Source organism: Ruegeria sp. AF8, from assembly GCF_056541825.1.
Genome location: NZ_JBQFYW010000007.1, coordinates 111874 through 168931 on the forward strand (window position 1 = coordinate 111874; position 57058 = coordinate 168931).

The following is a 57058-nucleotide window of genomic DNA, read 5'->3' on the forward strand; positions in this document are numbered from 1 at the left end:
CTTGTGCATGTCGATGAAGATCTCGCCCAGCTTGCCGTCTTCGAACTCACCGGTGCGCAGATAGACTTTGTGGCCGCCGACGATCGCCTTCTGGGTATAGCCCTTGCGGCGATGTGGCAGTTTTTCGCGATGGCTGCGGATGATTTCCTTGACCACAACCTTCTCGATCACCTTCTCGGCCAGAACGACGGCTTTTTCCTGCGCCGATCCGCTCTCAAGAATTTCTGCCGCCTCGTCGTCATCCTCAACCAGCGCAGCCGCCAACGGTTGCGACAGTTTCGAACCGTCACGATAGAGCGCGTTGGCCTTCACCCCCAGCGACCAGCTGAGTTCATAGGCCTTCTGGCAATCCTCGATGGTCGCATCATTCGGCATGTTGATCGTCTTCGAGATCGCGCCCGAGATGAAGCTCTGCGCCGCCGCCATCATGGTGATGTGGCTATCAACCCCAAGGAAACGCTTGCCTTTCTTGCCGCACGGGTTGGCGCAGTCGAAGATCGCGTAGTGTTCCTCTTTCAGGTGCGGAGCCCCTTCCAGCGTCATGGTCCCGCAGACATGATCGTTGGCCGCTTCGATATCCGCGCGGGTAAAGCCCAGATGGCGCAGCAGGTCGAAGGTCGGGTCGTTCAGCTTGGTCGCCGGGATGCCCAGAACGCCGGTGCAGAAATCTTCGCCCAGCGTCCACTGGTTGAACACGAACCGGATATCAAAGGCGCTTTCAAGCGCGGCGTCCACCTTGGCTAGCTCGTTCGGGCCAAAGCCGTGACCGGTCAGCGAGGTGTGATTGATCCCCGGCGCGTTGCCGATGGTGCCGTGACCGACCGCGTAAGACACGATCTCTTCGATCTGAGCCGACGAATAACCCAGCTTTTCCAGAGCCGAGGGCACCGATCGGTTGATGATCTTGAAATAACCGCCACCGGCCAGTTTCTTGAACTTCACCAGCGCAAAGTCCGGCTCGATCCCGGTGGTGTCGCAATCCATCACCAAACCGATCGTGCCAGTTGGCGCGATCACGGTGGCCTGCGCGTTGCGGTAACCGTTCTTTTCGCCGAGGCTCAGCGCCTCGTCCCAGGCCGACATGGCCAGATCGACCAGACGTTTGTCCGGGCAGTTGCCGTGATCCAGAGGCACCGGCTTCACCGCCAGTTTCTCGTACCCTTCGGTCACACCCTGTGCCGCGCGGCGGTGATTGCGGATGACACGCAGCATATGGTCGGCGTTGCGTTCATAACCCTTGAACGAGCCAAGCTCACCGGCAATCTCGGCCGAGGTTGCATAGGCCACACCGGTCATGATCGCGGTCAGCGCGCCACAGATCGCCCGCCCCTCGTCGGAGTCGTAGCTGTAGCCCATATTCATCAGCAGGCCGCCGATATTGGCATAGCCCAGACCCAGCGTGCGGAAGTCGTAGGACAGCTGCGCAATTTCCTTGGACGGGAACTGCGCCATCGTCACCGAGATTTCCAACGTCAGGGTCCACAGGCGCGAAGCGTGCATGTAATCGGCTGCCTGGAACTCTCCATTCTTCAGGAAGGTCAGCAGGTTCATCGACGCCAGGTTACAGGCCGTATCATCGAGGAACATGTATTCCGAACACGGATTCGAGCCGCGAATCTCGCCATCCTCGGGACATGTGTGCCATTCATTGACGGTATCGTGGAACTGGATGCCCGGGTCAGCACACGCCCATGCGGCATGACCGACTTTTTCCCAAAGATCACGTGCCTTGACGGTCTTGGCGACCTTGCCATCGGTGCGGTTGATCAGTTCCCAATCGGCGTCTTTCTCGACTGCGGTCAGGAACGCGTTGGTCACGCGGATCGAGTTGTTGGAGTTCTGACCCGAGACCGAGCTGTAGGCTTCCGAGTCCCAGTCTGTGTTATAGGTCGGGAATTCGATGCCGTCGTGGCCCTGCCTGGCGTAGTCCAGCACGCGCTTGATGTAGGTCTCGGGGATCGCGACCTTTTTCGCCTCACGAACCGCCTTTTTCAGACTGTCATTCTTGTTGGGGTCATACGCGTCGTCCTGTGCGCCATCCCAACCGCGGATGGCCTCGAAAATGCCGTTCAGCATCTTTTCGTGCATCTTCGATCCGGCAACGATCGAGGCCACCTTCTGCTCTTCGATCACCTTCCATTCGATGAATTGCTCGATGTCCGGGTGATCTGCATCGACGATCACCATTTTTGCTGCCCGACGGGTTGTCCCGCCTGATTTGATCGCGCCAGCGGCGCGGTCGCCGATCTTGAGAAAGCCCATGAGCCCCGATGACTTGCCGCCACCCGACAGCGCCTCGCCTTCTGCTCGCAGATGGCTGAAGTTGGTCCCGGTACCCGAGCCGTATTTGAACAGGCGCGCCTCGCGCACCCACAGATCCATGATGCCGCCTTCGTTCACCAGATCATCGTCGACGGACTGGATGAAGCACGCGTGCGGCTGCGGATGTTCGTAAGCCGATTTCGATTTGGTCAGCTTGCCGGTTTTGTAATCGACATAGTGGTGTCCCTGCGCCGGGCCGTCGATTCCGTAGGCCCAGTGCAGACCGGTGTTGAACCATTGCGGAGAGTTCGGCGCGGCGCGCTGAGTTGCCAGCATATAGCGCATCTCGTCGAAATAGGCGCGTGCGTCTTCTTCGGTCGAGAAATAGCCGCCCTTCCAGCCCCAATATGCCCAGGCGCCGGCCAGACGGTCGAAGACCTGCTTGGACGAGGTTTCACCCGTGAACTCGGCATCTTCGGCCGGGACCGAACGCCACAGGAATTCGGGTACGTCCTTTTCCTTGACCTTCTTCAGGCGGCTGGGCACGCCCGCCTTGCGAAAGTACTTCTGCGCGATCACATCGCTGGCCACCTGGCTCCAGCTTGCGGGAACTTCAATATCATCGAGGCGGAACACGATGGTTCCGTCCGGATTGCGGATCTCGGAAGTTGCGGACACGAATCCCAGCTCTGAATACGCGTCCTGCCCTGCCTTGGTGAATTTTCTATCAATCTTCATGTCCGCCGCCCTAGCTTCTCAATCAACATGTCCCCGGCCCACTGGCCGTACGAAATTCCGCGGGCCATTGCCCCTTCCGGAAACCGGGTCGGAACGCAAATGAATACCTGGCGCTGAAAATCACAGCGCGAAGCCGAACATCGACCACACGATTCGTTGAATTGCCTTCCGTCCCTTGCCCGTTACCATTCTGGCTATTCCTACCAGATTTAGTGGCAACGTACCCGGCTCATACAATTTGGCGTATTGACCCATAGAAGGTCAACGGCATTTTTGGCCCGGAATCGAATCTTTTCTGTTGACCCGCCTTTCCGCTGTTGCCGGTCCCGGCGACGCGTCCGATTCCTCCACAGGTTGTTCACAGGGTCGAGTACAAGGCCACGGACAAGCAACGCAATTTTTTTCTTTGTTTTCAGGTTGGGTTATGTCGCGTAATGTGTGAAATCGATACCATCGATAGCCCTGGCCGGGCGCTGGGAATCAGTGCCGAATGTTTTTGCGACTGGCCCCAAGCGCGGTTGATGACCTTTGACCTGATTTGGACCGTCGACCGATGCGCGCATATCTGTTTCCCCTGCTTCTGACCGCGACCGTGGCATGCACATCACAAGATATAGCGGCTTCGCGCAGCGCATCTTACCAACAATATCCCGATTCTCTGATCCGCGCATTTGAGGCGTCCTGCTCGGACCCGGGCGAAAGAATACGCCGCCCGACCCGCAGTTCGGTCGAATGCCGGCAACTGCTGCCGCCAAACACGACAGCCTATCTGATTCTGACGTACGATGGCACGCCCGAGAAACTGCCTGAAAGCGTGATGCGCATGATCGTCTCGGATGTACCCGGCGGTCACCGCGTCGATACCGAGTTCTTTCTGGACATTCCCCGCAAGGAGCGCGGCGTCACACGGGTCAGGATCGAAAGCAGCAGGCTGGACCGCAAAGTCGAGCGCTTGCTGAAGGCAACAGGCGGAACGCCTCTGTGACTGGAAAGTGGTCGGGGCGGCAGGATTCGAACCTACGACCCCCTGTACCCAAAACAGGTGCGCTACCAGACTGCGCCACGCCCCGGACCGTGCGCCTTCCTAGCGATGTGTTTTCGATTTGAAAAGCCCTAACAGGGCCAGATCGCCGGCCCTTTTGAAAAAATATCATGCCGCAGTACGGTTCCCGCCGAAATCCCGTACCTACGAGCCAGTCCGGCATTGATCTCGAACACGGCATACACGTCATCGCCGCCAGAGATGGCGGTTTCATCCAGCGGAATTGCGTTCTCATGAACCCGCTGCACGGTTCCGGTCCGGTCAACGAAAATCATGTCGAGCGGAATCAGCGTGTTTTTCATCCAGAACGCCACGGTTTGCGGCGGGTCGAACACGAAAAGCATGCCTGAACGCTCCGCCAACTCCTCCCGGAACATAAGCCCTTGGGAACGTTCCTGCGGTGTCACCGCAAGTTCGATGTTGAAACGAATCTGGGACCTGTCGTTTTTCAGATCCAGGACGGTTGGCGAACATTGCGCCTGCGCGCTTTCCACCGCAAACGCCACAATCAGCCCGGCAGAAAGGAGGAGTTTTTTCAACACCACGGGGTCAGTTTTCGACCGCCGCTTCCCAAGCCAGAACCTGGGCGGCCATCCGACCACGTTTTCCATCGATCACACGCATGGCAAGCGCTTCTCCGGGTTGAAGGTCGGCAAGCCCGGACCGGCGCAGCACTTCGATATGCAAAAACACATCCTCGTCCCGCCCGAACACGTTGGCAAAACCAAAGCCCTTGCCTTTGTCGAACCATTTCACACGGGCGGCTTCCAGCGGCGCCTGCGCGATCGCCTCGGGCGAAAGCTCGGCAAAATCCGAAAGCAGCATCGAATCGGCCCGTTCCGGTGGCGCGATGGCAACCACCTCGACGGCCTGCACGCCCCGGTCGGTCCGGTGGGTCATGATCTCGATACCGGCCCCGTCGGCGACCGAACTTTGCCCAAAGTTCCTAAGGACATTCACATGCAGAAGAATGTCGGGCCCGCCTTCGTCGGACACAACGAATCCATACCCCTTGGCGGGGTCGAACCATTTTACGTGTCCGCGGACTCGTTGCATGCTGTTCAGATCTTCCGGCACTTGCTTTCCAACGTCAATTTCGCCCATCCCAATGGCTGTCGATGTGTATGGAAATGGGAGGCAAATTCAAGCTGAAAAACTTCAGCGTTTTCCATACACTGCATTTCACGCGGCGTAATTGTCATGGGCTCAACCTCTGCACATGCCACGCCGAAGCACGGTCCTGGCGGCGCCACACGAACCGGTCATGCAACCGGAATGCTCCATCCGCCCAGAACTCGATCTCGGTCGGCATCAGCCTGTACCCGCCCCAAAACGGAGGGCGTGGCGGATTGGGACCCAGCCTCGCAGTCACCTTTGCCACCTCTGCCATCAGGGCCGCGCGGCTCGCCAACGGTTGAGACTGGCGCGATGCCCATGCGCCCAATCTGCTCTTGAGGGAGCGTGATGCGTAATATTCGTCAGCCATTGGCCCTTCTTCTCGGGAAATGGTGCCGCGTGCGCGAATCTGCCGTCGCAGTGATTTCCAGTGTATCACAAAGGCCGCTTTTCCGGCACTTTCGAGTTCCTGCGCCTTCGTGCTTCCATAATTCGTATAGAAAACAAAGGCATCCGGCTCGATCCCCTTCAACAGAACCATGCGCACATTTGGCAGGCCACTCGAATCCACGGTGGACAGCGCGATCGCATTCGGATCGTTCGGTTCTGACTTTTCGGCGTCGCGCAACCATCCGCCCGCTATCTTAAACGGGTCGGCACCAGCGAAGATGCCATCGCGTTCGCTCATATCCATCCCCTTGAACGACTTGTTTGCGACCCTAAGGCGAGAACTCCGCCCAGGCAATAGCTCGTGGCCTTGAAGCAATCAGACCAATGGCATAAACCTCACCAACACAACGCGACGACAGGCGGAGAACCGAACATGTCAAATCAGTTGATGGCCGGCAAGCGCGGCCTCATCATGGGACTGGCCAATGACAAATCCATTGCGTGGGGCATCGCCCGCGCCTTGTCCGAGGCCGGGGCCGAGCTTGCTTTCTCCTATCAGGGGGACGCGCTGAAAAAGCGGGTCGATCCGCTGGCCGCCCAACTGGGCAGCGAGATCGTGTTGCCCTGCGACGTCAGCGACGAAGATTCGATCGACGCCTTGTTCGACGCTTTGGGCGAGAAATGGGGCAAACTGGATTTCATCGTGCACGCCATCGGCTTTTCCGACAAGAACGAGCTGCGCGGTCGCTATGTCGACACCAGTCGGGCCAATTTCAAACTGACCATGGATGTGTCGGTCTATTCCTTCACCGCCGTGATGCAGCGCGCCGAAAAGCTGATGACCGAAGGTGGCAGCGCCATCACCCTGACCTATTACGGTGCCGAGCAGGTAATGCCGCATTACAATGTCATGGGGGTCGCCAAGGCTGCGCTGGAGGCGTCGGTGAAATATCTGGCCGAAGATCTGGGCAAGGATGGCATCCGCGTCAACGCGATCTCGGCCGGCCCGATCAAGACGCTTGCCGCGTCCGGCATCGGTGACTTCCGCTATATCATGAAGTGGAACGAGTATAACTCGCCCCTGCGCCGCAACGTGACCATCGACGATGTGGGCAACTCGGCCCTGTATCTGTTGTCGGACCTGTCCGGCGGTGTGACCGGCGAAAACCTGCATGTGGATTCGGGATATCATATCGTCGGCATGAAAGCCGTCGACGCACCGGACGTTGAAAAGGGTTAAGAACATGAGCGCCAAGGATCGCCTGCCGCACGAAAAAGGGTTTCACATCAGCTGGGACCAGATTCACCGCGATTCCCGCGCTCTGGCGTGGCGGCTGGACGGTCAGGGCCCGGATGACGGCGCCTGGCGCGCGGTGGTTGCGATCACCCGTGGCGGCATGGCCCCGGCGATGATCGTTAGCCGAGAACTGGACATCCGCACCGTCGATACGGTCAGCGTCAAATCTTATCACCATCAGGCACAGGGTGTGGCCGAAGTGCTGAAATCGCCGGATGCCGAGCTGATGGGCGATGGCGAGGGCGTGCTGATCATCGACGATCTGGTGGACAGCGGAAAAACGCTGGAACTGGTGCGCCAGATGTATCCCAAGGCCCATTTTGCCACCGTCTATGCCAAACCCAAGGGCCGCCCGATGGTCGACACTTTCATCACCGAGGTCAGCCAGGATACATGGATCTTTTTTCCGTGGGACATGGCGCTGCAATATGTCGAACCCTATCGCGGCACGGACTGAGGCCGCATTCGGCCTCAGCTTATTTTGCAGCACTACCGTTTGCTGTCAGGCGTGCGTTTTACTGGCGTCCAAGTATTGCCAGATTTTGTGGTCGGCGGAAGGGGCTTGTTATCCGGCACCGTGGTATAGTTGTCTTTCTTACCACCGCGCGGTCCTACCTCTTGAAAAATGCCGCCGTTTTTGCCTGTGTTTGTACCAGGTTTCTTGCCCATGAGATCACCCCCTTTCATTGGGCGCAGACATCGAGTGTCTAACTGATACAGCGAGAACGAATCGGGATCAAGAGATTGAAAGAAATATATCAACCACCCAAATCGTCGCACCCAAGACAAACCCGCACCGCCGCCACTTTCGCGCCGCCCGTGATGGAAGCGCGCCGCTGGATTGAGGGAGTCGATTTTCCCAACGACCGCCCCCTGATCAACGTCAGCCAGGCGGCCCCGGTCGACCCACCGCCCGAGGCGCTGCGCCGGGCCATGGCCGATTTTGCGATCAACGAAGACCGCGCGCATCTTTATGGCCCGGTTCTGGGCAACCATGATCTACGCGCGGAACTGGCCGCCGGGATTTCCGGGCACTATGGCGGCTCAGTCACGACGGCTCAGGTGGCGATCACCTCGGGCTGCAATCAGGCCTTTTCCGCTGTGATCGCGGCCATCACCGGCGAAGGGGACGAGGTGATTCTGCCCACTCCCTGGTATTTCAATCACAAGATGTGGCTCGACATGGCGGGCGTTCGCGCGGTGGACCTGCGCACGGGGAATGATCTGTTACCCGATCCGGAAATGGCGCGATCACTGATCACCGGCAGAACCCGGGCGATTTCACTGGTCACCCCCAACAATCCCGGCGGGGTCGAATACCCGGCGGAACTGGTGCGCGCTTTCCATGATCTCGCCAAAGAACACGGGATTCGCCTGTTGGTCGATGAAACCTATCGCGATTTCGACAGTCGCGGCGGCGCTCCGCACGATCTGTTCACCGATCCCGATTGGGATGAAACGCTGGTGCATCTCTATTCCTTCTCCAAGGCCTACCGGCTGACCGGTCACCGGGTCGGGGCTCTGGCCAGCAATCCCGCCTTGCTGTCCGAGATCGAAAAGTTCCTCGATACAGTTGCGATCTGTCCCGGCCAGATCGGCCAGTTCGCGGCGCTCTGGGGCACGCGGAACCTGCCGCAATGGCTGGCAGGGGAGCGCGCGGAAATCCTCGACCGCCGGGCGGCGATATCCGAAGGCATGCCTGCGCTGGAGGCAAAGGGATGGCGGCTGCTGGGACTGGGCGCCTATTTCGCCTATCTTGAGCATCCGTTCGACTTGCCATCGGACGAGCTGGCCAGGGAACTGGTCGGGAAAGCGGGTGTGCTGCTGCTGCCGGGAACCATGTTCATGCCGGCGCATGACAGCTCGGGGCAAAGGCAGGTACGCATCGCTTTCGCCAACCTCGACCGGGCCGGTATCGGGAGGCTGTTCCAGCGGTTGCAGGCCGTTACCTTCTGAGCTTGCTCCCCGCCTGTACCCGTCGTATTCAGGGCCGCAACAAACAGGGCAGAGAAACGCCGTAAGACTAGGGGGCACCATGGCCGCGCGCATCAAGAGCTTGTCTAACACCTTTGTCTGGATCCTGATGGGCCTGCTGATGCTGGGCCTTGCCGGGTTCGGCGCGGTCAACCTCAGCGGTACCGTGCGCACCGTGGCCCAGGTTGGAAATGAAAGCATTTCCGTCGACGCCTATGCCCGGGAGTTGCAACGCGAAATCCGCGCCGTCGAGGCGCAGACCGGACAGCCCATGCAGATGTCGCAGGCCCGCGATCTCGGTCTCGATCAACTGGCCTTGGCACGCCTGATCGCTTTGGCCGCTCTGGATAACGAAGTGGCGCAGATGGGGGTCTCGGTCGGCGATGAGAATCTGCAGAAGGAAATCGTTCAAATTCCGGCCTTTCAGGGCATCGACGGATCGTTCGACCGCGAAGCCTATCGTTTCCAGTTGGAGCAGGTCGGCCTGAGCGAGGCCGAATTCGAAGCCGACATTCGCAAGGAAACCGCGCGGACATTGGTGCAGGGTGCTGTCATGGCCGGCATCACCATGCCCGAAACGATGGCCGGCACGCTGGCCGATTACGTGGGCGCACGGCGCAGCTTTACCGTGGCCACGCTGGGCGCCGACAGTCTCCAGACGCCGGTACCCGCGCCCTCCGACGAGCAGGTTCAAACCTATTACGACGAGAACACCGGCCAGTTCACCCTGCCCCGCACCAAACGGCTGACCTATGCGCTGCTGTCGCCCGAAATGCTGCTCGATACGGTCGAGCTGGACGATGAGGTGGTACGCCGCCGCTATGAGGAGCGCGTAGAGGAATTCCGCCAGCCCGAACGCCGTCTTGTCGAACGGCTGGTGTTTGGCGACGATGAGGCCGCAAGAGATGCGATGGCGCAGATCGAGGTGGGCGGCACGAGTTTCGAGCAACTGGTCGGAGATCGCGGTCTCGATTTGCGTGACATCGACCTGGGCGATGTCACAGCCGACGATCTTGGGGGCGCCGCCGACGCCGTTTTCTCGGCGAAGGTGGGCGATGTGGTTGGCCCCCTGCCCTCGGATCTCGGCCCGGCGCTGTACCGGATCAACGGGTCTCTGGCCGAGCAGATCGTCACCTTCGAACAGGCCGAGCCCGAGTTGCGTGACGAGCTTGCCACCGACCGCGCCCGCCGCCTGATCGAGACGCAAACCGAAGATATTAACGACCTGCTGGCAGGCGGCGCGACCCTGGAGGAACTGACCAGCGAGACCCAGATGGAGCTTGGTCAGATCGACTGGACCGAGGACAGCAGCGATGGCGTTGCGGCTTATGACGGCTTCCGTGCAGCGGCTGAGGCCGTGACCGAGAGTGATTTCCCCGAGATCGCCTTTCTTGAGGACGGCTCGATCTTTGCACTGCGTCTGGACGAGGAACTGGCCCCCAGACCGGAACCTCTGGACAGCGCGCGCGACAAGGTCGTCGCGGCATGGGTACAAGCGGAAACAGCTAGGGCGCTGCAGGAACAGGCCAGCGGCCTGCTGGTACAGCTTGCCACCGACGGCGATTTCACCGCAACCGGACTGCCTTTCCGCGTCGAGAACGGGTTGACCCGCACCGCTTATCTGGACGGCACGCCTGTCGATTTCATGAACCGGGTTTTCGAGATGGAGCCTGGCGAATTGCGTGTGCTCGCGGGCAATGGCGCCGCATTGATCGTGCGGCTTGACGAAATCCTTCCGCCTGCAGAAACCGAGGATCTGACCCAGATGCGTGCTGCCCTGGGCGAGCAACTCAATCAGGCGCTGGCGCAGAACATCTTTGACATCTATGTGCGCGATGCCCAGTCCCGCGCGCGTCCGACGCTGGATCAGCGTGCGCTGAACGCCGTGCAATCCAATTTCTGACGAGAGACGGAAATGGCCCTGACCCCCGATTTCGAAACCTTCGCGCGCGCCTATGAGGCAGGCGAAAATCAGGTCGTCTATACCAGACTTGCCGCCGATCTGGATACGCCGGTGTCGCTGATGCTCAAGCTGACGGGCGCGCAGAAGGACGCCTTCATGCTGGAATCCGTGACCGGCGGCGAGGTGCGCGGACGCTATTCCATCGTCGGGATGAAGCCGGATCTGATCTGGCGTTGCCATGGAGAGCAATCCGCGCTCAACCGTTCTGCACGCTTCGATGCGGATGCCTTCGCGCCGCAGGATGGCGACCCGATGGACAACCTGCGCGCGCTGCTGACCGAAAGCCGCATCGCCCTGCCCGATGACCTACCGCAGGCGGCAGCGGGGCTGTTCGGCTATCTGGGTTATGACATGGTGCGGCTGGTGGAATACCTGCCGGACGTGAATCCCGATCCGCTGGGCCTGCCTGACGCGGTGATGCTGCGGCCCTCGGTGGTGGCGGTGCTGGACGGGGTCAAGGGAGATGTCACCGTGGTCTCTCCCGCCTGGGTCAGCGACGGGCAATCGGCCAAGGCGGCCTATGCCCAGGCGGCCGAGCGGGTGATGGATGCGGTGCGCGATCTGGAACGCGCCATGCCGGCCGAAACCCGTGATCTGGGCGACGCGCTCGAGGTTGGACCTCCGGTGTCGAATTTCACCAAGTCCGGCTATATGGAGGCGGTCGAAAAGGCCAAGGAATACATCCGCGCGGGTGACATTTTTCAGGTCGTTCCGGCGCAGCGCTGGATGCAGGATTTCCCGCAGCCGCCCTTTGCGCTCTACCGTTCGCTGCGGCGCACCAACCCGTCGCCGTTCATGTTCTATTTCAACTTCGGCGGCTTTCAGGTGGTGGGGGCAAGCCCCGAGATTCTGGTGCGCGTCTTCGGCAACGAAGTCACCATCCGCCCCATCGCGGGGACCCGCCCGCGTGGCGCGACACCGGAAGAGGACCGCGCGCTGGAGGCGGACCTGCTGGCCGACAAAAAGGAACTGGCCGAGCACCTCATGCTGCTGGATCTTGGCCGCAACGACACCGGCCGCGTCGCCAAAATCGGCACCGTGCGACCGACCGAGAAATTCATCATCGAACGCTACAGCCACGTCATGCATATCGTGTCGAACGTCGTCGGCGAGCTGGCCGAGGACAAAGACGCACTGGATGCGTTTTTTGCGGGCATGCCCGCAGGCACGGTTTCGGGAGCCCCCAAGGTCCGCGCGATGGAGATCATCGACGAGTTGGAGCCCGAAAAGCGCGGCATCTATGGCGGCGGGGTCGGATATTTCAGCGCCGGTGGCGACATGGACATGTGCATTGCCCTGCGCACCGCCATCGTGAAGGACCAAAAACTGTATATTCAGGCGGGCGGTGGTGTCGTCTATGACAGCGACCCCGAGGCCGAATACATGGAGACGGTGCACAAATCCAATGCCATCCGCCGTGCCGCCGCGGATGCCTCGCGCTTCACCGGCAACGGAAACCGGTGACTGACGTCAGCGACATACGAATCGTCAAGCCCGAGCAATTCGTGTCGTCGCCGTGGAAAAACGGCGGCGGCGTAACGCATGAAATCGCGCGCGCGGACCGGGGCGGTCAACTGCTCTGGCGGCTGAGTATTGCCGAGGTTGATCGGGAGGGGCCGTTTTCGGTCTTTGCAGGATTGCAGCGTATTCTCACCGTCATCTCGGGTGCAGGAATGAATCTGCAGGGCGCGCGGGAAACCCTGGAGGCAGCACCGATGTCACCGTTGCCCTTTTCCGGCGATCTCGCACTGAACGGCACACTGATCGACGGGCCGGTGCGAAATTTCAACCTGATCTTTGACCCGTCCCGGCTTTGCCCGCGCGTGACATGCCACCGCGCGCCAAAACGGCTTTGTTTTCCGGATCATTCCGCCGGGGTGTTCATGGTTTCAGGCCAGGCCGAAATCGGCGGGGTCGAAGTGTCGCAGGGCTCGTTTGCGATCGGACAGGCGTTTGATGCTGAACTGGCGCCAAACTCAGCGGCGATTTGCGTCGAGCTGCGCCCCGTGGTGTCCACCGCATATTGAGGGCTGATACCACATCCGCCGGGATATGACGGCGCGTCGGGCGTGCTTAGCCCCCAACCCCATCTTTCAGAACCGCCGAAATCGGCGCCAGCGAAACCCGGCTTGCGCGGTCCTGCAGTCCCCAAAGCAATAGCGCCGAAACCGTATCCGGGCGCACCCGGCCCAGCATGACCACCGCGCCCTCCTGCCCGGCACGGAACGCGGCCTGATCCAGGAACCGCCGCATCACCTTGGGTTCCTGCCCCGCACCGTCGAAATCGCGGAACACCACCGCCGACGGTACACCGTTACGGGCCGCAAGTTTCTGGGCGGTATTCAGGCCGTTGTCCTGCATGACCAGGCCGCGACCCGTGTCACCGGCAATCGCCGCGACCTGCTCCGCCAAACCCCGGTTGCCCTGCACTCCGGTCAACGTACCTTCGAGGATACCGACCGTTTCGGGCAGGGATTCAAGCCACACCGCCATCGAAACCTCGGCATCCTTCGCTGTCGCTTCCAGCGGCATGTCGGTCATCACCATCACCTCAAAGCCCGCAGCCCGGTAGCGGGCCATTTTTTCGCCGGCTTCCGGATCGGCCGGGCTGATCGCAAAACTCAGGGGATAGGGAAAATCCGCCAGCGCCTCGGCCCCGAATGACCCGATATCGTCGATCAGAACAATCGCCATCAATGGCCGACCGCCCGGGTTATCGAAATCGGCTGCATATTCCTCGATCGGCGGACCGGCCGGTTCCGGCGCCGCTTCGACGGGTTGCTGTTGCGGTTCGTCGTCACGCTCTGTCAGCGGAACGACACGGGTTCCCACCCGTGGTGCGGCAGAGTCGGTGCCGTCTCCGCCAATCTGCGGCAATTCCAGAGCCTTGGGTCGCTCAGGCGATTCGAGCGCCGGCCGTTGATCCGGATCGTCCTGAGGAGCGGGAAGATCAGGTTGGTTTGCTTCCGGTTGCAGGGCGGCAATCTCGGTGTCTGGCGCAGGTGCGGGCTCCGGAGTTGCGATTTGCTCGGGCTCCGGCTGATCCGCCGCCACTTCCTGAGCCTTGGCGGCCGACGGCTGCGCGGGCTGGTTGTCGACCAGAACCGGCTGCGCACTGTCCGGCGGCAAGGCAGGCAGTGCGGCAGGCTGGACCGGCGCGACAGGTGCCACCGGAGCGACGTTCGCGGCAACGTCGGTCGTGACCTCCGGTGACGCGATTTTATCGGCGTCTGTCGCGATTTCCGGTCGCGGGATCGGTGTTTTGTCGGTTTCCGCGAGAACGGCGACATTGTCCTCTCCAACCGTCTCAGGGTCCGGAGCGCGCGGCGCAAGTTCAACCAGATCGGCATCCGCTCCGGCCTTGTCCACCCCCTCCTCCGCCGCGGCCTGTTCGGTCAAAGCTGAGGCTGGGGCAACGCTTTCCACTTCGGGGTTTCGCGCCATCGGTGACGTCAGCGACAGATAAACCCCGGCTCCGACCAGTATGGCCGCGCCTGCTAGAACCCCTCCCAGAAAACCCTGCATTTCTGCTTGCCCCTATCCTGGTCTGTCGCCAAATCCGGTTTTACCGTGTTATGCGGCCCTGACCCGCGCGGATGCAAGAGGCGGAAGTGCCCTTGACGCTGCCGCACAAGCCTGAGCATGTATGTCCCGAACATTATACCGTGGCCGGGGACTACACCACCAGTCCCAAAAGCCCAAGTCAAGACACGTGCCAAGATGCTGCTGCTGATCGACAACTATGACTCGTTTACCTACAACCTCGTCCACTATCTGGGAGAGCTTGGAGCCGAAATGATCGTGCGCCGAAACGACGCGCTGGACGTGCAGGAGGCGATGGCGATGAACCCGGCGGGCATTCTGCTGAGTCCGGGCCCCTGCGATCCGGATCAGGCAGGCATCTGTCTGGCCCTCACCGAGGCCGCCGCCGAGACCCGAACCCCCCTGTTGGGCGTCTGTCTGGGGCATCAGACCATCGGTCAGGCATTTGGTGGCAAGGTCGTGCGGTGCCATGAGATCGTGCATGGCAAGATGGGGATGATGCACCACGCCGGCAAGGGTGTGTTCGCGGGCCTGCCCTCACCGTTCGAGGCGACGCGCTATCACTCACTGGTGGTGGAACGGGAAAGCCTGCCGGATTGTCTGGATGTGACCGCCGAATTGGAAGACGGGACCATAATGGGTCTCCAGCACAAGGACCTGCCGATTCACGGTGTGCAGTTCCACCCTGAATCGATTGCGTCAGAGCATGGGCACGCCCTGCTCAAGAATTTTCTGAATGAAATGAAGGTCCCCGCATGAGCGATGCGCTGAAACCGTTGATCGGGGCGGCCGCCGACCGGCCGCTGACCCGCGCCGAGGCAGAGGCCGCCTTTTCCATCCTGTTCGAAGGCGAGGCCACGCCCAGCCAGATCGGCGGACTGCTGATGGCGATGCGCACCCGCGGCGAGACGGTAGACGAATACGCCGCCGCCGCCGCCGTTATGCGCGCGAAATGCCACGCGGTGAATGCGCCCGAGGGTGCCATGGACATCGTGGGCACTGGCGGCGACGGCAAAGGCACGCTGAACATCTCAACCGCCACGGCCTTTGTCGTGGCGGGTGCGGGCGGGACGGTCGCCAAGCACGGCAACCGCAACCTCAGCTCGAAATCGGGCGCGGCGGATGCGCTGGGGCAGATGGGAATCAACGTCATGGTCGGCCCGCAAGTGGTTGAAAAGGCGTTGAATGAGGTTGGTATCGGCTTCATGATGGCGCCCATGCATCATCCGTCGATCGCCAATGTAATGCCGACCCGGCAGGAACTTGGTACGCGTACCATCTTCAACATTCTCGGCCCGCTAACCAATCCCGCAGGGGTCAAACGTCAGTTGACCGGGGCGTTCAGCCGCGACCTGATCCGGCCGATGGCCGAGACGCTGGGCGTTCTGGGTGCGGAGCGGGCCTGGCTGGTCCATGGTTCGGACGGCACCGACGAACTGACGATCACCGGCGTCAGCTGGGTTGCCGCCTGGGAAGAAGACGCGATCAAGGAGGTCGAGTTGCACCCCGAAGATGCCGGCCTGCCGGTGCATCCCTTCGAAGATATTCTGGGCGGAACGCCCGAGGATAACGCCGTGGCCTTTCGTGCGCTTCTGGATGGCGCACCTTCGGCCTATCGCGACGCGGTCCTGCTGAACGCGGCCGCGGCGCTGGTTGTGGCCAACAAGGCCGGCGACCTGCGCGACGGCGTTGCCATGGCCACCGAGAGCATCGACAGCGGCAAGGCCAGGGAAAAAATCACAGCACTGGCCCGCATCACACAGGAAGGCGCATGACCGATACGATACTCGACAAGATCAAGGCCTATAAGCTTGAGGAAGTCGCCGCCGATAAAGCGCGACAGCCGTTGGAGCAGGTCGAGGCCCAGGCACGCGAGGCTGACCCGGTACGCGAATTCGCCAATGCGCTGACCGCCGCCAGCAGGTCCGGATACGGGTTGATTGCCGAAATAAAAAAGGCCAGCCCATCGAAAGGGTTGATCCGCCCCGACTTCGACCCGCCTGTACTGGCCCAGGCTTATGAGGCCGGTGGCGCGACCTGTTTGTCGGTTCTGACGGACACGCCCAGTTTTCAGGGTGCCAAGGAGTATCTGACCGCGGCCCGCGCCGCGTGTGATCTGCCTGCATTGCGCAAGGATTTCATGTATGACCCCTATCAGGTGGTCGAGGCCCGCGCGCTTGGGGCCGACTGCATCCTGATCATCATGGCTTCGGTCAGCGACGAGCAGGCCGCCGAGTTGGAACAGACCGCCTTTGACTGGGGCATGGATGTTCTGATCGAGGTGCATGACGAAGAAGAACTTGAGCGTGCAACCAAGCTCAAAAGTTCGATGATTGGGATAAACAACCGCAATCTCAAGACCTTCGAGACCTCACTTGATACAACGCGCAGGCTGTCGAAACTGGTTCCCGCCGGACGGATGATCGTCTGTGAAAGTGGCCTGAACACGCCCGAAGATCTGGCCGACATCGCCCGCTATGGCGCCCGAAGCTTTTTGATCGGCGAAAGCCTGATGCGCCAGGATGATGTGGCGGCGGCGACACGCACGTTGCTGGCCAACCCTCTGGTGCCGGGGGCAATGTGATGCCGCTGACGCATTTCGATAGCAAAGGCGACGCCCATATGGTGGACGTGTCGGACAAGGCGGTAACCGATCGGGTCGCCGTGGCCGAGGCTCACATTACCATGGCCCGGGAAACCTTTGAAATCATTTCCGAAGGGCGTGCGAAAAAAGGTGATGTTCTGGGTGTCGCGCGGCTCGCCGGAATCATGGGGGCCAAGAAAACTCCGGATCTGATCCCGCTTTGTCACCCTTTGCCCATCACGAAAGTTGCCGTCGACCTGACACTTGAACCTGACCTGCCCGGCATTCGGATTCAGGCGACGGTCAAGACCTCGGGCCAGACCGGGGTGGAGATGGAGGCGCTGACGGCCGTTTCAACCGCCGCGCTGACGGTCTATGACATGGCCAAGGCCGTGGATAAGGCGATGGAGATTGGCGGCATACGCGTGTTGCTGAAAGATGGCGGAAAATCTGGACGTTACGAGGCGAAATGATATCTGTCGACGAAGCCCGCGCTCTGTTGCTTGATCTTGTTTCCCCGTTGCCGTCCGAAGTTGTCGGCATCGGTGATGCAGCGGGGCGCGTGTTGGCCGACGACGTCATGGCAACCCGGGACCAGCCGCCTTTCGCGGCCTCGGCGATGGACGGATACGCGGTCAAATCCGCCGAAGTCGAACTGCATGCGATGTTCAAAGTAGTCGGTGAGGCGGCCGCCGGACATCGTTTCAATGGCGCATTGGGTGCGGGTCAGGCGGTGCGTATCTTCACCGGAGCACCTGTCCCCGAAGGCGCGGATTTCGTTGTTATTCAGGAAGATGTCGACCGTCGTGACGATCTGATCACCATCACGAATGATCCCGGCTCCAAAACGAATATCCGCCCGGCCGGCGTGGATTTCTCCCGGGGGGCAAGGATTGCCGCGCCGCGGGTATTGCGGGCCGAAGACGTCGCGCTGATGGCGGCCATGAACATCCCCGAAATACCAGCCACCAAAAAGCCCGAAATTGCTCTGATCTCGACCGGGGACGAACTTGTGATGCCGGGCGAAACTCCCGGTCCCGACCAGATCATTGCGTCGAACACGTTCGGCCTCAAAGCGTTGCTCGAGGGGATTGGTGCGCATGTCCGCATCCTGCCTATCGCACGCGACACGGTATCATCACTGGAAACCGCGTTCGGACTGGCCGCGGGCGCCGATCTGGTCGTCACCATTGGCGGCGCTTCGGTGGGCGATCACGATCTGGTGGCCGAAGTCGCCGCCGGTCTGGGCATGGAACGGGCATTCTACAAGATCCGGATGCGGCCGGGAAAACCGCTGATGGCCGGCCGCATCGGACAAACACCAATGGTGGGCCTGCCGGGCAATCCGGTTTCGGCAATGGTCTGCGGCTATCTGTTCCTGGCGCCCATGGTTCGGCGCATGCTGGGCCTTGAAGACGCCGTACCCGCCTTTCGCCGCGCGCGCCTTGCCACACCGATTTCCCAAAACGGCCCGCGCGAACACTACATGCGCGCGGTGCTTGACGAAAACGGTATCCGCGCCTGTGACGATCAGGACAGTTCCCTGCTCAGCGTTCTCGCCCGGGCCAATGCCTTGCTGGTTCGCCCGCCGGAAGACCCCGCACGGGATGCGGGGGACGAAGTCTGCTACCTCCCGTTGTAGCATTGGCGCAATGCCGTTGACACAAAACGTGAACATGCGTAGAACAAAAGCAAACGCATGAGCGACGAGGTATGAGCGATGCTGACAAAGAAGCAGTTGGATTTGCTGGAATTCATCCACAAACGCCTGCAGGCGGACGGGGTGCCGCCCAGTTTCGACGAGATGAAAGAGGCGCTGGATCTCAGGTCAAAATCCGGCATCCATCGCCTGATCACGGCGTTGGAGGAACGCGGCTTCATCCGTCGCCTTGCCCATCGCGCCCGCGCCATCGAGATCGTCAAGCTGCCCGAAAGTCTGGGCGGCGAGCCCACGGCAAGCTTCAAGCCGCGCGTGATCGACGGAGATCGCCCGGACGGTCCGCGACCCGCGAATGTGGAGCCGGTGGTGGCTCACGCGCTCGAAGTACCGGTTATGGGCCGGATCGCCGCCGGTGTCCCGATCGAGGCAATCAGTCACGTCTCGCACCAGGTCGCGGTGCCCGGTTCGATGCTGTCCGGCAAGGGCGAGCATTACGCGCTGGAAGTGCGCGGCGACTCGATGATCGAGGCGGGGATCAATGACGGCGATGTGGTGGTGATCCGCGAAACCTCAGTGGCGGACAATGGCGATATCGTGGTCGCGCTGGTCGACGATCAGGAGGCCACCCTGAAACGGTTCTTCCGCCGTGGCGGCTCCATCGCGCTCGAGGCCGCGAACCCGGCGTATGAAACGCGCGTGCTTCCGTCGGACAAGGTCAAGGTGCAAGGGCGGCTTGTCGGGCTGATCCGGACCTATTGACGCCGGTCTCACGGTGACCAAAGCCGCGCGCCTGAAATCGCGCGGCTCTGCCGTATCCGGCCGCCTGAGATTGCAAGGCTTCCCGTTTCGCGCAGCTTGGCCGGGTCAAACAGGAGGCAGTCACCCGACAGGTTCAAGGGCACCTGCGAAATCACAATCTGGTTGACGGCACAGCTTTCGATGCTCGCAGCCGCCGCTTTGCCGGTGACATGAATCAATTCCCTGCCACCCAGATCAATGCGGCGCGGGCCAGCCTGATCGTCGGGCCACCGCAACGCCGCCCCGGCCTGATCGGCTCCGTCACCGTCATTTTCCAGCCACACTGATGCGATGAACCCGCTGCCGCGCGCTTTGCTGAGCGCCCGCCCCTTGGCTGTCATCACCCCCACCAGAGCGCCGGTATCCGCCACTAGAACATTGGGACGCTGCCCCTGCCCCCACAGGCTGACCGCCACGACGGCTCCGACCGCACCGAGCAAGCGCCCGCGCCCTTGCCAAAGGATCAGAAAAAGCCCGGCCAGTGCCATGGCGGGCAACACGTAAGGTGGCGGGCTGGCGACATAGCCCCGCGCACCCTCCAGCCCCGAGACCCAGTCCGCAACGGCCAGAATCCACCGCAATCCGATCCCCATCAGCCAGAAACCGATCCACTGCAGCCCGAACGGCGTAAGCAGCGCTGCCAGAACAGCTGCCGGAATAACAAGGCTTCCCATGACCGGAACAGACAGCAGATTGGCCAGCAGGCCGTAATGCGCCAGCGCATTGAAATGCGCTGCAGCCACTGGGGCCGTGGCAAGACCGGCGACCGATGACGAAAGCGCCAATGTCATGAAAGGCCGAAACGGACCGCGCATCACCGCAACCTCACGATCCCGAAGCGCACCGAATACCGCCACCAGTGCTGTGGTCGCGGCAAATGACATCTGAAAGCCCGGGCTGAGCAAAGCGTGCGGCTGCAAGACCAGTACAATCATGGCCGCCACCGCGACTGCCCGCAGCGAAATCGCGCGCCGGTCCACGAGGATCGCGCATAGCATGACCGCCACCATGACAAAGGCCCGTTCCGTCGCCACACTGCCGCCGGACAGCAACAGATAGGCGGTGGCCGCCGCGAGCGCCATCACCGCAGCGATTTTTCTGACCGGCAGGCGGAGCGCGAGCACCGGAATGAGCGACAGGGCGATGCGGGCGGCGGAAAAAACGAACCCGGCAAGCAACCCCATATGGAGGCCCGAGATCGCAAGCAGATGCGCAAGATTGGAGGCCCTGAGCGCCTCAAGCGTCACCTGTCCGACTGCGCTCCGGTCGCCCGTGGTAACAGCGGCCGCAAAACCACCGACTTCGCCCGGCAGTTCGGATTGAACGTGATTGGATACCGCCAATCGTATGGTTGAGATCCGAACCCCATCGCGCGCCGCCCCGGGCGGTGCAATTGTCAGAACCGGAACCCGCGTGTAGCCCACCGCGCCCAGCTGCTGAAACCAGGCATGGCGGCGGAAATCGAATCCGCCCGGCTCGACCGGGCCTTGCGGCGGCGACAAATGCCCGGTGGTCATGATCCGCTGGCCGGGCACCAGCGGCACGGCATCCCCGTGAACCGAGATTCGGATGCGCGCGGGGCGCTCCCCCTCCGGCACACCTTTGAGGCGTACCCGATCGAGCGTTACCCGCAGCGCATCCGAAGCAGACCGGTCCAGGCCTACGACCCTCCCCTCTATGGGGCCGTAGTAGCGCCATTTCAGAACCGGCTCTGCCACATTGTGCGCCTGCGCCCCGGCAAGGATTGCACCCCCGGAAACCAACGCCAGCGCCCATGCGATTGGTGCCCAGGCGGCGCTCGCAACGCGTGCGGCAAGGATCGAAACCAGCATGACCAGCCCCGCCCCGACGTAGTCGAAGAGGCCCGGTTCGCGCCCCAGTGCGAAATACCCCCCGATCCCAACCGCCAGAAAAACCGGCGCCCAGGGGAACAGATACCCACGCTGAGCCAGCATTGCCGCCTCGGCCCTTGCCAGTATGCGCATGGTTGCTCCTGCCCGCCTGGCTCGTTAGACAAGCGCAAACTAGAACCTCAATGGTTACCAAAAGGTAAACGCCCGAAATGTCCGAACAGATCGTCACCCGTTTCGCCCCATCTCCAACCGGTTTTCTGCATATCGGTGGCGCACGCACCGCGCTTTTCAACTGGCTTTATGCCCGCGGCCGGGGCGGCAAATTCCTGTTGCGGATCGAAGACACCGACCGCGAGCGTTCGACCCCCGAGGCGACGGACGCGATTCTGCAGGGTCTGAACTGGCTCGGTCTGGATCATGACGGTGACGTGATCAGCCAGTTCGAAGGTGCCGCGCGCCACGCCGAGGTTGCGCATGAACTGCTGGCTCAGGGCAAAGCCTATAAATGTTTCGCAACCCAGGAAGAGATCGCAGCCTTCCGCGAACAAGCCCGCGCCGAGGGTAGATCCACCCTGTTTCGCAGTCCCTGGCGCGACGCGGACGCCAGCACGCACCCGGACGCACCCTTTGCGATCCGGATCAAGGCGCCGCAGGACGGCGCCACCATCATTCGCGACCAGGTACAAGGGGATGTTACCATCCGCAACGACCAGCTTGACGACATGATCCTGCTGCGTTCGGACGGGACGCCCGTTTATATGCTGGCCGTGGTTGTCGATGACCATGACATGGGGGTGACGCATGTGATCCGCGGCGACGATCACCTGAACAATGCCGCGCGCCAGATGATGATCTATCAGGCGATGGAATGGGAGGTGCCGGTCTGGGCGCATATCCCGCTGATCCATGGACCGGACGGAAAAAAACTCAGCAAACGTCACGGCGCGCTGGGGGCGCAGGAATATCAGGCGATGGGCTATCCCGCTGCCGGCATGCGCAACTATCTGGCCCGGCTGGGCTGGAGCCATGGCGACGACGAGTTTTTCACCGATGCGCAGGCAAAGGAATGGTTCGACCTCGGTGGCATCGGCAAGAGCCCTGCCCGTTTCGACCTGAAAAAGCTCGAAAACCTCTGCGGCCAGCATATTGCGATATCGATTGATGCTGCACTGCGGCAAGAAATCGAAGCCTATCTGGCCGCGGCAAATCTTCCTGCTCTCACCTCCGCACAATCCGGTGACCTCGAACGTGCGATGTATTGCCTCAAGGATCGGGCGCGTACATTCCCGGAACTGCTTGAAAAAGCGCATTTTATCTTGACGCCTCGACCAGTTGAGCCGGATGAGAAGGCGGCAAAGGCCCTGACGTCAGTATCCGACGGTATACTGAACGAATTGACGCCGCATCTGCAAAATGCTAGCTGGACCCGAGACGGACTGGAGGATACCCTTAATGCATTCGCTGAAATGCAGGGGGTAAAGTTCGGCAAGTTGGCCGGCCCTTTGCGGGCGGTACTGGCAGGCCGGGCAGTGACGCCTTCGGTATTTGACATGATGCTTGTGTTGGGGCGAGATGAAACCCTGGCACGGCTTTCCGACGCAGCGAAATAGTTCCCGCGCCTTGGTTCGGGGCACGCTGCCCAGCTAAGACCAGGACTGCGCATCAACGCGCAGCCGTTGCCCGCTGGTTCGGACATCGGTCCGAACCGCGAATGATTGAGGAAGGGACACCCATGACTGAGAGCCAAAAAACAGCCACTCTGACTGTAAATGGTGAAAGCTATGAGCTGCCGATCTTTTCTCCGACCGCCGGTCCGGATGTGATCGATATCCGCAAGCTTTATGGCATGGCGGACGTATTCACCTATGATCCCGGCTTTACGTCGACCGCCAGTTGCGACAGCACCATCACATTCATCGATGGTGAAAAAGGCGAACTGCTGCACCGGGGTTACCCGATCGATCAACTGGCCGAGAAGTCGCATTTCCTCGAAGTGTGTTTCCTGCTGCTCTACGGGTATCTGCCGCAAGCGGACGAGTTGGAGCATTTCGAGACCACGATCAGCCGCCACACAATGATCCACGAACAGATGCACTATTTCTTCCGTGGGTTCCGGCGCGACGCGCACCCGATGGCGACCATGGTGGGCGTGGTCGGTGCCATGTCGGCCTTTTATCATGACTCGACCGATGTCGCAGATGAGCGCCAGCGTGAGATTGCAACCCATCGTCTGATCGCCAAAATGCCGACCATCGCCGCGATGGCCTATAAGTACTCGGTTGGCCAGCCGTTCATGTATCCGCGCAACGATCTCGATTACGCATCGAATTTCCTTTACATGTGCTTTGCCGTTCCGGCCGAGGATTATCAGGTCAACCCGATCCTCAGCCGCGCCATGGACCGCATTCTGACGCTGCACGCCGATCACGAACAGAACGCATCGACCTCGACCGTGCGGCTGGCGTCATCTTCGGGCGCGAATCCGTTTGCCTGTATCGCCGCCGGTATCGCCTGTCTTTGGGGGCCCGCTCATGGCGGCGCGAACCAGGCTTGTCTGGAAATGCTGGAAGAAATCGGCTCGGTCGACCGCATTCCCGAATATATCGCGCGCGCAAAGGACAAGAACGACCCCTTCCGGCTGATGGGTTTCGGCCACCGCGTGTATAAAAATTTCGACCCGCGCGCGAAAGTGATGAAACAATCCGCCGACGAAGTTCTGGATCTGCTGGGCGTCGAAAACAACCCCAAGCTTCAGGTCGCCAAGGCGCTGGAGAAGCAGGCGCTGGAAGACCCCTATTTCATCGAGAAAAAGCTGTTCCCGAATGTGGATTTCTACTCGGGCATCATCCTCGAGGCGATGGGCTTCCCAACCTCGATGTTCACGCCGATCTTTGCGCTGTCGCGCACCGTGGGCTGGGTCAGTCAGTGGAAAGAGATGATTACCGATCCGCAGAACAAGATCGGTCGTCCGCGCCAGCTGTATCTGGGCGAAACCTCGCGCGACTATGTGGATATCGAAAAGCGCTGATCGCCGGAAAAGCCAACATTTGCCCCCGCCTGCCGTGGGGGCATTTTCGTTTCAGAACAACGACAACTGATCTCCGGGCTGCGCCGGCACCCGGAACAGGTCGCAACGCAGCGGCGGGGTTTCGATGGCCAGCCCGATCCGACGCGTGGCCGCCTTGAACCGTTGCGAGATCATTTCGGCATAGTGCCCTTCGCCGCGCATCCGGTGCCCCCATCGCGGATCATAGTCCCTGCCGCCATGCATTTCACGCAGCCGTGCCATGATCTTGTCGGCGCGTGTGCCATAATGCTGGGCCAGCCATTCCTGCCACAACTGCGAGACTTCGCGCGGAAGCCGCAGCATGATCCAGCTCGCGGCATCGGCCCCCGCATCCTTTCCGGCCTGCAACATGTCTTCCAGTTCATGATCCGTCAGGCCGGGAATGATCGGGGATGTCATGAGGCGCACCGGCACGCCCGCCCGGGCCAGCCGTTCGATCATCCGCAAACGCCGCCTGGGCGCAGGTGCGCGGGGCTCCATCCTGCGCGACAGCGCCGGGTCAAGCGTGGTCACGGAAATGCCCACCCGCGTCAGCCCCCGCGCGGCCAAACGCGACAGAATATCCAGATCACGCTCGATCAGCGCCCCTTTGGTCACGATCGCCACAGGATGCTGAAATTCCTCAAGCACCTCCAGGCAAGCCTTTGTGATACATCGACTTTTCTCAATCGGTTGATACGGATCGGTATTTGTCCCGATTGCAATCGGCGCAACCTTGTACGACCGCGCGCTCAGTTCCCGGCGCAGGACCTGGGCCGAGTTCGGGCGCGCCACAAGCCGTGTTTCAAAATCCAGCCCCGGCGACAGTCCGAGATAGGCGTGCGTCGGACGCGCGAAGCAATAGGAACATCCGTGCTCGCATCCCCTATAAGGGTTGATCGAACGATCGAAAGGCAAATCAGGAGAGCGGTTGAAGGTAATCAGGCTGCGGGCGATTTCATCGCTGACAACGGTACGAAGTGCCGGAATGTCTTCTTCCTGACCCCACCCGTCACTCACGGAAACCGTCGTATGCCGCTCAAATCGACCTTCGGCATTGGACGTCACACCCCTGCCGGGCGTATGCGGATGCAGCGGCATTTCGGTCTCCCCAGTCAACATATCCACGCTAGAACATATAGTGAACATTGACAAGGAGTGAGTCGCCCCCGGGTACTAGAACACAACCCCTCATTCCTCGAGGTTTCCAGAGGCGGCTGTCGGATCGCAGCACGCATTCCAAAGAATTTCCGGTCGATTTTCAGCAAATATTTATCTATAGGTCGGTTGCGAAACTGCCCATGTCGCAATCGACACAGTGAAATTGCGACAAAATGGCAAAACGGACCAAATTGCCACTCAGGGGCCTTGCCCCTTTCAGCTCAGGGAAACGGCTCATGTCGGATGAAGAAGACATCGTCCTGTCGGAACTGAACGACGAGGAACTCGTCGAACAGATGTTTGACGACCTTTATGACGGCCTCAGGGAAGAGATCGAAGAAGGCGTCAACATCCTACTGGAACGCGGCTGGACGCCGTATGACATCCTTACCAAGGCGCTGGTCGGCGGCATGACCGTCGTTGGGCACGATTTCCGCGATGGCATCCTGTTCGTTCCCGAAGTGCTGCTGGCCGCAAACGCCATGAAGGGCGGTATGGCCATCCTCAAGCCGCTGCTGGCGGAAACCGGCGCTCCGCGCGTCGGCAAGATGGTCATTGGCACCGTCAAGGGCGACATCCACGACATCGGCAAGAACCTTGTGTCGATGATGATGGAAGGCGCAGGGTTCGAGGTGGTCGATCTGGGCATCAACAACCCGGTCGAGAACTATCTGGAAGCGCTGGAAGCCGAACAGCCCGACATTCTGGGCATGTCCGCCCTGCTGACCACCACCATGCCTTACATGAAGGTGGTGATCGACACTCTGGTCGAACAAGGCCTGCGCGACGAATACATCGTGCTGGTGGGCGGTGCCCCGCTGAACGAGGAATTCGGCAAGGCCATCGGCGCCGACGCATATTGCCGCGACGCGGCCGTCGCTGTTGAGACCGCAAAGGATTTCGTTTCGCGCAAGCACAACCAGATGGCCGGCTGAGAAACGATACGCGCATTGATGCGAACAAGGCCGCTCCTTTGGAGCGGCCTTTTTTTTCGCGGCCCATAGCAGCACTGGCCTTTCCTCTTTTATTGGACCGCCCATAGCCTTGCGTCGGTCGCCTGACACCCGGCGTCGGAAACGGGACTTGCCCACCGTGCAAAGCAGCGTATCTCTGTAGGGGACGCGCAAGGAGCCTCGCCATGACCGTTCAGGAACCGCCCAGCGACAGCACGCTGACCACCGAAGGGATGACCGTGCCCGCAAAAACCGGGCGCATCCTGCTGATCGCCTGCGGCGCGCTGGCCCGCGAGATTCTAGACGTAAAGAACCGCAACGGGTGGACCCATCTGGATCTGACCTGCCTGCCGGCCATCCTGCATGTCTACCCGGAAAAGATCACCGCCGCAGTCGAAGAGGCGGTACAAAAACACCAATCGGATTATGACAGGATCTTTGTCGTCTATGCGGATTGCGGCACAGGTGGGTTGTTGCAGCAGGCTTGCGACAGGCTTGGTGTGGACATGGTTAAGGGGCCGCACTGCTATTCGTTTTTTGAAGGCAACGACGCCTTTGCCGCCCGGAATGAAAGCGAAACCACAGCCTTTTATCTGACCGATTTTCTGGCACGCCAGTTTGACGCTTTTGTGTGGAAACCGCTGGGGCTGGACCGGCATCCGCAGCTCAGGGACATGTATTTCGGCAACTACACAAAACTGGTCTACCTGGCACAGACGCACGACCCCAAACTCGAGGACAGGGCACGGGACTGTGCCGGGCGGATGGGGCTGGAGTTCGAATACCGCTTCACGGGCTATGGCGATCTTGAAACCACACTGACCGAATGGTCTGCACAATCACCTGACGACCGGTAAAAAGCCGCTCAGGCATTCTCCGAGGCGACATCGCGGATGCGCTCTATCATCGAGCGCAGGCCGTTCGAGCGCTGTGCCGACAAATGCTCGTTCAAACCCAACCGCGCCAGTTCAGCCCTCGCGTCGACCTTTGGAACCTCAATCACCGGTAAATCGTTGTAGAGTGCCCGCAAAACCGCGATCAGGCCACGCACGATCAGCGCATCGCTGTCGCCGTCGAACCGGAACACCCCATTCGTGATACTCGGATGCAGCCAGACCTGGCTGGCACAGCCATGCACCTTGGTCGCGGGCACCTTGAGCGCCTCGTCCAGAGGCTCCATCGCCTTGCCCTGATCGATCACATGGCGATAGCGATCCTCCCAGTCCTCCAGGAACTCGAAGTCCTCGACAATCTCCTCAAAGGCGGGGCTGGCCATACGGCGCTCCTCTCAAATCTTCGTCAAACCGTGACCTAAGGCTGCGCTCGGTGCATGTCCAGCCCTGCCATGCCTTTTCAAGTGGGGCCAGATCGGATAATCCGGTTTCAGGTAGCTCCTTCAACGCGTTGGTTGTCATGAACAAATCTTTGTCAGTTCTCCTTCTGGTTGGTGCCTTGACCCTGTCCGCCTGCGGCAGTTGGCGCGATTCCCGCGCCAATCCATCAAACTGGTTCGGCAGCAGCACACCTACCGAAGCGCCAACGGGGGACGAGGTTAACGAATTGGTGCCGCAGTCAGGCGGGATAGGTCTGTTCAGCGGGCCGGAAGCCGAAGACAGAAGCGTGCCGATCACCACCGTGACCGAACTGAGGGTGGACCCGACAACCACCGGTGCGATAATGGTCGCGACGGGCATCGCGAGCCGTCAGGGCGCTTACGGCGCCCAGTTGCGTCTGGACGCGCCTGAAGAAAACAGAAAGAACGGAGTGTTGGCCTTTACCTTCCGTGTCAACTATCCCGACTATGCCACTGCGCAAGGCGCAGAACGGACCCGCACCATCACCGAAGCCGTCAACCTGAGCAGGAAGGATATGGAAGGTATCCGGATCATCCGCGTCTCGGGCGCGCAGAACGCCCACGAGACCCGCAGGCGGTAACGCCGTTCATCCCAGTGGTACTACGCGAACCACCTGCCCTTTCGCGGCCAGCGCGATCCTGCCGTCGCACAGGCGCAAAGCGTCCTGGCCAAACACCTCGTACCGCCATCCCGACAGCGCCGGGACATCGCGTTCCCCAGCGGCAATCAGATCAAGCTCGGCGCTGTTGGCGATCAGCTTTGCCGCCACACCCGCGCTTTCGGTCTTCGACTTCAGCAGCACGCGCAGCAGATCGGCCAAGGCGGGGTTGACCTGAATCTTGTCACGGCTTTTGTCGACCTTCGGCAATTTATCCGCCGGGCATTCCACCCCACGTTTGACGGCCGCCAGAATCCCGTCGGCAATGGCCCCCTTGCGGGCCTCGCGCAGCAACAGGCGCGACCCGCTCAGATCGGCCGACGTCCTGGGTTTGGTCGACGCAAGCTCGATCAGCGCATCGTCCTTGTACACCCGGTTGCGCGGAATGTTGTTTTCCTGCGCATGGGTTTCCCGGAATTGCGCCAGCTCTCTCACCACCGCCAGAAACTTGGCGGAGTTCGTGCGCGTCTTGATCCGGCGCCACGCCTCTTCGGGGCGAATGTCGTAAGTGCCCGGATCGGTCAGGATCTGCAACTCTTCCGCGACCCAGTGCTCCCGGCTTGTCTTCTTGAGCTCCGCTTCGAGATATTCATAGATCTTGCGCAGATGCGTCACATCCGCCAGCGCATAGGTCTTTTGCGCCTCGGTCAGCGGGCGGCGCGACCAGTCGGTAAAACGCGACGTCTTGTCGAGCCCTTGCTTACAGATCTTGCGAACCAGAGTCTCGTACCCCACCTGTTCGCCGAACCCGCAGACCATCGCGGCCACCTGCGTGTCGAAAAGCGGCTGGGGAAAGACACCGGATTCGACCCAGAAAATCTCCAGATCCTGGCGCGCGGCGTGAAACACTTTAACCACGCTCTCGTCGCGGAACAATTCCAGCAGCGGTTCAAGCGACAGACCATCGGCCAGCGGGTCGACCAGCACGGCACTGTCCTCTCCGTCACCGGGCACGGCCAGTTGGACAAGACACAGTTTCGAGTAATATGTCCGCTCACGCAGAAACTCGGTGTCGACCGTTACATAAGGATGCGCGGCGGCTGCCTTGCAGAATTCCGCAAGCTCGGGCGTTGTTGTAAGGGTTTTCATACGCGGTTTTGTTTCTTGCACTTATTATTCTTTCCAACACTCAAAGACCCCACACATCCCCGAGTAATTCCTGAACCATAGGCCGAAGCCGCCTCGGCTGTAAACGCCGTCATGAGATCACGGCAACAGAACCGGCGCGGTGTTGCCTGATGAGAACCGGCGCAACACCGCCGGATATAGCTTATGCTCCCATTCCAGCACCCGCGCCGCCAGGGTTTCCGGTGTGTCCCCCGGATTGATCGCCAACCGTGCCTGACCCAGAACAGGGCCGTCATCCAGCGCCGCCGTCACCTGATGAACGGTGCAGCCATGTTCGGGGTCACCCGCTGCGATGGCGCGCGCATGGGTATTCAACCCCTTGTATTTCGGCAAAAGCGAGGGGTGGATGTTCAGCATCCGCCCTTGAAACCGCGACACGAATCCGCCGGTGAGGACCCGCATGAATCCGGCCAGGCACACGATCTCGGCACCGGTTTCCAGCAGTGGTTTAACCAGTTCCGCCTCGAACGCTGCGCGATCCCCGCCAAAAGGCCGGTGATCGACCACGGCGGTCGGCACGCCGCGATCCGCCGCCTTTTGCAAACCTCCCGCCTGCGCGTCGTTCGACAACACAAGACAGGGCCGCGCCGGATGGTCGCCGGTCATGCTGTCAACCAGTGACACCATGTTCGAGCCGCCGCCCGAAATCAGGATGGCGACGCGCTTGTGGCTCACGACAGGGCGCCCGAATAGGCAACGCCCGGCGTTCCGGTCACGGTTCCGATGCGCGACACGGTTTCCCCTTGCGCCTGCAACAGCGCGGCCAGTTCATCGGCCTTGTCCGGCGCGCTGACGACAATCATGCCGATGCCGCAATTGAAGGTCTTGAGCATCTCGGCCTCGGCAATTCCGCCGGTTTCGGCCATCCAGCCGAAGACGGGCGGCAGATCCCATGCGCTCAGATCGATCGCGGCCCCCGTTCCCTCGGGCAGCACCCGCGGCAGGTTCTCTGTCAGGCCGCCACCGGTGATGTGGGCCAGTGCATGCACACCCCCAGCCCGGATCGCCGCCAGCACGGATTTGACATAAAGGCGCGTCGGCGTCAGCAACACTTCTCCGACAGCGCCCTCGGCAAACGGACAATCCGAATCCCAGTTCAGCCCGGAATGCTCGACCAACCGGCGCACCAGCGAGTAACCGTTGGAATGAACCCCGTCCGAGGCGAGACCCAGCAGAACGTCACCCTCCTGCACCCCCGCCGGCAGAGCCGTGCCGCGTTCCATCGCGCCAACGGCAAAGCCCGCCAGATCGAAATCACCCTTGGGGTACATCCCGGGCATTTCCGCCGTCTCACCCCCGATCAGCGCACAGCCCGAGCGCACACAGCCCTCGGCGATACCTTCGATGATCCGTGCCGCCGTTTCCGTCTCCAATTTTCCGGTGGCGAAATAGTCCAGGAAAAACAGCGGCTCCGCGCCCTGGCAGATCAGGTCATTGACGCACATCGCGACAAGGTCAATGCCGACGCCATCCACAACACCGGTATCGATGGCGATGCGCAGCTTGGTACCCACGCCGTCGGTCGCGCCCACCAGAATCGGGTCGCTGTAACCCGCCGCCTTGAGGTCGAACAACGCGCCAAACCCGCCCAGCCCGCTCATCACACCGGAACGGTCGGTCCGCTTGGCCGCAGGCTTGATCCGGTCGACCAGAGCGTTGCCCGCATCGATATCCACGCCCGCATCGGCATAGGTCATGCCGTTCTTGCCCGTTGTCATGGCTGATCCCTCTTGAATGCTTTCAGCGCGGGTTAGTCGATTGTGCGCCCGCATGCAACGGTCAGGCTTGACGCGGGCGACACGCGTGATACGCAAGGCGCTCAGGCGGGCCTGTAGCTCAATTGGTTAGAGCAGAGCGCTCATAACGCTTTGGTTGGGGGTTCGAGTCCCTCCGGGCCTACCAAAACCGCCATTCCCTGCTAGAATGCGGCCCCTATCCACCGATGTACACGCCGCCCTTGGGTCGATAGAAAATCTTCTGATCGTGCAGCCGCCCCAACAGGTCGTGGATTCGGCGCAGAACGTCTTCGCGGTCAGACCTTTCGGCTTCGACCTCATCAGATGGTCCGTGCGAATAGGATGCGGACGCGCTCCGCAAAGCCATCTCGATCAGATCCACATCCTCGACCGACAATTCAAACATGTCATTAAATTGGGGCATTCTGTCCCTCCTTCTTACGGCGTTCCGGCGAATGCCGCCTGCCCGCGCCCTTCAACGTCCCCTCTTATACCATTGGAACACAAGGCTAGGCCCGGTTTTTTTACCGCGCGATCACGATATCGGCGCACAGCCCGCCCAGTCTTTCACTTTCACCCAGTCGCAACATCCCCCCATGAGCGCGGGCCACGTCGGCAACGATGGCCAGGCCCAGCCCGACGCCGCTCCCCTGATTTTGGTTGCGTGCCGGATCAAGCCGCGCGAACGGCTTGACCGCCTCGCCACGTTGCCCGGCGGGTATGCCGGGGCCGTCATCCTCAACCCGGATACGGAGGGATTTCGAGGTGATGACGCAACTAACCTCGGCCCGGGTGCCATAGCGCACCGCATTGCCAATCAGGTTCTCGACCGCCCGTCGAATCGCCATCGGCCGCAGCATCACCTGACCCGCGCCATCGCAGGGGCCAAGTTCCACCAGACGACCGGCCCGTTTGGCATCCTCGACGATCTGGCTCAGCAGCGAAACGATATCGACCGACTCCGGCGCTCCCTCGGACGCGCCTCGGGTGAATTCGAGGAAGGTATCCAGCAGCCGTTGCATCTCGTCGACATCCTGCAACAGCGGCTCGGCTTCGTCCTCGGGCATCATCGCAAGCCCCAGCTTGAGGCGGGTCAACGGCGTGCGCAGATCGTGGCTGACACCCGAAAGCATCAGGGTGCGCTGTTCGATCTGCCGTTCGATCCGGGCGCGCATGTCCAAAAACGCGCTGCCAGCGGTGCGCACTTCGATGGCACCGCGCGGTGTATAGGGCACCACCCTGCCCCGCCCGAACGCCTGCGCCGCGTCGGCCAGCTTGGCGATCGGCCTGAGTTGATTGCGCATGTACAGAAAGGAAATCGACGTCATCAACACCGCAAAGAACACCATCGTCACAATCAACTGATGCGGCGCGGCGGGTGACAGGCGACGGCGGTCGAACGTCAGTTGCAAGAGACCAAGAGGCGTTTCCATATACACAAGAGTTTCGCGGCTGCTGGGCAACAGCACCGTTCGGATTTCGGGCAACAGAGTGTGCAGATTCCGCTGCACGATCTTGCCTGTCAGATCGTACCAGCGCAGCCCACCCGCATTAGGAACCTGCGCTGCCGTGACGAAATGCGCCTGCATGTCCAGCGCGTCGAGCGTTTGACGCATCCGGGCAAGCGCCTCCTGCTGGTCCGCCACGCCTTGCATCTGCTCCTGCAGCAACCCGATTTCCCGCGAAACCGTCAGTGTCATCTGCGTGGTGACATCCTCAAGATGCCGCTGTAAAAACGCCACTGCAACCACAAGCAGCACGACCACCATCGGCAGCGCGAGGATCAGGGCCGCCCGCGCATAGAGGCTGCGCGGCATATAAAGTTTGAGCCAGCGGAAGGACATGCGCTAAGCCTAGCGGGCCACCGGAACAAGAGGAAGAGGGCAAGATGCAACCGCCCGACGATTTCAATCCGCCAGCCGGCGCACCGGTCGAACTGGAACCGGGGCTGCGCCGCATCCTTGCCCCGAACCCGTCGCCCATGACCTATCGCGGAACCAACACCTATCTTCTGGGTACGCGCGACCTCGCAATTATTGACCCCGGCCCCCTGAATGAGGCTCATATCGACGCCATTATGGATGCATTGCAGCCCGGTCAGCGCATCAGCCACATATTCGTCACCCACACCCATCTGGACCACTCGCCACTGGCCGCCCCGCTGGCGGAACGGACCGGAGCCGCCATCCACGCCTTTGGCGGGCCAGAGGCCGGACGCAGCGCGGTAATGACCGAACTGGCCGCGGGCGGGCTTGCGGGGGGCGGCGAAGGCATCGACACGGAATTCCATCCCGATGTCGAAGTCGCGGATGGCGATATCATCCATGGTGACGAGTGGAACCTGGAGGTCATCCATACGCCCGGCCACCTGGGCAATCACATCGCGCTGGCCTGGCAGGATCGTTGCTTTACCGCCGATCATGTCATGGGCTGGGCAAGTTCCCTTGTTTCTCCCCCCGATGGTGATCTGACCGACTTCATGGCCGCATGCCATCGGTTGCGCGAGCGGAACTGGGTTGTGTTTCATCCCGGCCACGGCGCCCCCGTCATTGACCCCTCAGGACGGCTCGACTGGCTGATTTCCCACCGGTTGGGACGGGAGGTCGCAATTCTGGCACAGCTCGAATCGGGTCCGGCCACCGCGCGTGAACTGGCACAGCGCGTCTACACCGACACTCCCGCAGCACTCTTGCCAGCGGCCGAGCGTAATGTTTTCGCTCATTTAGTCGATCTTATGGGAAAATCCCGCGTTCGACCCTTAGATGACCTATCTTCGAATTCCCGGTTTCTGCGGGTCGGCTAAAAAATCTGCGTTTCCCGTCCCGATCCCTCTGGACGCCGAAATCCGGTGTTGCTATACGGCGCGAACCGTTCCGGCGTAGCTCAGCGGTAGAGCAGTTGACTGTTAATCAATTGGTCGTAGGTTCGATCCCTACCGCCGGAGCCAAAATCTCTTGAAAAGACCAATAGAAAAATCTCCCTTCACAGGAGGTTTGACGAATTTTCGGTCGCTTCGAAATCCCCGCCGCGCGTTCTGCGCATGCAGTGCCTGGCTATTCCCCGGCAGACAAACGCTCCGTTTAAAAATATCTTAAAGGCGTTTAGACGCCGACGTAATCCGTGAACTGCGGCGCGTCCGGGCCTAGACTTTTGGCGTCGACGGTGTCCGCCACTGAGCCGCCTGCGACAAAAGCGATGCGGTCGGCGACGGACAGCGCCGCATCGACCCTCTGTTCAACAAGGATCGTCGCGACGTCCGTGGCCTTCAGAGCGACCACGGTATCGCGGATGAGTGCAATCATCGACGGTTGCAGGCCCTCGGTCGGCTCATCAAGAAGCAGGACCTTCGGTTCGAGGCAAAGCGCCCGGGCAATCGCAAGCATTTGCTGTTCACCGCCCGACAGCGTCCGCGACACCTGCCCCATACGTTCGCGGAGCCTAGGAAAAAGGTCGAGCACCCGCTCGCGCACCCGGGCATCGCCACCGCGCGCCATCAGCCCGATTTCAATATTCTCGGCCACTGTGAGGTTTCCGAACAACCGCCGCCCCTGCGGAACATAGCCGATCCCGTGACGCGGTATTTCGTGGGCGGGCAGAGTTTCCAGATGCGTGCCGTCAAGCTTGATCGTGCCGACGCTCGCGCGAACCTGACCGATGATGGTTCTGAGGGCGGTCGACTTGCCCGCGCCGTTCCGGCCCATGAGGCACAGAACCTCTCCGGAGGTCACCGTCAGCGAGAGACCGTGCAGCACCTGAACCGCGCCATAGCCAGCCTCGATGCCGTCCAACCTAAGCATTCAGCCCCCCAGATAAGCGGTCTGCACCGCCCTGTCCGCCCGGATCGCCCGAGGCGTACCGGTCGCCAGAACCTCGCCAAAATTCAGAACCGTGATGCGATCGGCGAGATCCATGACCACATCCATATTGTGCTCGATCAAAAGCACGGTTGCCTCGGGCACCGTGCTGCGCACGATCTGCTTGAAGGTCTCGATCTCTGCTTGCGCAAGCCCCTGCGTCGGCTCGTCGAGGATCAGCAGCTTCGGGCTCAGACCAAGACCCATCGCGACCTCCAGCAGGCGCTGGTGGCCATAGCTCAACGTTCCGGCTATCTGATCGGCGCGGTCCGCAAGGCCCACACGGTCAAGCGCCGCCATCGTATCCTCGGCAAGATGGTGCGAATGGCGGCTTTGAACTGCAAGCGCAATGTTGTCAAAAACCGTCAGCGCACCATAGACCTGCGTGATCTGGAAAGTATAGGCGATGCCCGCCCGAACGCGGGCATGCGCGGGCAAACGCGTGATGTCACGGTCTGCCAAGCGGATCGATCCGGACTGCAGCGGAATGCGGCCCGACAACAAGCTTACAAAGGTCGTCTTGCCCGCGCCGTTCGGACCGATGATCGCGTGGATCTCGCCCTTGGTAAGATCGAAATCCACCCCATCCACGGCCTTCAGCCCGCCGAAGTGGCGGGTAAGCCCACGAGCCTCAAGAAGCGTCACGGCAGCCATTTTAACCTCCGCTCGCGCAGGGTGCCAAGGATGCCCTTCGGTGCAAAAAGGATGAGCAGCACGAGCGCCGCACCGGTCACGAACTGGTGGGCATCGGTCACCGAACTGGCGTAATCGACCAGATAGAACATGAGGACCGCACCAAGGAACGGTCCCATCACCGTACCCGCGCCGCCGAGAAGAACATAGAGAAGCGGCAGAATCGAATACTGGACCGAGACGAGACTGGCGCCGGCATAGCCAAACATCAGCGCATAGGCCGCGCCGCTAAGTCCCGCATAGACGCCGGAAACGGTCAATGCCGTCAGTTTTACCGTGAAAGGATTGTAGCCGAGCATGCGGCTGCGTTCTTCGTTCTCGCGCATCGCCACCATGATCCGCCCGCGCGGGGAACGCACAAGCCAGAAACTGAGCAGGAGCGCCACCGAGAACAGTGCGAAGGCCACGAGGTAACGTGTACCATCGTCCGAAAGGTCGAGCGTCCCGAGCATCCGGCCCGCCCTGGGAATGACAATGCCCTCATCACCGCGCGTATAGCTGCCGAAATAGAGCACCGTCAGATAGCCCGCCTGCGCGAACATCAGAGTCACGATCATAAAGGCAACACCTGCGGTGCGCAGCGCGAAAAGGCCCAGTGCAAATGCCGCGACACCACCGGCCAGAAGTCCTGCGATAAGCCCGGCCCCCGCCGTCCCGTCCCCGTGATAAGCGAGAAGCCCGGCCGCATAGAGCCCCGCGCCAAAGAAAAGCGCGTGACCGAGGCTCAGAAGGCCGGTGTAGCCGAAGGCAATGTTGTAGCCCATCGCATAGATCGAAAGCACCATGATCCGGGCGATGTTGGTGTGATGATAGGCTGGCGCCACGAAATGGAACGCAAACAGCGCGGCGATGAGGCCGAGATGGAGCCAGAGCGCGCGGTCGAACTTCATACAGCGCGCTCTCCGAAAAGGCCCCGAGGCCTGAAGACGAGGATCAGCGCCACCGCGAGCGTCGCGACGATCTTGGCCAGGGTTGGCGCGAAGAATGTGGAAAGAACGCCGTCGGAAAGCCCGATGACGACAGCCGCCACCAGCGTACCGCGCAGGCTGCCCAACCCACCGATGATGACAACAATGAACGAAAGCAAAAGCGGATCGCCACCCATCAGATAATGCGCCTGCTGAATCGGCACGATGAGGACAGCCGCAATCGCCGCCAACCCCGCCCCCATCGCAAAGACGCCAGCATAAACCCTGTCGACATTGATGCCAAATGCGCGCGCGGTATCCCGGTCTTCCTGCGTCGCCCGCATCACCAGCCCCGCACGCGTATGTTTCAGGATCAGCCAAACGGCCAGCAAAAGCAGGATCGCCGCCACAACGACAAGAAGCTTGTATCCGGAATATCCGAACCAAGGCAGTTGGATACGGAAGTTGACCGGCGCGGGAACCGGGCGCGCATCCGGTCCGTACAGACTCAACGCCGCCTGCTGGAGGATGTAGAGAAGCCCGATCGTGGCGACAATCGTCGCCTCGGGTTCATAGTTCAGCCGTTTCAAAACCAGCATATCCGCGAGCGCCGCGATGGCCCCGACAATCAGAGGGCAGAGGACCAGCGCCACAGCGAAGGCCAGCGCCGGCGGGCCGGGGATCCATTGCGTGGTGAACCATGCAAGCACAGCGCCCAGCATGAAGAATTCGCCATGAGCGACATTGACCACACGCATGATGCCGAACACCAGCGACAGCCCCGCCGCAGTCAGGGCAAGAACCGCAGCGGTCACGAGGCCCTCCATCAGGGCGAGAAGCAGGAACGGTCCGAAATCCACTCACAAATCGGGTAGAGCTCGCGCCCCGCCCGCCCGAACTCAGAAGCTCATCGTCGTATAGTCGACTTCGTCGGGATAGAACCCGTCCTCCATCGTGGTCTGATGCACACGCACAAGCTTGCCATCCTCGACCTTGGTGATGGACTGCAACCCGAAGGCCTGGTGGGTCTTGCCGTTAAAGGTCTTGGAGCCTTGCGGATGTTCACGGCTTTCGGCGAAATCGGTCGTCGCCTCGATCGCTTCGACAACCTTCTGCCGGTCGTCCGGACCCTGGTAACCTGCAGCCTCCATCGCCTGCTTGATGACAAACAGGGTCTCCCATGTCGAAAACATATGGGAATAAGTCGAGACATCGGCAGGATCCGAGACCGAAGCCCCATTGTCATCCACCCCAACGGCCTCGCGATAGAATATCTCATGCTCGGAGGCATCCGCCTGCTTGTAACGCGGGTGGCCTTCCCAGAAATGCGAACCGTCGAGGAATTCGAGGCCGGGCGAGTTGATGTCCACCGCTTCAAGCGAGTCGATGAAACCGAAAAGCTGAGGCCGGTCGCCCGAGCCATAGAATTCACCCAGTTCCTTCACAAAAGTCAGAACAGCCGGGCCGACCATGACGTGATAGATGACCTCGGTATCCGAGGGGATCTGCGGGAAGTAGCGGGTGAACGATGTCTCGGTCGGCGGGATCGCGATATGCTTGATCACCTCACCGCCCTGCGCCGCGACGGCGGCGGTGAAATAGTCGCGGTGATCGTGTCCAAAGGCGAAGTCGGGGAAGATCATCGTGACCTTCTTGCCGATGTTCGAGGTCACGAAAGGCGCCATGCCCTGAACCTGGCTTTTCACATCGGTGATCCCCGGCTGCATGGTCCAGCGGTTGAGCATCCCGCTCGCCACGTGGTGGCCCTCAGAACAGACCAGATAGGGCACCTTCAACTCGCCCGCGCGCGGGGCCGAGCCGATGACGACATGGGAAAAGAGCGTTCCCATCACCAGATCGCAGTTCGACTGGGTCGTCAGTTTCTCAACCACTTCGGCACCGCGTTTGGGGTCGGTGCCGTCATCTTCATAGATGATCTCGACAGGCCGTCCGTTGATGCCGCCGGCGTCGTTCAGAACCTGCAGCGCCGCCGAGGCCGTGCGTTCATACCAGCGCCCGTAGGACGCGCCGATGCCGGTGCGGTGAAGCTGAAAGCCAATGCGGATCGGCTCGGAGGACTGCGCCTGCGCGAAACGCGACACGAGCCCGCCGGACAGGAGCGCACCCGTGCCGGCAATCCCCCTGAGGACTGATCTGCGGGTCGGATTTGAGAGGATCGGTTTTTTGGTCATCGAACATCTCCACTGTTGAAACGACGCGATTTTTTTTGGCAATTGGCCGCGTCTTTTGATTTCCCCTAGGTCACGGAACACGGAGTCGGGGTGAAATGCAATCGCTTTCTCATCCCGCCGTAGGCGCGGAAAGAAGCCAGAGCCCAAAGATCGTGTAGACCACCATCAGCAGTGTTACCGGAAGATGCGCTCGCAAACCCTGCCCGACACCGGCCTGTTCGGCCAGTCGGAACCCAAGGATCACCGCTAGAAGATGAGCCCCGAGGATCACGGCAAACTGGGCTGTCCAGATCGCCAGAACGCCGGAACGGGTCGAGAGGAATCCAAAGGAAACCCAGTGTTCCGGTAGACCCAGCAGATGCCAGCCTCTGCCGAAAGGATCGTCGAGCGCGGCAACGACATATTGTCCGTCAGTCAGAAGCGCGACGAGGTAATGTGCAACATGATAGCCAGCTGCGATCGGCAGAAATGCCAGCATCATCGGCCCGGCGGCCCGGCGGAACCGGCCGGGAGGAAGGCCCGCGCGGATGGCGCCGAGGATAAGCGCGGCGCTGATCCCCCAGAACGCCACGAGAGCCACCGAGTTCACCCCCAGGACAGCCGAACGGCCGGGAAATTCCAACGGGTTGATGTCAAGGCGGGCAAGCCACCAGAAGGTTTCAGAAAGACCGTCGAAACTCACCGAGGCCAGAACAAGGGTGACAAACGCGATGGCCGAAGGCGCGAGCGGATCGAGCCTTACAACCTGGGCGCCCGGGGGGCCGATCATGAGAGCGACACGCCGGTCGCGCGGCTCGCTCCAGACTGGTGCAATTTTTGCGACGAAGCCGAAATAGACCGTCAGGAACTCACCCTGCCTCAGCCAGTCCTCCCCCTCGGCAACGGCGAGAGCGAGGATGACAAGATAATAAACAATCACCACACGGGCGAGATTCGCTGGATCCGCAGGCGCGAGTGAAACGATCTCGAACCAGGCAAATCCCAGATACCCCGCGACAGCAGGCCAGTGACCAAGCCGCGCAAGACCAATTCCCTCCGTTCGGCCAAGCAGGCCGCGAAGCGCACGAACCGGACCGCTCCACGGTTCAATGTCGCGCCAGATATTCCCGAAAACGACCGATCCCAGCGTCAGCCCAACCCAGAGCACCGTCCAGATCATGAGCGGCAGCAGGTTTTCCACAGGGTCGCGTGTGCCCCAGAGACCTGCACCTACGAGAGCCGCAAGAAGTGCAGCACTGATCCAGCTCAGAGCGCTCCGCCAAGGAAACACCGGGCGGATGAACAGCTCTCGGGCGGCGAACCGCGGTGGCTGGGCGGCAAAGGCGGCGGCCAGTGCGGTCAGCATCACGGCGGCGGCGGCGCCCACCATGTACCAGCCGGTCGGCAACGTCAGGATCACCATGCGCTCGGACGCATGGGCATGGGCTGCGCCGGGCAGGATCAGGGTAAACGCCGCAATCCAACGCTTCATCGTGATGCGACCGCGCCGTCGAACCGCCACGCCTCCGGCCTGACCGCACAAAAGCGGCCTCGTGCTGATCTTGTTGCGGAGACTGAGAAAAAGTTGCATTCCCCCTCCGTCACGGCCCGAAGGTCGGGTTCGAAGCCTCTCGCGAATGCGGTCAAACCGGTTACGAGGGCATTCGCGCGGCAGTACCGGCTTGCGGCAATCGCACCAGCACGGCGGATTTCGGCGATCTGGATTTTCCGCTTGCACAGACGAAGGTCAATCACGGGCACCACTCTTTTTTCGGGTGCCTCGCACCATGCGGCAACCGTTTCCTGACGGCTACGGCTGCGTCCGACCGGAGCCAGTCCGAAAACCGCCGGCCAGTTCCATACATTGCAGAAACTTCATCGGCCGACAACATGGTGCCGGAACGACCTGCCGGACAAATTGACCATGCACAACACGCGATCCGGCATCTTTTGTCATTTGCAAACTCAGTTCCCCGCCAAGTGCGGGCGCGAAAAATCCGAACGAGGTCTGTAAGGTTGGCGGTGCTGCCAGACGAATTCGAACTCGCCTCTACCAGGACAGTGACGCTGCCCCTTATGCCGCGCAGAGATCGTGTCACTCGGCCAGAGCGCCAGTTCGGTTCAGTTTGAGATGGTCCCGTTTGGAGAGGCTGCGATCCTGGTTGAAGTGGTTGAAAACGGAAGAGTGAACGGTGGCAAATTTCTGCAAACTTCGCATGCGGCGAAAGCGCTGCATCGCCCGCTCTCATCGTCGGAATGGCAGGTGCGAGTTTTTAACGTGGTTGTTGAGCCAACGCCCACATGATTGCGGATGGTCGCAACCCAAGTCACGCAAAGCCGCCTTGTATGAAGCGAAGCGATCCGTGACCAGCACCTCCGGCTAACCGTTGCGCCGCATCAATTTCCTGAGCAGTTTCAGCGCAACGCACTTGTTTCGACGTTTTGTGACAACGCTCTCGAGAACCTCGCCTTCGTGATCCGCAGCACGCCATAGGTAGTGTCGTTCACCCTTGATCTTCACGAAAACCTCATCGACATGCCATTGCCATCGCGAGAATGCGCGCAGCTTCTGAACACGCCCGCGCGGGATTTCGGACGCAAACATTGGGCCGGACCTGTTCCACCAGAACCGGATGGTTTCATGACTCACATCGATGCGGCGTTCATGCAGCAAGTCTTCGACATTCCGCGGCGACAGTGGAAACCGCACGTAAAGCAAAACCGCCAGGCGAATGATCTCAGGACTGGATTTGAAGTACTTGAAAGGCGAGCGTTTGATCGTGCCCGAAAGCTACGCAAGGCCCCTGCCCAACTCAAGCCAAATTAATCTTACAAGACCCGTCAGACATGCTTTCGACCACCGGCATCCAGGAACCAATCATCCGGATAGGGGTACCACCAATCGGCTTCCTTTGCGACGGGGTCAAGGATGACCATCTTGGACTGTCGGAACGCATTCAGCCCGATCCGCCCCAAGGCGCGCCCCATCCCCGATCTTTTGACTCCGCCAAACGACAGCGCGTCATTGTCGACCAGCGGGTTGTTGACCCAGACCATACCGGCCTCAAGCCGGTCAATCGCCTGGTGGGCCTCGGCAAGATCGTTGGTAAAAACGCAGGCCCCCAGCCCGAATTTTGAATCATTGGCATTGTCGATGGCCGCGTCAAACGACCGGGTGCGCACGATGGCCACGACCGGCCCGAAGATTTCTTCGTTGAGGATGCCCATATCGGGGGTCACATCGGTTACCACGGTGGGTTCCAGAAACCAGCCCCTGGGAAAATCGGCCGGAATGCCACCGCCCAATGCAATCGTGGCGCCCGCGGCCCTGGCGCGACCGATCCAGTTCAGCACCTTGTCGCGGGCCGCTTCGGAGACCATCGGCCCGATCTCGGCAACACCGAGACCATTGCCAACGCGCAATTGACGCGCGCGGGCGACAAAGGCCTCGAGAAATTCATCATGCACCGCGTCGTCGACATAGATGCGCTCGGTCGAAGTGCAGACTTGGCCAGATTGTAGGTACACTCCGGTCACGGCCCCAGCTGCGGCGACAGCGATGTCGGCATTTCGGGTTATGATCATCGGATCATTGCCGCCGCCTTCGATGATGAAGGGCTTCATCTGGGAAGCGGCCGCGACAGCGACCTTTTGCCCGACTTCGGCCGATCCGGTGAAGGCGATCACGTGGGTGTTGTCGCTCGCAATCAAATGCTCGCCGATCTCCGCCCCACCGGCAACGCAAGCCACCAGATCGGCAGGCAGGCCGTCAAAGAACTTCATGAAAGCCAGTGTGCACAGCGACCCGGCCGGTGCGGCCTTGAGCACGATACCGTTGCCCGCCGCCAGCGAGGCGGCAATGGTCCAGCAGCCAAGTATAAGTGGGAAGTTGTAAGGCACGATATGCACCGATACGCCGTAGGGCGCATAGGCCTGGAACTGGAACGACCCGGGCTGCATTGTGCCTGCGATCTTGCCGGCATCATCCCGGGCCAGTTCGGCGAAATAGCGAAACACCGGCGGGATATTGGCGATCTCCCCAATTGCCTCAGGGTAAGGCTTGCCGATCTCGCGCGTCATGGTGATGGCAATGTCGGTCATGTCCGCCTGTTCCATGGCGTCGGCGATACGGTGCAACAAGCCCGCTCGCGTCTTGCAGTCCATCTTTGCCCAGGTTTTCTGCGCGGCATTCACCCGGTTGAGAATGTGTTCCAACTGCGCTTCGGAAGGTGCTCCAACCGGGCCGATTTCCTCGAGCGTGGCCGGGTTGATCGCCATCTGCTCGGGGCCGTCCGTCGCAACGTATTCGGGGGAAAGGTAATAGCAGGGCGCTAGAACGTCAGGCATGAGACACTCCTTCAAGCATTGGCAGATCGCGCCCCAGGTCAAGCGCGGCTTCCGCCCAACCGGGTAATTCGCTGTCGAGAAACGATGAGATTTCGCACAATCCACCATCGGCAAGAGCGGCCTGGTACTGCTTGGCGACGCGGGGAATGAAGCTCAGGTAACGCGGCTTGGCATCACGCTGGCAGAGGCGAACAAACACACCCAGGATTCGCGCGTGTCGTTGTGCGCCCATGAGCGCATAGCGGCGGCGGATTTCGTCAGTCGAACCTAGGTGAGCGGGCGCGTTTGCAAGATAATGATCGAGCAGACGTGTTTCCAATCCGGGGCTGAGATCACGCCGCGCATCCTGAAGAAGCGACACAAGATCGTATTCGCAGGGCCCCAGAACACCATCCTGGAAATCCAGCAAGCCGCAACGAGCGACGCCAGTGCGATCCTGCAAATACATCAGGTTGTCGACGTGAAAATCCCTCAACACCAGAGTGTCGAAGCGGTTGGCGACCGGCGCCAATGCCGACCGCCAGAGAACGAGGAAGGCATCGGTAAAGCGCGCCACATCTACGGTCGGATTGATCGCAGGCGCGAACCAGTGCGCAAAGACCTTCAACTCGTCCAGATGAACGGCAAGATCGTAGCGGGGTTGATCGACCCTGTTGCCCATTGGATCGTGGTGCAGGTGCAGCAATGCCTCCACGGCAAGCTGGTACAATTTCTCCTCTTCTTGCCCCCTGTTCAGGCAGGCAGCATAGGTTTCATCGCCTAAATCCTCGACCAGCGCCAACCCATGAGCCGGATCCGCGCCAAACACCCGTGGCGCCGACAGTCCCAGCCCGTTCAGATGGTGCGCCAGACGCAAATAGGAGGCAAAACCCACGGGATCCTGCCGCTCTTCCATCAGCAACAGTCCTTCGCCCTGAACGCGGTAGTATCGGCGCGGGGATGCGTCCGCTTCTAACTTGACCAAGTCGAACCGGTCCAACCCGTGGCGAGCAAGAAAGGCGCGTGCCGGTGCTGAAAGCTGAGTAGCCTTCAGTGGGGCAATTGAGGGATGCGGTCCGTTCATCGGATCATGTAGACCTTCTTGACCGTTTCGTGGACAGTGCAGACGCCCTTCCAATCCTGCGGGAAAAAGGCGGCCGTATCGGGCGTCACTTCGATGACATCGCCGCTTTCATGAACATAGGTGCAACGCCCTTCCAGAAAGTGACAGAACTCGTCCCTGGTAACGTGGCATTCCCATTTCCCGGGCGTGCAGATCCAAAGCCCGCATTCGCTTTCACCGTCAGGCCCCTTGTAAAGGACTTGCCCCGAGGTGTGACTTTCGCCCTCGATCATGGTCGGGATGATGCCCCAGTCCACCGTGTCGGTGACCTTGAGCGGATTGCGCATAACGGGTGCTTTCATGGTCTTGAATCCTGTTCAGACGAGCATGTAGATATTACGAAGGGTATCGGTGATCTTGGCGGTGCCTTCCCAGCCGGCGGGAAACAGAACACACGTGCCGGCCGTGGCCTCGATCACTTCATCCGACCCATCGCGGCGATAGATCACGCGACCTTCAACGAAGTGGCAGAATTCATCCCGAGGCACCGAAATCCGCCAGGTGCCAGGTGTGCAGACCCAGACCCCGATTTCCGGTGAGTTGTCCGGCCCTTTGTGCAGAAGCCGTCCGGTCGAATGAGACTGCCCCTCGATCATGTCGGGTTGGGCACCCCAATCGAGCAGATCGTCAAAGGTGGACGCCCCATGGATATGGGGCGCTGAAGATGCCAAATTAGTCACGCGTTCTTCGCCGCCAATTCGACCAGAAGCTTGGCTGCCTTTTCCTGGCCGTTTTGCGACTGCATGTGCGCGGACGTTTCCTTGAGCGCGGCTGCCATGGCTTCATCGCTCAGGCAGGCTTCGATCTTTTCGATCATCTCCTCGTCGGTCCACTCGTAACGATCCGAGCGAATTCCATGGCCAGTTTCCTGCACCCGCATGGCGTTGTCGTGGCCATCCCAGACATAGGACATGATGATTGCGGGCTTGCCGAAGTAGAGGCACTCGGTGAACGAGTTATTGCCACCGTGGTGAATAACGACGTCGACTTGCGGAATAACCGAAGGCTGAGGGAACCAACCGTCAATGATCACGTTGTCGGGGATGTCGGAGTACTCGTCCTTGTAGTCACCGACATTAACCAGCGCCCGATAGCGGCTATTGCCGATCAGAGTGATCAGTCGCTTAAGCAGATCGGTGTCCCCGGCCCCAAGCGAGCCGAAGGAAACATACAGAAGCGGTCCATCATTGTTCTTTTTGAAGGTCGGCATCTCATACGGTTCGTCCTGGCGCACGCAGCCTTCGAGATACTGGAATTGGGCCGGGTCAAGCGGCTTGGACCGGGTGTATTTGGCCTGCTCGGGATAAAGCAAAAGATTCATGTACGGCGAGGCTTCAAAAAACTGCCCCATCGGATATGCGGCTTCATTGCAGGTCTCCAGAAAGGCGTTGAAGTCATCGTGGATCGGCTTGATCACCTCGTTGAACTTTGCCCGGAATGCCGCGTGCCCTGCCGTATCGTTTTCGGACATCCCGGACAGATGCGGCGGGATGGCGTCGTCTTCGATTTCATTCTCCGAACAAGAGATTATTCGCACCCAAGGCACGCCGTGTTGCTTGATGGCCGGGAACAGGATCACATTGTCGACGGAAATCACGTCGGGTTTGATCTTTGCCAGAATATCCGGCAAATCCTTCTGCGCCCATTTCGCGCTGTCCACGATCGCCTCCCAGCATTCCTTGACATAGTTGTCGATCTGGTCGATCGGCGCCTTTCGGAAATTGGGGATGTGACCGTTGATGAAATCCTCCCAGAATTTCGCCATCTGCTCGGGCGGCATCGGTTCCGAAAGGTTGACCGGGTAAGCTTCAAAGCCATAGCCCTCGTACACTTCGACGAACCCGGGGTCTGACAGGAATACCGCCTTGTGGCCCATACGTTCGACCGCCTGCGCTATTCCGACCGAGTTCAGCGCAGGTCCAAACGCCGCCTCGGGAAAGAAGGCAAAGGTTTTCTGTTCCATGAAAATCTCCTGTGTTGTGTTCGCCTGCCATTGGCGAGCGTTTTCTCGGCCGCTTCAGGCGGCAAAAACTCGAGTATCTCTTGCCGCCCAGACGACGGCCACCTCGTCGCCGATCGACAGAGGATGGGTTTCGGCGTCGTCTGCGGTCAGACGCACCATGATCGGATCTGGAGAGAGTGGGGTTTCGAGGTGCAATTGCAGATCGAGCCCGTGATAGGCCATTGCACTGACCTTGCCCGAAAGGCTGTTTTCACCTCTGCGAACATCCAGATGCAGGCGTTCCGGCCGCACGGCGGCAACGGCCTTATTGCCATTGGCAATCCCACCGTCCCATGCCGCAACAATCTTGCTGCCATCCAGTGCAAGCAGGTCATCACCCTTGCGGTGCACGGGCAAGAAGTTCATCACGCCGATGAAATCAGCCGCGAACCGGCTCTGCGGGTGTTCGTAGATCTCGCGTGGGCTGCCGCACTGCAAAAGCTGACCATTCTGCAGGATCGCGATCCGGTCCGCCATCACCAGAGCCTCCTCCTGGTCATGGGTCACGATGATGAAGGTGATGCCGAACTCGTGCTGAATCCGCTTGAGTTCGAGCTGCATTTCACCGCGCAACTTCTTGTCGAGCGCTCCGAGTGGCTCATCGAGCAGAAGCAGCCGGGGTCGCTTAACCAGGGCCCGCGCCAGGGCAACGCGCTGGCACTGACCGCCAGACAACTGGTCCGGTTTGCGGGTCGCAAGATGCGACAACTGGATGACCTCGAGAATCTCGGCGACCCGGTCTTTGATTTCGCCCCGCGGCAGTCTCTCCATCTCCAGCCCGTAGGCAATGTTCTGCGCCACCGTCATATGCGGAAACAAAGCATAGGACTGGAACATCAGGTTCACCGGACGGTGGTTTGGCAAGGTGTGGGTAATGTCCTGCCCGTCAAGAGCGATTGACCCCGAGGTCGGCATCTCGAACCCGGCCAGCATCCGCAGCAAAGTGGTTTTGCCGCTTCCGGAAGCGCCCAGCAACGCGAAGAACTCGTTTTCACGGATATCCAGATCAATCCCGGCGATGGCCCGAACCGCGCCAAATTGCTTTTCGATATTCCGAAGAGACAGCAAGGTCTGGGTCATTGTCCCGGAAGCCCTCCGCGGTTGAGCCGTTGTGACACGGCCAGCGCAATGACGGACAGCGTCATCACGATGGTGGCCAGCGCATTAATTTCAGGGGTAACGCCAAAGCGGATCATGGCGAATATCTGCATGGGCAGAGTAATCGAATCTCGCCCTGCTCCGGACGTGAAGAAGGCGATGATAAATTCGTCGACCGACAGTGTGAAAGCCAGCAGCGCACCCGCGATAACTGCAGGCAGCATGACGGGCAGAACCACGCGCCAGAGGGTAATCGGCGTAGATGCCCCCAAATCTGCAGAGGCTTCGACGATTGACCAGTCAAAGGTTTTAAGACGGGCTCGGACAACCGAGCAGACAAAGGCCAAGTTGAACACGACGTGGCTTACGATGACCGTGTGTAATCCCATCGTGACATTGAGCATCGAGAAAAAGCTGAGAAGCGCAATGGCAAGCACGATGTCGGGTATGATCATTGGCGCGAAAATGATGGTTTCGATAAAGCGGCCCTTGCGACGGCGAATCTCGACACCAACCGCCAGCAACGTGCCCAGCACCGTTGCCAGAATGGTCGATACCACGGCAACAATCAGGGTGTTCAGTGCAGCCCCGATGACTTCCTTGTTCCCGAAAAGCTCTCCGTACCATTTGACGGAAAACCCGGTCCAAGCGGTCGGCAAGCCGCCTTCGTTGAAAGACAACCCAAAAAGCACTGAAATCGGGATGTAGAGGAAGGCAAAAACCGCCGACAGGATCATCAGCATGAGCCGGGGATTAGATTGCGCACGCATCTCAAGAATTCTCCTTGCGCGCACCCGAAGCCCGTTCGGTAGCAAAAGTCTGAAGCGTCAGCAACCCCATCATGATCGCGATCAGGAACATCGACAGCGCGGCACCGAATGGCCAGTCATTGGCGGTGAGGAATTGCGCGTAGACAAGGTTGCCGATCATCTGGAACTGGCCACCACCCAACAGCGCCGGCGTCACGAAGTTCCCGATCGACAGCACGAAGACGAACACGAACCCCGTCGCGATCCCCGGCGCGGTCATGGGCAGCGTTACCCGCCGAAAAGTGGTCCAGCCCGATCCCCCTAGGTCACGAGAGGCTTCGATCACTTCGAGGTTCAGCCGCGAAAGGGGCGCATAGCAGGCCAGGATCACGAAAGGTAGGTAATTGTAGACGAGGCCGACCACCACGGCGCTTTCCGTGTACAGCAAACGCGGCAATTCCCCGTCATAGCCCAAGGAACGGACAATCGACGCGATCAGGCCCTCACGGTTCAACAACACGATCCAAGCATAGGTTCGCACCAGGTAGTTCGACCAGAAAGGCAGCACTGCAAAAAACAGGAGCATAGGCTGCCGCCGGACAGGTGCTGCGGCGATGGCATATGCCGCCGCGTATCCGACAATCACCGCGATCAGCGCGGACGTACCGGCAATGGTCGCAGATTTCAGAAAGATGCTGGCGTATAGCGGGTCAAACACCAGCCAGATGTTTTCCAGTGTGAAGGTATAGTCGATCCCCCCATAAATTCCCCGACGGAAAAACGCCAGCGCCAGGATCAGCAGGCAGGGGACAACCATCAGTCCTGTCAGCCAAGCCAGCGCAGGCGTCATCAGGTAGAACGATTTGCGATCGGTCATCGATTTCTCTTGAGAGGTCCGGGTCGCATGGACGACCGGGGTTTTCCTGATTGCGCAGGGCGGCCCGGCATTCGTCGTTGCGCCGGACCGCATATTGTTTTGCGCGGACAGGGCGTCCTTAATCGGCGGCCTTGATCTCGGAAACCGCGCGCGCATAGGCTCGTGTGGCTTCTCCGACGTCGCGCAACTGCTCATAGCCAATCAGCGCATCCGGCGACATTCCCATGTTGGGGAAGGTTGCTATCATATCCGCTGACAGGGCGGACATGGCCGGCTCGTTGGGCACCTTGTAGAGAATGTTCTCTGCCGCCCAACCGTGGTTCTTCGCATCCAGAATAAAGTTCACGAACTCGTAAGCTGCATCCTTGTTTTCCGAGTTCTTCAGGATCACCATCGTGTCGACCCACAGATCGGAACCTTCGGACGGGATCACGTATTTGATGTCTGCATTCTCCGCGATGCCATAGTTGCACCAACCATCCCAGGCGTGCACCAACTCCGCTTCGCCCGACACCAATTTGGCGTAGAATGTCGCGTCGTCGTAAGCCAGCAGAGTTTTCTTGGCGTCGATCAGCAGGTCACGCACTTCCCCCAGCTTGTCGGCATCGGTTTCGTTGACCGAATAGCCCTTGGCCAAAAAACCCGCGCCCAACAGCCAACGGTCGGTGGCCAGCATCGTGGTCTTGCCACGCACGCTGTCGGCGGGTGTCAACAGGTCCATCCAGCTGTCAGGGGCATCCTCCACCAGGTCGGAACGGTAACACAAACCGGTCGTACCCCAGGCGTACGGCACCGAGAACTTGTTACCCGGATCATGTTCCAGCTTGGTGGCCTGATCATACAGGTTGGCCATGTTGGGGATCTTGGCGTGATCCAGATCTTCCGCGAGGCCGAGATTGTACAACACTTCGGCGAAAGGCGACGACACGAAGACAACGTCATAGCCCTTGCCCTTCGACGCGATCAGCTTGCCCATGATCTCTTCGTTGGTACCATGCAAGACCAGTTCGGCGCTGTTCCCGCTTGCTGTGTTGAAGTTGTCTATGGCATCGGGCGCCATGTAGCCATCCCAATTTGATATCACAAGAGACTCGGCTGACACCGCCGTCGTGCCGCAGATCAAACCAAAGCCAATGGCCATGAGTGTCTTGGGGAGATGTTGAAACATTCCAGTCCTCCTTGTTGTCCTAATCTGCCGCCCGTTTTCAGATTCGAGCGATCCTCGGTCTGCCTGTAGCGGTCGTTGTTGACCGATTTGATTTTAGTATTATTAAAAGAAAAAGTACGTCAAACTGTATTCAGTGTTCTTTTTTGATCAGCGCGCAAAGCCGACATCTAAAATCAAGGAAAGGTCGACACGAATGCCAGAAACCCGCCGCAACACAAGGCAAAGCCATCTGGCGCTGGCAAAGCAGATACTGAACGTTGCGCTAGAGCGCGACATGAAGCCCGGTGACCACTTGCCTGAACAAGCCTTTTCCGAGGCATGTGGTGTATCTCGAACTCCGATACGATCTGCCTTCAAGTTATTGGAAGAACACAGTATATTGGATTGGAGGCAGGAAGAAGGTTACTTTCTGGCGATTGCCATCCGCGATCAGGCCGCTAGAGCACTGCAAGATCTGGAGGAGGTAGAGAACTCTTTGGCTCGCCGTATACTGTCCGATAGGGCGGAGCGCCGCATTGATGAGGTGCAATCTGTGAGCGCACTTTCTCGCAGGTACGGCGCTTCAAGAAATACAGTACTACTTGCACTAAAAATACTGTCTCAGGATGGAATTGTCACGCAACTACCAGGCCGTGCATGGGCGTTCCAACCGATGATCGATTCGCCCAAGTCGATCGATGACAGCTTTGATTTCCGCCTCACGATGGAACCCCAGGCCATTCTTGCCCCGGGGTTTTCGCTCGACATCAAACGCGCCGGTCTGCTGCGTGCGCAGGTGGATGAGTTCCTTAACGCAAGCGACGACCGCATCACACCCGGCGGGTTCCGCCGGATCGACAATGAGTTCCATGTTCTCATCGCGCAAAGTTCAGGGAACCGCTTTGTTCGCGGAAGCCTGCTGGTACATCACCGTTTGCGAAAGGCATCGCGAAGGGGGGGCTCGACACCGAATTTTCGGTTGCGGCAAGCCATGGCAGAGCATCTCGAAATTCTGGACAGCATTGAGCGCCACCAATTCGATCTCGCGGCCGATCAGATGGTCGTCCATTTGAGGCGGTCCCGCATCCGTCGGCCGGAAGCCGCGAACCGCGGGATTCCGCCACTCGTGAGAGGGCCGCGCGCGTGACCGGGTGCCCGACAATCGCCCTGTTTCCCGAAGCCGGCTTTGGGGCCGGTCTGAATTGCGTTGGAATAGCACAGAAACTACGAGAGCAGGGCGCCAACCCGGTGTTTGTCTGCCATCCCGGTTTTACCGGTGTTTTCGCGGAATATGGCTTCAAGGAATACCACCTTCCGCAATCGCTCAAGACCAGTGACGGTGCGACCGAAGACTACTGGCAAAGTTTCATCACCACCCACCTACCCCACTTCAATTTGAACCCCGTCGAACAATTGCCAACTTACGTTGCACCGACGTGGGAGGCGATTGTCGACACTGCAATTTCAGTTGAAGAAGATCTCGAAGCCTTGTTAGACCGGATAAAGCCGGACGCGATTGTGCTGGACAATGTTATTATGTTTCCCGCTGTTGCAAAAGCAGGATGCCCCTGGGTGCGCGTTGTCTCCTGCGCAGAAACCGAGATTCCCGATCCCAAGGTCCCACCCTACCTGTCTGGGCTGACTCCTGAAGATGCAGATGCCTGCGTCGCTTTCAAAACGGCGTATAACAGGAACACTCGCGCGGCACACGAGCGATACAATGATTTTCGGAGGAAATGTGGGCTACCGAAACTTGTAGCCGGGATCTTTCTCGAACCGTCTCCAACCTTGAACCTGCTTCTTGCTCCAAATGCTGTCCGCTATGATCGGGAACACAAGCTCCCCGAGAACAAGTTTGCATATCTGGAAGGATGCGTTCGGCAAGAAGCCCATTTCGAGTTGCCGGACTTTCCGGTAACCGATGGCCCTCTGATATACACCAGCTTCGGGTCTCTGGGGGCGATAGATACTGATTTGATCAGAAGAATGATTGATGTGTTCGCAACTATTCCTGCCAGGTTCATCGTCAATGCTGGTGGTTTCGAAGATTCCTACGAAAACATTCCGGATAATGTTCACCTGGGCAACTGGTTCCCGCAACCGTCTGTAGTTGCGGACTCGGCATTGTTTATCCACCATGGAGGTAACAACAGTTTCTGCGAGGCGCTGTATCATGGTGTGCCCTCCCTGATTTTGCCCTACTGCTGGGATGGCCACGACAACGCCCAAAGGGCGGAAGCCAAGGCCGTCGGAAGACGGATAGACCGCGCCAAGTGGTCCGCCAAGACCCTGAGAGAGGAAATAGTCGCACTGCTGGAAAACCATGAAATGCGAACCCGTTTGAAACATACATCGAGACGGATGCAAGCTGACTCGGGCGCAGAAAAGGCCGCCCGAGAAATTCTGCGATTGCTGACCGATTAACTCAGACGTTCCTCTGACTCGGTGCCTTCAAACCTGTCTGCCATCAGCACCCATGGAACAGATTAGGTTGATTGCGTAAGGGAGGATTTCAGGCTCATCGCAACCACCAGAGAGTGGAGATGAGAATGAAATCCGGGAACCCCAATGCAACAGCCGAGAGGGTCGTCAAAGACATCCTCAGGAAGACAAGGCGTGTCCGTCCGTTTAACCTCACCTGGATGACGTTCGTGTGTTCCGGGTGGGACAGGCCCTGGAGGTTGCGCAGCCCTGGCTCTACACAAATCAAAGCCGCCACGCGACTTAAGAAACGGTTTTGACCGCAATATCTGTCGAGGAAATGAACCAATGTCGTAGAGAGTTCGCCTTTGTTGGCGACAAGGATGCCCGGCGAGCTTCGCCGACCGCACCATGATTACCGATTTCGATCGCAGCGAATGGTCGGTCTGGAAGCCAAAGGGTTCCTTCTCACGTAAGCGACCGGCATCGGAGTGCTCAGCCGAGATGGCAAAATTTGTTCAAATTTTCAGATGCTTAAAAACAATTCGCCAGATCGGCGCAGTCATTGGGTCCGGAGAATATCGCCCCTGAGAGACCGCTTACGAGCCTTCTGCCGCAGGGGCCAGTGCCCAGCCCTTCCTGCACAGCCCTCGAAAACAACGAGAAAATCCGGCCGCAGCCGGATCGAGAGGACCGAAGCTTGCCGGTCACCAGGATATGGGGCCGACCATGGCGCTTCATCTCTTTCTTCAGGAATTTCAATGCAGCTTTCTAGTCGCGTGCCTTCGTCACGTAGCTTTCCAGAGCCTCGCCTTCGTGATCCACGGCCCGCCAAAGATAGTGACACTCTCCGTTGATCTTCACGAACATCTCGTCCAGATGCCATCGCCAACTGGAATAGACGCGCATGTGTTGGATGCGCTTCCTCCGGATCTCGACCGCAAATTTCGGCCCAAACCGCTGCCACCAGAACCGCACGGGTTCAAAGCTCACATCAATGCCACGCTCATGAAGAAGATCCTCCACATTCCGAAGCGAAAGCGGAAACCGGATGTACATCACTACCGCCAGGCGAATGATCTCTGGTCTGGTGCGTAAATAGTGGAAAGGGTTTGGGGCCGTCATGATCAGACGCTACGAAACCACCCTGCTCGCCTCAAGTGCAGTCCCTCTGACACCACCTTTCTTTTTACAAGACCGGATTAACGATACCTATTTCAATTGTACCACGTCATTTTCTTCGATGATCAGGGCGAGATTCCAGAATTTGCGGATTTCCTCTTCGGCGCTCGCGGCTGCGGCCGCTTCCTCGGGTATTCGTTCAACACGAAAACCGAACTGTTCGAAGCCGCTGAAATCGACACTACTAAGAATGATCGGAACCACGCTTCGCTCGAGAGCCGCCGCAGCAAGATGTCGAGCGACCTTTTCTGGTGATTTGGGGGGCTTTCGAATCCTGATACCGATATAAGTGTATTCGGTTGTATCACATTTCCACACGGCGGATGATGGACCCCAACTTGCTTCGGGCAAGACAACTTTGCCGAGCAAAGCAGCCTCAAAACCGCCAGAAATTTCGTTGTCCAATAAAGACGGCCGATTGGCTGTGATCCTTGCCAGAATTTCATTCCAGGGGTCTGTCACACCGCCACCCTTCTACAGTCGGCTATCAAACGAGCGGCGTCCTCAGCACCGGCTTCAGGCAGGTCAACGCCTTCTAGTGCCGCGCGAAACTCATCGGCCGCATCATGATCAAGGCAATCTCCCAGGAGCCGTTCGAGTCTCATCATCTCTGTTTCAGCTACCATCGCGCTCAGGCCGCGATCAGACAGCGCCTTTGCACGACGCATCTGATCGTCCAGATATGGCGCTGATTGCGGGATCAGGATTGCGGGCAGACCATAGTAGAGAATTTCGTGGACCGAGTTGTACCCAGCCGCCGAAATCGTCAGATCCGCAGCCATGCTGAGAGCGGTTGCCTCCAACGTGTTCACCAGCCGGGTATTTGGCCAATTGAAAAGTGAGGCGTGGACGGTACTGCCAGGCCAGGTAACAATCAGATGCAGGCAATCCGGCCGTTCCGACAAGCATCCGCTAATAGCCTGGAACTGCGCCGTTCGGACCGATGCGACGCCGCCGCCCAGCATGCTGACTACCAATTTCTGGAAATTTAAGCCAAAGAGCCTTGCCAAGTGCGCGCGGAGTTTTTCACGCTCTAGCTCCGTCTGGGTTACTTCGCGATAGATTGGCCCGACATAGCGCACACGGTCACCAAAACTATACGCGTCGTTCAATTCATCGAAGGCTTCCATTGGGACAATGACCCTGTCAAAGACGTCCTCTCGATCAAGCACGCCGGGGTTTGGGCGCCCACCGGGCCACAATCCTCGCCGGATCCATACGGCCGGCAGTTTCAATTCGACAATCACTCGATAAACGGAATCGAAGACAAACCCACCGTCGAACACCAGTCGATCGCCTTGCCTTAGAGTGCGACGCAGGCGGCCATAATTTACAATGTCGTTTGAATATGGATTTGCCTTGGCATCTGTCCGGGCGACCAACGGGATACAATCGAACCCTTGCCGCCGGACCAATGGAACGCAACTGGGAAACGCCGCAAAAACCGAGTTGGCATCTGCAGGCAGCTTGTTGGCAACAACGGCGCAACGTTGCGCATGGCCCAACCCAACACCATTTGTCGGCATAAATAATGTTTTGGGGGGCGATTTGGCTGCCACGGACGTATCGGGGTTCAACCCAATCCTGTGCTCCAATAAAGAGATATCAATTGTGTGCAACCAGGATGATTTCGAGACTTGCTCTCCGATATGGGTCAGGTTTTTCAGAATCTTTCCTGTTAGGTATCCCTCCAGGGCGAACAGCGTTTTCGGACCCAGCAAGACTGGGGCATTGGATGTCAGAATCGCATCATCTTCGGTGCAGTCAAGAACGATTCCGCCCGCCGCCAACAGGGCAACCGACAATGCCGCAATGCGCTCTCCAGCGACGCCATGCCCGAATACTGCAAGGATATCTGTTTCGGAAGCCAGTGTAAGCGGAGAAAGATCGGTATATTGGAACGTCGGCAGATCACTGAAAGGCGAAGACTTGATTTCATTGTTCTGTGCGCCACTAACCACGATCTTCATTCTGTATTCGTTTTGGCTGTTCAATCGAGCAAGCGTGGACAATGCTTCCGAGTTGTCCAATTCCATCGATCCGAGCACTAACGTCAATCTCGGCATTGACGTCGCCGGCCTGTGAACCGGGCGCAATTCGGCGACTAGTGGGTTGATGGCCTTTGACAAAATGGGGCGTGGTTGAAAATCGGACAGGTCGATAACATGCACCTCTCGACCCAACGCATAGGCAAGGCGCGCTTTTGTGCCGACATAGCTTTGATGATCTTCGAAACGGCCCAAGGCAGTCACGAGAACGTCCGCGCCAAGTTGTTTTTCTCTCAGAGATATCAGCAAAGGGTCGCCCAGATCCTCGGCACCAAGCACAACGTAGGCAATTGCGGAAACATCTTCCCGGTCCACCAGAAACCTGACTGCGTCGTAGGTTCTGCCTCGATCAGCGTCCTCCGGCAAATAGCTCGCTTCTATACAGGCATTGTGGCCGCGAGCGTTCAATTGCTCGGCGAATGCCAGTTGGGCATCGAAACATCGGGTATTGCGGGCACCTGCTTCGATAAAAATCATTCCGCAAACTCCGTGGTGAAAGCATTTGTCATTATGTTCTGGAAACGCCGGGCCGTGTAGCGCTCAAGAACAGGTTGGGCTTTCGCAACCTGCGCAGTATACAGTTCCGGAGAAGTCAAAAAACCCGAGACGACCCCGTCAACTTCTGAGGGAATGCAACCAACCACTGCATCGTCGAAGGCTTTTCCGGTCTCGCAATCTGTCAATACCACTTTCCCAGCGGCTAGTGCCTCGGCAATTACGCGGCCAAAGCTTTCCCGCCAGGTCGGTGCGGTGAAATAGACAAAGAAATCGATCATTCTGAAAAACTCATCCACCTTTACGGATCCAAAAGGCAACATGGACCAATGCGGGCGCACGACACCCGCCTCGGAAAGCAGGTCGGCGCCAAGAATGACATTCGCCACGGCATGCGAAGGGAAACATGCATCGAGATCCGTTAGTGGCGGGAATTTCTCCAGGCCGGGACGAGAAAGCCGTCCACGGCGGTCCATCAGGTTTTTATTCGGTACGCGATATTGCAGATCGACTATGTTGAACCAGTTTTCCTTCAGAATACGCCAATTTCGATGCATCCTATATCGCGGCAACCACTTTTCTACGGTCATCCGATTGAAGGCGGAAATTGGAGCCAAAATTTTTCTTACTGCGACCGAAGTGACATCTATCCGGTCGATGCAGGAGGTTACGTCAAAGCCTTCCTCGCCACTTGGTCGCAGAAAATT

At 59.7% G+C, this 57058-nt stretch carries 54 protein-coding genes, 3 tRNA genes and 2 pseudogenes (2 of these 59 running past the window's edge); 24 read left to right on the forward strand and 35 right to left on the reverse strand.

The window, feature by feature from the left end; genetic code table 11:
• On the reverse strand, window positions 1–3000 hold the 5' portion of the coding sequence (locus ACR0AO_RS13555; RefSeq protein WP_480604387.1) for a vitamin B12-dependent ribonucleotide reductase. The gene continues 639 nt to the left of window position 1, outside the view; 3000 of the gene's 3639 nt are visible here — the first part of the coding sequence; it begins with the start codon at window positions 2998–3000; its stop codon lies off the left edge, out of view.
• Between the two features lie 553 nt (window positions 3001–3553).
• On the opposite strand from ACR0AO_RS13555, the gene ACR0AO_RS13560 reads away from it, so the two are divergent.
• The gene (locus ACR0AO_RS13560) at window positions 3554–3985 is read left to right on the forward strand and encodes a hypothetical protein (RefSeq protein WP_480604389.1); all 432 of its coding nucleotides are present in this window, start codon (window positions 3554–3556) and stop codon (window positions 3983–3985) included.
• Between the two features lie 8 nt (window positions 3986–3993).
• On the opposite strand, the gene ACR0AO_RS13565 is transcribed toward ACR0AO_RS13560, so the two are convergent.
• From ACR0AO_RS13565 to pdxH, 4 genes are all read right to left on the reverse strand, one after another.
• Window positions 3994–4070: transfer RNA gene (locus ACR0AO_RS13565), tRNA-Pro, on the reverse strand.
• Window positions 4071–4113: 43 nt separating this feature from the next.
• Entirely contained in the window at window positions 4114–4653 is a 540-nt protein-coding gene (locus tag ACR0AO_RS13570; RefSeq protein WP_480604391.1) for a DUF192 domain-containing protein, read from the reverse strand.
• Window positions 4592–5119 (reverse strand): cold-shock protein, encoded by a 528-nt coding sequence (locus ACR0AO_RS13575; protein ID WP_480604393.1) that lies wholly within the window; start codon window positions 5117–5119, stop codon window positions 4592–4594. The genes ACR0AO_RS13570 and ACR0AO_RS13575 overlap by 62 nt, the downstream gene beginning before the upstream one ends.
• 121 nt (window positions 5120–5240) lie before the next feature.
• The gene (gene pdxH, locus ACR0AO_RS13580; RefSeq protein WP_480604395.1) at window positions 5241–5846 is read right to left on the reverse strand and encodes a pyridoxamine 5'-phosphate oxidase; all 606 of its coding nucleotides are present in this window, start codon (window positions 5844–5846) and stop codon (window positions 5241–5243) included.
• Window positions 5847–5981: 135 nt separating this feature from the next.
• On the opposite strand from pdxH, the gene fabI reads away from it, so the two are divergent.
• A complete protein-coding gene (gene fabI / locus ACR0AO_RS13585; protein ID WP_480604397.1) occupies window positions 5982–6788 on the forward strand; it encodes an enoyl-ACP reductase FabI in 807 nt (268 codons plus the stop codon).
• A 4-nt stretch (window positions 6789–6792) separates the two neighbouring features.
• On the forward strand, window positions 6793–7302 hold the full coding sequence (gpt, locus tag ACR0AO_RS13590; RefSeq protein ID WP_480604398.1) for a xanthine phosphoribosyltransferase: 510 nt from the start codon (window positions 6793–6795) through the stop codon (window positions 7300–7302).
• 32 nt (window positions 7303–7334) lie between these two features.
• Here gpt and ACR0AO_RS13595 read toward each other — a convergent pair whose 3' ends face one another.
• Window positions 7335–7514, reverse strand: coding sequence for a hypothetical protein (locus ACR0AO_RS13595; RefSeq protein WP_480604400.1), 180 nt, complete (start codon window positions 7512–7514; stop codon window positions 7335–7337).
• A 75-nt stretch (window positions 7515–7589) separates the two neighbouring features.
• Between ACR0AO_RS13595 and ACR0AO_RS13600 the strand changes: the two genes are divergently transcribed.
• The 4 genes from ACR0AO_RS13600 to ACR0AO_RS13615 all read left to right on the forward strand — a co-directional run bounded on the left by ACR0AO_RS13600 (window position 7590) and on the right by ACR0AO_RS13615 (window position 12809).
• Complete coding sequence (locus tag ACR0AO_RS13600; protein ID WP_480604402.1) at window positions 7590–8801, forward strand: aminotransferase; 1212 nt, start codon at window positions 7590–7592, stop codon at window positions 8799–8801.
• A gap of 79 nt (window positions 8802–8880) precedes the next feature.
• The gene (locus ACR0AO_RS13605) at window positions 8881–10722 is read left to right on the forward strand and encodes a peptidylprolyl isomerase (protein WP_480604403.1); all 1842 of its coding nucleotides are present in this window, start codon (window positions 8881–8883) and stop codon (window positions 10720–10722) included.
• A 12-nt stretch (window positions 10723–10734) separates the two neighbouring features.
• Window positions 10735–12246 (forward strand): anthranilate synthase component I, encoded by a 1512-nt coding sequence (gene trpE / locus ACR0AO_RS13610; protein WP_480604405.1) that lies wholly within the window; start codon window positions 10735–10737, stop codon window positions 12244–12246.
• Window positions 12243–12809 (forward strand): HutD/Ves family protein, encoded by a 567-nt coding sequence (locus ACR0AO_RS13615; protein WP_480604406.1) that lies wholly within the window; start codon window positions 12243–12245, stop codon window positions 12807–12809. The genes trpE and ACR0AO_RS13615 overlap by 4 nt, the downstream gene beginning before the upstream one ends.
• Before the next feature lie 46 nt (window positions 12810–12855).
• On the opposite strand, the gene ACR0AO_RS13620 is transcribed toward ACR0AO_RS13615, so the two are convergent.
• Window positions 12856–14307, reverse strand: coding sequence for a divergent polysaccharide deacetylase family protein (locus ACR0AO_RS13620; protein ID WP_480604407.1), 1452 nt, complete (start codon window positions 14305–14307; stop codon window positions 12856–12858).
• A gap of 195 nt (window positions 14308–14502) precedes the next feature.
• Here ACR0AO_RS13620 and ACR0AO_RS13625 point away from each other — a divergent pair, with 195 nt between their 5' ends.
• The 6 genes from ACR0AO_RS13625 (at window position 14503) to lexA (ending at window position 19328) form a co-directional block, all read left to right on the forward strand.
• Entirely contained in the window at window positions 14503–15084 is a 582-nt protein-coding gene (locus ACR0AO_RS13625; RefSeq protein ID WP_480604408.1) for an anthranilate synthase component II, read from the forward strand.
• Complete coding sequence (trpD, locus tag ACR0AO_RS13630; RefSeq protein WP_480604410.1) at window positions 15081–16100, forward strand: anthranilate phosphoribosyltransferase; 1020 nt, start codon at window positions 15081–15083, stop codon at window positions 16098–16100. Before ACR0AO_RS13625 ends, trpD begins: the two co-directional genes overlap by 4 nt.
• Window positions 16097–16909 (forward strand): indole-3-glycerol phosphate synthase TrpC, encoded by an 813-nt coding sequence (gene trpC / locus ACR0AO_RS13635; protein WP_480604412.1) that lies wholly within the window; start codon window positions 16097–16099, stop codon window positions 16907–16909. The genes trpD and trpC overlap by 4 nt, the downstream gene beginning before the upstream one ends.
• Window positions 16909–17382, forward strand: a complete 474-nt coding sequence (gene moaC / locus ACR0AO_RS13640) for a cyclic pyranopterin monophosphate synthase MoaC (protein WP_480604414.1) — start codon at window positions 16909–16911, stop codon at window positions 17380–17382. Before trpC ends, moaC begins: the two co-directional genes overlap by 1 nt.
• A complete protein-coding gene (locus tag ACR0AO_RS13645) occupies window positions 17379–18551 on the forward strand; it encodes a molybdopterin molybdotransferase MoeA (RefSeq protein WP_480604415.1) in 1173 nt (390 codons plus the stop codon). The genes moaC and ACR0AO_RS13645 overlap by 4 nt, the downstream gene beginning before the upstream one ends.
• A 78-nt stretch (window positions 18552–18629) precedes the next feature.
• Window positions 18630–19328, forward strand: coding sequence for a transcriptional repressor LexA (gene lexA, locus ACR0AO_RS13650; RefSeq protein ID WP_480604418.1), 699 nt, complete (start codon window positions 18630–18632; stop codon window positions 19326–19328).
• 8 nt (window positions 19329–19336) lie between these two features.
• Here the strand turns inward: lexA and ACR0AO_RS13655 are convergent, their stop codons facing one another.
• Window positions 19337–21352, reverse strand: a complete 2016-nt coding sequence (locus tag ACR0AO_RS13655; RefSeq protein ID WP_480604421.1) for a ComEC/Rec2 family competence protein — start codon at window positions 21350–21352, stop codon at window positions 19337–19339.
• 77 nt (window positions 21353–21429) lie between these two features.
• Between ACR0AO_RS13655 and gltX the strand changes: the two genes are divergently transcribed.
• Window positions 21430–22830, forward strand: coding sequence for a glutamate--tRNA ligase (gltX, locus tag ACR0AO_RS13660; RefSeq protein ID WP_480604423.1), 1401 nt, complete (start codon window positions 21430–21432; stop codon window positions 22828–22830).
• A gap of 122 nt (window positions 22831–22952) precedes the next feature.
• Window positions 22953–24248: a citrate synthase gene (locus ACR0AO_RS13665; protein WP_480604425.1), complete on the forward strand. Its 1296-nt coding sequence runs from the start codon at window positions 22953–22955 to the stop codon at window positions 24246–24248.
• 51 nt (window positions 24249–24299) lie between these two features.
• On the opposite strand, the gene ACR0AO_RS13670 is transcribed toward ACR0AO_RS13665, so the two are convergent.
• Window positions 24300–25367 (reverse strand): PA0069 family radical SAM protein, encoded by a 1068-nt coding sequence (locus tag ACR0AO_RS13670; protein ID WP_480604427.1) that lies wholly within the window; start codon window positions 25365–25367, stop codon window positions 24300–24302.
• Window positions 25368–25663: 296 nt separating this feature from the next.
• On the opposite strand from ACR0AO_RS13670, the gene ACR0AO_RS13675 reads away from it, so the two are divergent.
• Together ACR0AO_RS13675 and ACR0AO_RS13680 are read left to right on the forward strand one after the other, a co-directional pair.
• Window positions 25664–26362, forward strand: coding sequence for a corrinoid protein (locus ACR0AO_RS13675; protein ID WP_480604428.1), 699 nt, complete (start codon window positions 25664–25666; stop codon window positions 26360–26362).
• Between the two features lie 203 nt (window positions 26363–26565).
• Entirely contained in the window at window positions 26566–27237 is a 672-nt protein-coding gene (locus ACR0AO_RS13680) for a DUF1638 domain-containing protein (RefSeq protein ID WP_480604430.1), read from the forward strand.
• 8 nt (window positions 27238–27245) lie between these two features.
• Here ACR0AO_RS13680 and ACR0AO_RS13685 read toward each other — a convergent pair whose 3' ends face one another.
• Complete coding sequence (locus tag ACR0AO_RS13685; protein ID WP_480604432.1) at window positions 27246–27656, reverse strand: SufE family protein; 411 nt, start codon at window positions 27654–27656, stop codon at window positions 27246–27248.
• Between the two features lie 149 nt (window positions 27657–27805).
• On the opposite strand from ACR0AO_RS13685, the gene ACR0AO_RS13690 reads away from it, so the two are divergent.
• Window positions 27806–28315, forward strand: coding sequence for a hypothetical protein (locus ACR0AO_RS13690; RefSeq protein ID WP_480604434.1), 510 nt, complete (start codon window positions 27806–27808; stop codon window positions 28313–28315).
• 6 nt (window positions 28316–28321) lie between these two features.
• Here the strand turns inward: ACR0AO_RS13690 and rnd are convergent, their stop codons facing one another.
• From rnd to purM, 3 genes are all read right to left on the reverse strand, one after another.
• Window positions 28322–29482, reverse strand: a complete 1161-nt coding sequence (gene rnd, locus ACR0AO_RS13695) for a ribonuclease D (protein WP_480604436.1) — start codon at window positions 29480–29482, stop codon at window positions 28322–28324.
• Window positions 29483–29599: 117 nt separating this feature from the next.
• Window positions 29600–30196 (reverse strand): phosphoribosylglycinamide formyltransferase, encoded by a 597-nt coding sequence (gene purN / locus ACR0AO_RS13700; protein WP_480604438.1) that lies wholly within the window; start codon window positions 30194–30196, stop codon window positions 29600–29602.
• A complete protein-coding gene (gene purM / locus ACR0AO_RS13705) occupies window positions 30193–31239 on the reverse strand; it encodes a phosphoribosylformylglycinamidine cyclo-ligase (RefSeq protein WP_480604440.1) in 1047 nt (348 codons plus the stop codon). Before purM ends, purN begins: the two co-directional genes overlap by 4 nt.
• Window positions 31240–31346: 107 nt before the next feature.
• On the opposite strand from purM, the gene ACR0AO_RS13710 reads away from it, so the two are divergent.
• Window positions 31347–31423, forward strand: a tRNA-Ile gene (locus tag ACR0AO_RS13710).
• Between the two features lie 30 nt (window positions 31424–31453).
• On the opposite strand, the gene ACR0AO_RS13715 is transcribed toward ACR0AO_RS13710, so the two are convergent.
• Entirely contained in the window at window positions 31454–31681 is a 228-nt protein-coding gene (locus tag ACR0AO_RS13715; RefSeq protein ID WP_480604442.1) for a hypothetical protein, read from the reverse strand.
• A 100-nt stretch (window positions 31682–31781) separates the two neighbouring features.
• Complete coding sequence (locus tag ACR0AO_RS13720) at window positions 31782–33101, reverse strand: ATP-binding protein (protein ID WP_480604444.1); 1320 nt, start codon at window positions 33099–33101, stop codon at window positions 31782–31784.
• Window positions 33102–33145: 44 nt separating this feature from the next.
• Here ACR0AO_RS13720 and ACR0AO_RS13725 point away from each other — a divergent pair, with 44 nt between their 5' ends.
• Both ACR0AO_RS13725 and ACR0AO_RS13730 read left to right on the forward strand, forming a co-directional pair.
• Complete coding sequence (locus ACR0AO_RS13725; RefSeq protein WP_480604446.1) at window positions 33146–34060, forward strand: MBL fold metallo-hydrolase; 915 nt, start codon at window positions 33146–33148, stop codon at window positions 34058–34060.
• 69 nt (window positions 34061–34129) lie between these two features.
• Window positions 34130–34204 (forward strand) — tRNA-Asn (locus ACR0AO_RS13730).
• Window positions 34205–34358: 154 nt separating this feature from the next.
• Here ACR0AO_RS13730 and ACR0AO_RS13735 read toward each other — a convergent pair.
• From ACR0AO_RS13735 to ACR0AO_RS13765, 7 genes and pseudogenes are all read right to left on the reverse strand, one after another.
• Complete coding sequence (locus ACR0AO_RS13735; protein ID WP_480604448.1) at window positions 34359–35054, reverse strand: ABC transporter ATP-binding protein; 696 nt, start codon at window positions 35052–35054, stop codon at window positions 34359–34361.
• Entirely contained in the window at window positions 35055–35756 is a 702-nt protein-coding gene (locus ACR0AO_RS13740) for an ABC transporter ATP-binding protein (protein WP_480604582.1), read from the reverse strand.
• On the reverse strand, window positions 35753–36694 hold the full coding sequence (locus ACR0AO_RS13745) for a branched-chain amino acid ABC transporter permease (RefSeq protein WP_480604450.1): 942 nt from the start codon (window positions 36692–36694) through the stop codon (window positions 35753–35755). Before ACR0AO_RS13745 ends, ACR0AO_RS13740 begins: the two co-directional genes overlap by 4 nt.
• Window positions 36691–37572 carry a branched-chain amino acid ABC transporter permease gene (locus tag ACR0AO_RS13750; protein WP_480604452.1) on the reverse strand — a complete coding sequence of 294 codons (882 nt, stop codon included), beginning with the start codon at window positions 37570–37572 and terminating at the stop codon, window positions 36691–36693. The genes ACR0AO_RS13745 and ACR0AO_RS13750 overlap by 4 nt, the downstream gene beginning before the upstream one ends.
• Before the next feature lie 39 nt (window positions 37573–37611).
• Entirely contained in the window at window positions 37612–38904 is a 1293-nt protein-coding gene (locus ACR0AO_RS13755; protein WP_480604454.1) for an ABC transporter substrate-binding protein, read from the reverse strand.
• Window positions 38905–39013: 109 nt separating this feature from the next.
• A complete protein-coding gene (locus ACR0AO_RS13760; RefSeq protein WP_480604456.1) occupies window positions 39014–40474 on the reverse strand; it encodes a hypothetical protein in 1461 nt (486 codons plus the stop codon).
• A gap of 504 nt (window positions 40475–40978) precedes the next feature.
• Window positions 40979–41611 (reverse strand): annotated as a pseudogene (locus tag ACR0AO_RS13765) (IS6 family transposase).
• Between ACR0AO_RS13765 and ACR0AO_RS13770 the strand changes: the two are divergent.
• A complete protein-coding gene (locus ACR0AO_RS13770; protein WP_480604594.1) occupies window positions 41525–41710 on the forward strand; it encodes a hypothetical protein in 186 nt (61 codons plus the stop codon). The pseudogene ACR0AO_RS13765 and the gene ACR0AO_RS13770 overlap by 87 nt on opposite strands.
• Window positions 41711–41724: 14 nt before the next feature.
• Here ACR0AO_RS13770 and ACR0AO_RS13775 read toward each other — a convergent pair whose 3' ends face one another.
• The 9 genes from ACR0AO_RS13775 to ACR0AO_RS13815 all read right to left on the reverse strand — a co-directional run bounded on the left by ACR0AO_RS13775 (window position 41725) and on the right by ACR0AO_RS13815 (window position 50226).
• On the reverse strand, window positions 41725–43230 hold the full coding sequence (locus tag ACR0AO_RS13775; RefSeq protein WP_480604458.1) for an aldehyde dehydrogenase family protein: 1506 nt from the start codon (window positions 43228–43230) through the stop codon (window positions 41725–41727).
• The gene (locus tag ACR0AO_RS13780) at window positions 43223–44293 is read right to left on the reverse strand and encodes an aminoglycoside phosphotransferase family protein (RefSeq protein WP_480604460.1); all 1071 of its coding nucleotides are present in this window, start codon (window positions 44291–44293) and stop codon (window positions 43223–43225) included. Before ACR0AO_RS13780 ends, ACR0AO_RS13775 begins: the two co-directional genes overlap by 8 nt.
• The gene (locus tag ACR0AO_RS13785) at window positions 44290–44634 is read right to left on the reverse strand and encodes a cupin domain-containing protein (protein ID WP_480604462.1); all 345 of its coding nucleotides are present in this window, start codon (window positions 44632–44634) and stop codon (window positions 44290–44292) included. The genes ACR0AO_RS13780 and ACR0AO_RS13785 overlap by 4 nt, the downstream gene beginning before the upstream one ends.
• Window positions 44635–44649: 15 nt before the next feature.
• On the reverse strand, window positions 44650–45012 hold the full coding sequence (locus tag ACR0AO_RS13790; protein WP_480604464.1) for a cupin domain-containing protein: 363 nt from the start codon (window positions 45010–45012) through the stop codon (window positions 44650–44652).
• Window positions 45009–46295 (reverse strand): glycosyltransferase, encoded by a 1287-nt coding sequence (locus ACR0AO_RS13795; protein WP_480604466.1) that lies wholly within the window; start codon window positions 46293–46295, stop codon window positions 45009–45011. Before ACR0AO_RS13795 ends, ACR0AO_RS13790 begins: the two co-directional genes overlap by 4 nt.
• 54 nt (window positions 46296–46349) lie before the next feature.
• A complete protein-coding gene (locus ACR0AO_RS13800; RefSeq protein ID WP_480604468.1) occupies window positions 46350–47414 on the reverse strand; it encodes an ABC transporter ATP-binding protein in 1065 nt (354 codons plus the stop codon).
• A complete protein-coding gene (locus tag ACR0AO_RS13805; RefSeq protein WP_480604470.1) occupies window positions 47411–48202 on the reverse strand; it encodes an ABC transporter permease in 792 nt (263 codons plus the stop codon). The genes ACR0AO_RS13800 and ACR0AO_RS13805 overlap by 4 nt, the downstream gene beginning before the upstream one ends.
• A gap of 1 nt (window position 48203) precedes the next feature.
• Window positions 48204–49058, reverse strand: coding sequence for an ABC transporter permease (locus ACR0AO_RS13810; RefSeq protein ID WP_480604472.1), 855 nt, complete (start codon window positions 49056–49058; stop codon window positions 48204–48206).
• Window positions 49059–49176: 118 nt separating this feature from the next.
• Complete coding sequence (locus tag ACR0AO_RS13815; protein ID WP_480604473.1) at window positions 49177–50226, reverse strand: polyamine ABC transporter substrate-binding protein; 1050 nt, start codon at window positions 50224–50226, stop codon at window positions 49177–49179.
• A gap of 193 nt (window positions 50227–50419) precedes the next feature.
• Between ACR0AO_RS13815 and ACR0AO_RS13820 the strand changes: the two genes are divergently transcribed.
• Window positions 50420–51352, forward strand: coding sequence for a GntR family transcriptional regulator (locus ACR0AO_RS13820; protein ID WP_480604475.1), 933 nt, complete (start codon window positions 50420–50422; stop codon window positions 51350–51352).
• Window positions 51349–52629: a nucleotide disphospho-sugar-binding domain-containing protein gene (locus ACR0AO_RS13825; RefSeq protein WP_480604477.1), complete on the forward strand. Its 1281-nt coding sequence runs from the start codon at window positions 51349–51351 to the stop codon at window positions 52627–52629. Before ACR0AO_RS13820 ends, ACR0AO_RS13825 begins: the two co-directional genes overlap by 4 nt.
• Window positions 52630–53316: 687 nt before the next feature.
• Here the strand turns inward: ACR0AO_RS13825 and ACR0AO_RS13830 are convergent.
• The 4 genes and pseudogenes from ACR0AO_RS13830 to ACR0AO_RS13845 all read right to left on the reverse strand — a co-directional run.
• A pseudogene (locus ACR0AO_RS13830) lies at window positions 53317–53751 on the reverse strand (IS6 family transposase); the annotation flags it as partial.
• Between the two features lie 87 nt (window positions 53752–53838).
• Complete coding sequence (locus ACR0AO_RS13835) at window positions 53839–54270, reverse strand: hypothetical protein (RefSeq protein WP_480604479.1); 432 nt, start codon at window positions 54268–54270, stop codon at window positions 53839–53841.
• Window positions 54267–56333 carry a glycosyltransferase gene (locus tag ACR0AO_RS13840; protein ID WP_480604481.1) on the reverse strand — a complete coding sequence of 689 codons (2067 nt, stop codon included), beginning with the start codon at window positions 56331–56333 and terminating at the stop codon, window positions 54267–54269. The genes ACR0AO_RS13835 and ACR0AO_RS13840 overlap by 4 nt, the downstream gene beginning before the upstream one ends.
• On the reverse strand, window positions 56330–57058 hold the 3' portion of the coding sequence (locus tag ACR0AO_RS13845) for a hypothetical protein (RefSeq protein ID WP_480604484.1). Its footprint extends 192 nt past the window's final position; 729 of the gene's 921 nt are visible here — the last part of the coding sequence; its start codon lies beyond the right edge, outside the window; the stop codon is at window positions 56330–56332. The genes ACR0AO_RS13840 and ACR0AO_RS13845 overlap by 4 nt, the downstream gene beginning before the upstream one ends.

Coding starts and splice junctions, on each gene's coding strand:
- ACR0AO_RS13560 (WP_480604389.1), top strand. CDS start 3,554: ATGCGCGCATATCTGTTTCCCCTGCTTCTGACCGCGACCGTGGCATGC.
- ACR0AO_RS13570 (WP_480604391.1), bottom strand. CDS start 4,653: ATGGAAAACGTGGTCGGATGGCCGCCCAGGTTCTGGCTTGGGAAGCGG.
- pdxH (WP_480604395.1), bottom strand. CDS start 5,846: ATGAGCGAACGCGATGGCATCTTCGCTGGTGCCGACCCGTTTAAGATA.
- fabI (WP_480604397.1), top strand. CDS start 5,982: ATGTCAAATCAGTTGATGGCCGGCAAGCGCGGCCTCATCATGGGACTG.
- gpt (WP_480604398.1), top strand. CDS start 6,793: ATGAGCGCCAAGGATCGCCTGCCGCACGAAAAAGGGTTTCACATCAGC.
- ACR0AO_RS13595 (WP_480604400.1), bottom strand. CDS start 7,514: ATGGGCAAGAAACCTGGTACAAACACAGGCAAAAACGGCGGCATTTTT.
- ACR0AO_RS13605 (WP_480604403.1), top strand. CDS start 8,881: ATGGCCGCGCGCATCAAGAGCTTGTCTAACACCTTTGTCTGGATCCTG.
- trpE (WP_480604405.1), top strand. CDS start 10,735: ATGGCCCTGACCCCCGATTTCGAAACCTTCGCGCGCGCCTATGAGGCA.
- ACR0AO_RS13620 (WP_480604407.1), bottom strand. CDS start 14,307: ATGCAGGGTTTTCTGGGAGGGGTTCTAGCAGGCGCGGCCATACTGGTC.
- ACR0AO_RS13625 (WP_480604408.1), top strand. CDS start 14,503: ATGCTGCTGCTGATCGACAACTATGACTCGTTTACCTACAACCTCGTC.
- trpD (WP_480604410.1), top strand. CDS start 15,081: ATGAGCGATGCGCTGAAACCGTTGATCGGGGCGGCCGCCGACCGGCCG.
- trpC (WP_480604412.1), top strand. CDS start 16,097: ATGACCGATACGATACTCGACAAGATCAAGGCCTATAAGCTTGAGGAA.
- moaC (WP_480604414.1), top strand. CDS start 16,909: ATGCCGCTGACGCATTTCGATAGCAAAGGCGACGCCCATATGGTGGAC.
- ACR0AO_RS13645 (WP_480604415.1), top strand. CDS start 17,379: ATGATATCTGTCGACGAAGCCCGCGCTCTGTTGCTTGATCTTGTTTCC.
- lexA (WP_480604418.1), top strand. CDS start 18,630: ATGCTGACAAAGAAGCAGTTGGATTTGCTGGAATTCATCCACAAACGC.
- ACR0AO_RS13655 (WP_480604421.1), bottom strand. CDS start 21,352: ATGCGCATACTGGCAAGGGCCGAGGCGGCAATGCTGGCTCAGCGTGGG.
- gltX (WP_480604423.1), top strand. CDS start 21,430: ATGTCCGAACAGATCGTCACCCGTTTCGCCCCATCTCCAACCGGTTTT.
- ACR0AO_RS13665 (WP_480604425.1), top strand. CDS start 22,953: ATGACTGAGAGCCAAAAAACAGCCACTCTGACTGTAAATGGTGAAAGC.
- ACR0AO_RS13670 (WP_480604427.1), bottom strand. CDS start 25,367: ATGCCGCTGCATCCGCATACGCCCGGCAGGGGTGTGACGTCCAATGCC.
- ACR0AO_RS13675 (WP_480604428.1), top strand. CDS start 25,664: ATGTCGGATGAAGAAGACATCGTCCTGTCGGAACTGAACGACGAGGAA.
- ACR0AO_RS13680 (WP_480604430.1), top strand. CDS start 26,566: ATGACCGTTCAGGAACCGCCCAGCGACAGCACGCTGACCACCGAAGGG.
- ACR0AO_RS13685 (WP_480604432.1), bottom strand. CDS start 27,656: ATGGCCAGCCCCGCCTTTGAGGAGATTGTCGAGGACTTCGAGTTCCTG.
- rnd (WP_480604436.1), bottom strand. CDS start 29,482: ATGAAAACCCTTACAACAACGCCCGAGCTTGCGGAATTCTGCAAGGCA.
- purM (WP_480604440.1), bottom strand. CDS start 31,239: ATGACAACGGGCAAGAACGGCATGACCTATGCCGATGCGGGCGTGGAT.
- ACR0AO_RS13715 (WP_480604442.1), bottom strand. CDS start 31,681: ATGCCCCAATTTAATGACATGTTTGAATTGTCGGTCGAGGATGTGGAT.
- ACR0AO_RS13720 (WP_480604444.1), bottom strand. CDS start 33,101: ATGTCCTTCCGCTGGCTCAAACTTTATATGCCGCGCAGCCTCTATGCG.
- ACR0AO_RS13725 (WP_480604446.1), top strand. CDS start 33,146: ATGCAACCGCCCGACGATTTCAATCCGCCAGCCGGCGCACCGGTCGAA.
- ACR0AO_RS13735 (WP_480604448.1), bottom strand. CDS start 35,054: ATGCTTAGGTTGGACGGCATCGAGGCTGGCTATGGCGCGGTTCAGGTG.
- ACR0AO_RS13745 (WP_480604450.1), bottom strand. CDS start 36,694: ATGAAGTTCGACCGCGCGCTCTGGCTCCATCTCGGCCTCATCGCCGCG.
- ACR0AO_RS13755 (WP_480604454.1), bottom strand. CDS start 38,904: ATGACCAAAAAACCGATCCTCTCAAATCCGACCCGCAGATCAGTCCTC.
- ACR0AO_RS13760 (WP_480604456.1), bottom strand. CDS start 40,474: ATGCAACTTTTTCTCAGTCTCCGCAACAAGATCAGCACGAGGCCGCTT.
- ACR0AO_RS13770 (WP_480604594.1), top strand. CDS start 41,525: ATGACTCACATCGATGCGGCGTTCATGCAGCAAGTCTTCGACATTCCG.
- ACR0AO_RS13775 (WP_480604458.1), bottom strand. CDS start 43,230: ATGCCTGACGTTCTAGCGCCCTGCTATTACCTTTCCCCCGAATACGTT.
- ACR0AO_RS13780 (WP_480604460.1), bottom strand. CDS start 44,293: ATGAACGGACCGCATCCCTCAATTGCCCCACTGAAGGCTACTCAGCTT.
- ACR0AO_RS13785 (WP_480604462.1), bottom strand. CDS start 44,634: ATGAAAGCACCCGTTATGCGCAATCCGCTCAAGGTCACCGACACGGTG.
- ACR0AO_RS13795 (WP_480604466.1), bottom strand. CDS start 46,295: ATGGAACAGAAAACCTTTGCCTTCTTTCCCGAGGCGGCGTTTGGACCT.
- ACR0AO_RS13800 (WP_480604468.1), bottom strand. CDS start 47,414: ATGACCCAGACCTTGCTGTCTCTTCGGAATATCGAAAAGCAATTTGGC.
- ACR0AO_RS13805 (WP_480604470.1), bottom strand. CDS start 48,202: ATGCGTGCGCAATCTAATCCCCGGCTCATGCTGATGATCCTGTCGGCG.
- ACR0AO_RS13810 (WP_480604472.1), bottom strand. CDS start 49,058: ATGACCGATCGCAAATCGTTCTACCTGATGACGCCTGCGCTGGCTTGG.
- ACR0AO_RS13815 (WP_480604473.1), bottom strand. CDS start 50,226: ATGTTTCAACATCTCCCCAAGACACTCATGGCCATTGGCTTTGGTTTG.
- ACR0AO_RS13820 (WP_480604475.1), top strand. CDS start 50,420: ATGCCAGAAACCCGCCGCAACACAAGGCAAAGCCATCTGGCGCTGGCA.
- ACR0AO_RS13840 (WP_480604481.1), bottom strand. CDS start 56,333: ATGATTTTTATCGAAGCAGGTGCCCGCAATACCCGATGTTTCGATGCC.